The sequence below is a fragment of the Streptomyces sp. NPDC053367 genome (assembly GCF_044545925.1).
In the GTDB taxonomy this organism is placed as follows: domain Bacteria; phylum Actinomycetota; class Actinomycetes; order Streptomycetales; family Streptomycetaceae; genus Streptomyces.
The window spans coordinates 493,404-549,491 of record NZ_JBITYN010000005.1 but is presented as its reverse complement, the minus strand read 5'-3'; the positions used below and the strand labels follow the sequence as shown (position 1 = coordinate 549,491).

Genomic DNA, 56,088 nt, shown 5'->3' with positions numbered 1-56,088 from the left:
GTTCGCGCTGCCGGTGGTGGCGTACGACGCGGTCTCGCCCAGCGACGCCCTGGTGAACATGACCCTGCTTCAGCAGCCGCTCGGCGCGGACCGGGTGCTCGGGGTGTGCTGGACGCTGTGGGTGGAGGTCCGCTTCTACGCGCTGTTCGCCCTGTGCGTCGTACTGCCCGGGGCCTCCCGCCGGCGGGTCGTGCTGTTCTGCGCGGTGTGGACGCTCGCGGCCGCCGTCGCGGACGCCGCCGACCAGCCCCTGCTCGACCTGGTGCTGATGCCCGAGCACGCGCCCTTCTTCATCGGCGGCATCGGCATCTACCTGCTGTACCGCGACCGCAGGGACGTCACCGCCTGGGGCATCGTCGCGGTGAGCTGGCTGACCGGGCAGCACTACGCGGTGGCCGAGCTGTGGCACCGGCCGGGGCCCGGCCACTTCTCCTACCGCTCGGCGTACGTGATCATCGCGATCGTCACCCTCGGCTTCCTCGCGGTGCTCGCCGTGGCGCTGGGCGCGCTGCGCCGGGCCGACTGGCGCGGGCTGACGACCGCGGGCGCGCTGACGTACCCCTTCTACCTGGTGCACGAGCACCTGGGCTGGGTCGCCGTCGAGGTCCTGCACCGGCACCTGGGCCTGCCGGCCTACGCGACCCTGGCCTCGACGCTGGTCTGCATGCTGTTCCTGGCGTGGCTGTTCAACCGGTTCGTGGAGCGCCGGGGTGCACCGCTGCTGAGGGACGCGCTGACGAGGTCCCGCTGACCGGCCCGCCGCGCGGGCCCTACCCGGGTTCCGTCAGCAGGGTCGCCTCCACGCCCGCGATCACCGCGTGCAGGCCGGCCGCGAAGCCCGCGTCGTGGTGCTGGAACATCTCGTGCCCGGCCTGGGCGGCCAGCGGCCGGCCGGCGAGGCGTTCGGCGCGGGCCCGCAGGTCGTAGCCGCCGGGGCCGGTGGCCGGGTCGGGGCCCATGGACTGCTCCTCGATGACGTAGCCGATGGTGTAGCTGTACGCCGTGAACCAGGCGCGCGCGGCGGCGGCCGGGGTGAAGCCCGCCCGGGTCAGCAGGCCCAGACCGGCCTCCATCGGCTCGGCGTACGACATGTCGGTGAAGCGGGTGCCGGCGTAGACCTTGGCGCCGTCGCGGTAGCGCAGCAGGTGCTCGCGCAGGCCGCTCATCATGCGGAAGAACCCCTGTCGCCACTCCTGCGGCGCGACGTCCACGTGGTCGGCGAACTCCGCGGCCATGCGGCGCAGCATCTCGGTGGCCATCTCGTCCAGCAGCGCCTGCTTGTCCTTGAAGTGCCAGTACAGGGCGGGCGCCTTGACGTCCAGTTCCCTGGCGATGGCGCGCAGCGTCAGCCCTTCCAGACCGACCTCGTTCAGCAGCTTCAGGGCGGTGTCCGCGACGCGGCCGCGGTCGAGCGGGGCCCGGCGTTCGGTAGTCACGGTCCCCAACCTATCGGGTCCCCCTTGCGCACTTAACAACGTTAAGGGCATGCTGCTGCCCTACTTAACATCGTTAAGGGAGCTGATCGTGCGTGACGTTCTGATCGTGGGCGCCGGACCGACCGGACTCGCCCTCGGCATCGACCTCGCCCGACGCGGCGTGGACGCCCTCGTCGTGGACAAGGCCGACGAGCTGTTCCCCGGCTCGCGCGGCAAGGGCTACCCGGACTCCCCGCTCACCGAGGACACCCGCACGGAGCCCGCCGGCACGGTCCGCGCCGGCGACCGCGCTCCCGACGGGGAGACGGCCGCGGGGAAACGCCTCTTCGACGTCCTGCGCGGCCCGCACTGGACCCTGCTCGCCGTGGGCACGGACGCCGCCCTGCCCCCGCTCGGCGTGCCCGAGGCACGGATCGCGGGGCACTCGGACCAGGGCGCCTACGGCAGGGGCGTCTTCCTGATCCGCCCCGACGGGTACGTCGGCTGGGCGGGCGAGACGGCGGCGGGCCTCACGGAGTACGCCCGGCGCGTGGGCGTCACCGGCTGAGGCGGCCGCGAAGGGGCGGCCCCCCGGCCGGCGGGGCCCGGCCTCAGCGTCCCGCGACCTTCCTCCGCAGCCGGGTGAGCACCGAACCGCCGCCCCTCTCCGCCCGGTCCTTCTCGTACGCCTTCCTCAGCTGCTCGAAGTGGTCCGCGCGGGTGCGGCCGAGGTACTCGTCGCCGAGCAGCGGCTCGGCGATCCGCCAGGCCTGGCGGTGGCGGCCGTCGTAGTGGGCGACGTAGGCCTTGGCCAGTTCGAGTACGGACCTGAAGGGGATGCCGCCGGTGTGGTCGTGGTCGACGCGCTCCTGCACCGCCGAGATGAGCCGCAGCTTCTCGTCGTAGGAGTAGGTGTCCTCGGCGATGGCCTCCAGCACGTGCCCGGGGATCGGACGGACGACCTCGAAGGCGAGGGTGGAGCGGATCGGGGGGCCCGCGATCTCGATGTAGGGGAGCAGCGCGCCGGTGCTGTGGTGCAGCCAGGGCAGCCGGGGTCCGGCGAAGTCCTGGTGCAGGACGACCGAGCCGGGCCGCAGCCGGGTCAGGAAGCGCTCGCTGACGCAGCGGAAGACCCGGGCCGTCTTGGCGATGTCGATGTGCAGGAACTCCACCGGCGTGACGTCGTCCGGGTCGGACGTCTGCCACAGGTCGCCGGCGTGGATCTCCAGGAAGGGCAGGAAGGGCTCCAGGCGGCCCTTGAACTCCTCCAGGAAGGAGCCGTCCCCTTCGGGCGCCTTGCCGGAGGTGAAGAACTTCTCGGTGGCGAAGGTGCCCTTGCCGACCCGGAAGAAGTCGTAGGCGTGCAGCCGGCCCGTCCTCTCGTCGAACACCGGGCTCTCGTGCAGCCCCAGCGCCAGGGCGTACGTCGACCCGCCGCCGCCCGCACCCAGTTCGACGATCCGGTCCCGGCCCGTGAGGTGGTGCCGCCCCAGCAGGTACAGGAACTTCAGCTCCCAGGTGCTGCACTGCGTGTACGGCAGGTCGTCGGGGAGCCGGACGTCGTCGAGGAGCGGGTAGAGCCGGGCCAGGTGCGACATGGGCGGGCCTCACGGAGTCGGTGGGGGCGGCGTTGTGCGATCCTAGGGCCCCGAACACCGCGCCACCATGGAATCATCGATTCCCTCGGATGGACTGCCTCTGTTTCTCTGGCTGTTGCCGGTGATTCACCCGTGATTCGCTTATCGGCGGAGCGCCGTGGCTCCCCTCACCCGCCGACCCGCGTGGCTCCGCTCATCGGCGGACCGCCTTGCGCAGCGCCTTCGCCCGCCGCACCACCCGCCGCGCCGCCGCGTTGCGCGGCAGGAACGACAGCCGCTGCGGGATACCGCCCGGCAGGCCCAGCGCGGTCAGCCGGCGGCGCTTGAAGTAGCGCTGGGTGCGCGGGCCGAGGTGCCGCGAGAGGAACCCTTCAGCCGCCGGGCGCAGGGCGCTCAGGATCCGCGGCTGCATGGTGAAGCCGACCGTCTCCACCAGACCGGTCAGCTGCTCCCGGGGCAGCGTGTCACCGCCCTCCGTCTCCAGGCAGGGCAGCAGCGCGTCCGCCAGCGTCACCGGCACCCGGTTGCTGTTCTGGTACGGCGTCAGCCGGTCCAGCAGCGGTTCGGTGCCCACCCGCGCCACCGGCAGGCCGTAGAACGCCGACGCGGTGAACAGCGCGGTCGAGAAGCAGCCGACCACCAGCGCGGGCCGTGCCCTCTCGAACAGCACCTCGGCCAGCACGGGCGTGTCGACGACGGTCAGCCCCACACCGAGCCGCTCGGCCTCGGTCTCCAGGGCCCGGCCGTAGCTCGCGGGCGCGGTGGGGTGCGGCTTGAACACGACGGCCCGGTGTCCGCGCGCCGCCGCGCCCCGCAGCATCCGCACATGCAGCTCCTCCTCCTCTCGGGCGGAGAGGATGTCCAGCGCCGACAGGTACTGCCCGAGCAGCAGCGCGGCCCCCTCGGGCACCTCCGAAAGCTCGGCGGGGGACCCGGCGAGGCGGCCCATCACCTTCAGGAACGCCTCCGTCGGCACGACCTGTGCCGGCACGCCGAACTCCGTCAGCAGCAGCGGCGTCAGACCCGGCACCAGGTCCAGGTGCAGCAGCCGCCGCACCCGCGTGCCGACCAGCGGATCGATCTTGTTGCGGGTGGGCCCGTAGCTCATCAGACCGTCGGCGTACACGTCGACGGGCGCCCCGGTGAAGATCTGCGCCAGCGCCAGCGCCGGGTTGACCTGGATCGACTCCAGGACCAGTTCCACCCGGTCCTCGCCCAGCCCCCACAACAGCCGCAGATACCGCTCGAACAGCGGCACGTCGTCCGCGCCCGGCGCCCAGGCGCCCGGGTGGAACGGGTGGATCGCCGCGTTGAAGGAGAGGACGTCGTCGAAATGGCCGCGCACCTGCTCGAAGCCCGGCATCTCGTCGACCGGGGGCGTGGTCTCGGGTGTCGCGGCGTTGTTGAACACCAGCAGCACCCGCCGGTCCGCCCCGGCGAAGCAGCCGGAGTCGAGCGCGGCGGCCAGCGTCGCGGCGCCGTACAGCGTGGAGGCGCAGAAGATCTGCGTCGTACGGGACATCAGGCGGCCGCCTTCGTGCCGGAGGCCCGGCGCCGCAGCCGTCGCAGCCGGGCGGAGCGGTTCAGGTCCATGGTGTCGAGCACATCACCGAGCGCGTCCTGCGGCATGCGCGCGATGGCCGCCGCGCTGCGCAGCCGCAGCTCCTTCGCCACGGCCGGCTCCCACTTGGACTCGTCGGACAGATGGTGGGCGATGATCGCGCAGTAGGTGCGCACCGCCTTCGGCAGCAGCCGGGCGGCGTCCGGGTCCTGGGCCGTCTCCTCGATCACCTGGTCGAAGGCGCGGATGAAGTCCAGTTGGCGCACATCGCCGATCTGGGTGAGCGAGGTCGCCACCCCGCGCCGGTAGAACACGCCCAGCAGGCTCAGCACCGCGAACGACTCCGCCTCACGGTGCAGCTTCCAGATCCACGGCCGGTCCTCGGCCGTGCGCAGCCCGTCCGTGAAGTGCAGCAGACCCCGCTCCAGCAGCCGGCGGTGGTAGCAGCCGGCCCAGGCGTACGCGTAGTCCACCGAGGTGGAGCGGTCGGCGGGCAGGATCGCCGCGCGCGGGTCCAGCACCTCGCCGCGCAGGCCCACCGGCACCCGGTGCACGGTCCGGGCTCGGGCCGTGGCCTGCACATGATCCGTGCGCACGAAGTCGCAGCCGAGCTCCTCGTGCGCGGCCACCAGATCGGCCAGGTAGCCTCGGGCGAGCCAGTCGTCGCCGTCCAGGAACGTCACGTACTCGCCGCTCGACGCGTCGAGACCGGTGTTGCGGGCGGTGGCGAGACCTCCGTTCACCTCATGGCGGATGTACCGCACCCGGGCGACCTCGGACAGTTCCTCGGCCGCACGCTCGAGAACGGCCGGGGTCCCGTCCTGGGAATGGTCGTCCACCAACACGAATTCGAAGTCGCCGCGCGCGTTGTTGCGCAGACTTCTGAGCGTGTCCGGCGCGTATTGCTGGACGTTGTAGAACGGCACGATCACGGAAAGCTTTGGCACCCGAGAAAGGCTAGAAGGCGGCCCGGCCGGGCAACTTTCCGCCGGGCGTACGAGTGGTGAACTCGATGTGTCGGAACGGTGCACCCCCTGTACTTTTCCCCTTCCGGCAGGCCAGTTCGGCTTTCGGTGGGCCGCTGTTAACTTTTCGTTGATTCGCGGTTGGGCCACAACTAGGAATTCATTCCTAGCGTCTTGGACGTGCCACCACGTACAACGAAGCCCCCACGGATCGCCGTGCTCGCGGACTCGGACACCCGATGGAAATGGGGTGCGCTCACCGCGCACCGCATCACCCCGGGCGACGCCCCCGTCCTCGACGGCTTCCTGCTGCGCGGCCGGGCCACCCCGACCGCACGCCAGCTCGCCGAGGTGGGCGTGCGCGCCGACTCCCTCAGGGAGGTCACGGCCGTCGAGTTCCTGCACACCATGGCGCGGGAGCCGTACGACGTCCTCGTGCTCTCCCTCGTCGGCGGCGGCGTCCAGGCGATGCTGCACGGCCTGGGGCGCGTGTGGGAGGACAGGCCCGAGCGGCCCGTCGTCGTCACCGGCTATGTCGGCGTCGTCTACGAGAAGCTCACCGACGGCCTGCTCCTGCGGCACGGCGCGGACCTCGTCCTCGCCAACTCCCGCCAGGACGCCGAGCGGTTCCGCGCGGTCTACGAGGGGGTCGGCGCCGACGCCGGCTCCGTGACCGAGGTGGCGCTCCCCTTCCTCGGCGGCGCCCCCTACGAAGGCGCACACACCCCGTTCACCGTGGTGTTCGCCGCCCAGCCGTCCGTCCCGGACAGCCGCGCGGACCGGGCGTACCTGCTGGAGCGGCTCGTCCGCCACGCGCGGCAGCACCCCGGCCGCGAGGTGCTGCTCAAACTGCGCTCCAAGCCCGGCGAACACACCACCCACATCGAGGAACTGCCCTACCAGAAGCTGGCCCAGCGGCTCGACCTCCCGCCCAACCTCCGCCTCGTCTACGGCAACATGGGCGAGGTCCTCGACCGGACCGACCTGCTCGTCACCATCAGCTCCACGGCCGCGCTGGAGTCCCTCCACCGCGGCATCCCCACCGTCGCGCTGACCGACCTCGGCGTCCGCGAGGTGCTCGGCAACCACCACTTCGTCGGCTCCGGATGCCTCGCCTCCTGGGACCAGCTCGACGCGGGGTACCTGCCGGCGGCCGAGCCGGGGTGGGTCGCCCGGCAGGGCGTCGCCGTCGAGGGGGCCTTCGACGCCGCGCGGGAGCGGGTCGCCGCGCTGCTCGCCCAGCCGGGCGGGCTCCCGCCGCTCACGCCGTACTACACACCCGTCACCGCGCCCGGCTATCTGCCCGGGATTCTCGCCCGCCATCACCTGGGACCCGACGGTGCGCCGCTGCCCGGCGCTCCCGCCCACGACCGGGAGCCGGGGGCCGTTCGGCAGATCGTGCGGCGGGCCGCCCGCGGGGCGTACCGGCACGGGGTGCAGCGGGTGGCTCCTGTCATCCGGCGGATGGGGGAGCTGTGAGCCCCGCCGATCGCCGTTCGTCCGCCGCGCCGTCCGGGCCGTCCGCGCCCCGCGGCGGAGCCGCTGACCGGCGCAGCCCCGCGCCCCCGAAGGGCTTCACCGCACAAGGAGTTCACATGACCGACCCGCAGACGCGTGCTTCCCTGCGGCGCGTGCTCGCCGTGATCCCCGCCCGAGGCGGCTCCAAGGGCGTGCCCGCCAAGAACCTCGCGCCCGTCGGGGGCGTCCCGCTGGTGGCCCGGGCCGTACGGGAGTGTCTCGCGGCGCGGTTCGTCACCGACGTGGTCGTGTCCACCGACGACCACGCCATCGCCGCCGCCGCCCGTGAGGCCGGGGCCGAGGTCGTGCTGCGGCCCGCCGCCATCGCCGGGGACACCGCCACCTCCGAGGCCGCCGTGCTGCACGCCATGGACACGCACGAGACACTGCACGGCTCCCCGGTCGACGTGGTGCTGCTCGTGCAGTGCACCAGCCCGTTCGTGGGGCGCGAGGACATCGACGGGGTCGCCCGCGCGGTCGTGGAGGCCGGCGCCGACACCGCCGTCACCGTGGCGCCCTTCCACGGATTCGTCTGGCGCGACGCCACCGACGAAGCCGAGGGCGGGGTCGGCGTCAACCACGACAAGGCCTACCGACCGCGCCGCCAGGACCGGCCCCAGGACTACCTGGAGACCGGCGCCGCCTACGCCATGGACGCGGCCGGCTTCCGCCGCCACGGCCACCGCTTCTTCGGCCGCACCGAGCTGGTGCGGACCGACCCGGCGCGGGTGCTGGAGATCGACGACCCGCACGACCTCGCCCGGGCCCGCGCGCTGGCGCCGCTCCTCGACGCCGAACGGCCCGGCGCGCTGCCCGCCCACGACGACATCGACGCCGTCGTCCTCGACTTCGACGGCACCCAGACCGACGACCGGGTGCTGATCGACGCCGATGGGAAGGAGTTCGTCTCCGTGCACCGCGGAGACGGCCTCGGCATCGCCGCCCTGCGCAGGAGCGGCCTGAAGATGCTGATCCTCTCCACGGAACAGAACCCTGTGGTCGCCGCCCGCGCCCGGAAGCTCAAGCTGCCCGTGCTGCACGGCATCGACCGCAAGGACCTCGCGCTCAAGCAGTGGTGCGAGGAACAGGGCATCGCGCCGGAGCGCGTGCTCTACGTCGGCAACGACGTCAACGACCTCCCGTGCTTCGCCCTCGTCGGCTGGCCCGTGGCGGTCGCGAGCGCCCACGACGTCGTACGCGGCGCCGCACGCGCGGTCACCACCCTCCCCGGCGGCGACGGCGCGATCCGAGAGATCGCCGGCTGGATTCTCGGACCCTCTCTCGACTCCCCCTCCCAGTAAGGACATCCTTCGCCATGAGCACCAACTCCCGTCTGCGTCACTTCGGTTCGCGCGAGGTCGGCCCCGGCCGCCCGGTCTACATCTGCGGCGAGATCGGCATCAACCACAACGGTGAGCTGGAGAACGCCTTCAAGCTCATCGACGTGGCCGCCGAGGCCGGCTGCGACGCGGTCAAGTTCCAGAAGCGCACCCCGGAGATCTGCACCCCGCGCGACCAGTGGGACATCGAGCGCGACACCCCCTGGGGCCGGATGACGTACATCGACTACCGCCACCGCGTGGAGTTCGGCGAGGACGAGTACCGCCGCATCGACGAGTACTGCAAGGAGAAGGGCATCGCCTGGTTCGCGTCCCCGTGGGACACCGAGGCCGTCGCCTTCCTGGAGAAGTTCGACCTGCCCGCCCACAAGGTCGCCTCCGCCTCCCTCACCGACGACGAGCTGCTGCGCGAGCTGCGCGCCACCGGCCGTACGGTCATCCTGTCGACGGGCATGTCCACCCCGCGCCAGATCCGCCACGCGGTCGAGGTCCTCGGCAGCGACAACATCCTCATGTGCCACGCCACCTCGACCTACCCCGCCAAGGCCGAGGAGCTGAACCTCCGCGTGATCAACACGCTGGAGAAGGAGTACCCGAACGTCCCGATCGGCTACTCCGGCCACGAGACCGGCCTGCAGACCACCCTCGCCGCCGTCGCCCTCGGCGCCGTCTTCGTCGAGCGCCACATCACCCTCGACCGCGCCATGTGGGGCTCCGACCAGGCCGCGTCCGTCGAGCCGCAGGGCCTCACCCGCCTCGTCCGCGACATCCGCACCATCGAGGCCTCCCTCGGCGACGGCGTCAAGAAGGTCTACGACTCCGAGCTCGGCCCGATGAAGAAGCTGCGCCGCGTCACCGGTGTCGTCGCCGAGGCGGAGATCGCGGCCGCGGCGGGCGAGCCGGTCTCGGTCTGACCCCGCTCAGCAAACCCCTCCTCATGACGGGACGGTCGTGACGCCGATGAGCCCCCGCGCCGGGAACACCGGCCCCCGCACTCTCGCCTTCGTCGAGAGCCCGGTACAGCTGCTGAACGTACTGGAGTGGGCGCACGCGCATGCGCCCGGCGCGGGGCTCACGCTGGTGGTCCTCTCGCCCGTCGACCCGATGACCCGCGGCCAGCTCCGCCGGATGGCCGAGCTGGCCCGCGAGGAGGGGCACGAGGTCCGCTGGGAGGAGGCCCGCGGCGGCACCGGCGCGCCCTTCCACACCATCGGCGGCCTCATGGGCCCCCTGCGCCGGGCCGAGCGGATCGTCATGGGCGACCCGTTCTCCCGCTACGTACAGCTGCTGCTGACCATCACCCGGGCGGGGGAGCTGGTCGTCGTCGACGACGGCACGGCCACGATGGAGTTCGTCGGGCAGCTCGCCCGCGGGGAACGCCTGGTGCGCTGGCACCGCAAGGGCAGCCGGCCCGGGCCCCGCGACCTGCTCTTCGCGCCGGTGTCCTCGGTGGCCCGCCGCCGGCTGACGCCGGCCCGGGGCCGGCGGGTGGCGGTGTTCTCCTCGATGCCGATCGAGGAGGTGCCGGACGGGGTGACGGTGTCCGCGAACGACTTCTCCTGGACCCGCTCCCGCTTCGGACCGCCCCGGATCACCCGCGGCGCCGACATGGTCGGCACATCGCTGGTCGAGACCGGCGTCGTCGACGGCGACCGCTACCTGGAGGCGGTGTCGGGGCTGGCCAGGGCCCACGGCGCCACCCGCTACTTCGCCCACCGCCGCGAGAGCGCCGACAAACTGCACCGGCTCGCCGTGGAGACCGGCCTGGAGGTGGTCCGGCCGGATCTGCCGCTGGAGCTGATAGCCCGCCGTGGCCCGATCGGCCGTACGGTCCTCAGCTTTCCGTCCACCGTCGTCCACACCCTTCCGCTGGCCCTCGCGGGGACCGACGTCCGTGTCTCCGTGTGTGACATCGATCCCGGCTGGCTCACCCGGACGGCCTCGCCCCGCGCCCAGGGTTTCCTGTCGGGGGTGACGGGGTCGGCGCGCGATGTGCACCGGCTGGCGGCGGTCGCGGTGGTCTGAGGCCGCGGGCGGGGGTGCGGCTCGGCTGGGTGCGGGGCGGGGCGGTCCCGGCGGCCGTGGGAGCGGCCGGGGCGGCCGTGGAGTGCGACCGGAGTGGGCGACCTCACAGAGTCGCGTTCCGAGTGGTGAACACTTCGGCGTCAGACGAGCGAGGCGTGGTATCCGTGGAGAGGGTGGACTGCTCGCATGGGGTTTTGTGACCCAGGGTGGTCGGAAAGTTGCGCGAGTTTACCCACCTGAAACTGCAGCTATGCCTTGGGCGGCCAGATTTTCTTCCCCTGACGGGCTGAACTTTTGTTGATCGCATGTCCGTCGGCCGTCCCGGCGTCCTACCCTCCAAAGGGTGAAGCAACTGATGTCCCTAGAGTCCGAGGCCGTTACTCCCGGCGAAGCCGTGCTTCCCGGCACGCTCCCCGAGGCGCTGCGTGCCGAGCTCGTGGCCTTCCGCCGCGATCTGCACATGCACCCCGAGCTGGGGAACCAGGAGTTCCGTACGACCGCCGCGATCAAGGAGCGCCTGGAGAAGGCGGGCCTGAAGCCGCGGGTGCTCGCCGCGGGGACCGGGCTGCTGTGCGACGTCGGAGTGGAGGGCGGTGTCTGGGACGGCGGGCCGCGCATGCTCGCCCTGCGGGCCGACATCGACGCGCTGCCGATCCCGGACGCCAAGACGGAGTGCGCGTACCGGTCGACCGTGCCGGACCGGGCGCACGCCTGCGGCCATGACGTGCACACCACCGTGGTGCTCGGGGCCGGGCTGGTGCTGGCGTCGCTGCACGAGCGGGGGCTGCTGCGGCGGCCCGTGCGGCTGATCTTCCAGCCTGCCGAGGAGGTGCTGCCGGGCGGTGCCGCGGACGCCATCGAGGACGGGGCGCTGGACGGGGTCGAGCGGATCCTCGCCGTGCACTGCGATCCTCGGGTGGACGCCGGGCGGATCGGGCTGCGGCAGGGGCCGATCACCTCGGCCTGCGACCGGCTGGAGATCGCGCTGGACGGGCCCGGGGGCCACACGGCGCGTCCGCACCTGACGACCGACCTGGTGACCGCGGCGGCGCGGGTCGTCACCGACGTGCCCGCGCTGGTCGCCCGGCGCGTCGACACGCGGGCCGGGCTCGCGGTGACCTGGGGGCGTATCGAGTCGGGGCACGCCCCGAACGTCATCCCGCAGCACGCCGAGCTGTCCGGGACCGTGCGGTGCCTGGACATCGAGGCGTGGCGGCAGGCGCCGGACATCGTGGTCGCGGCGATCGACGAGGTCGCGAACCTGCACCGGGCGAAGTCCGAGATCACGTATGTGCGGGGGGTGCCGCCGGTGGTGAACGACGCCGACAGCACCGAGCTGCTGCAGGCCGCCATGGTCGCGCGGCGGGGGCTGGACTCCGTGGAGGGCACCGAGCAGAGCCTCGGCGGCGAGGACTTCTCCTGGTACCTGGAGCGCGTGCCCGGCGCCATGGCCCGGCTGGGCGTCCGCACCCCCGGCGAGCGAACGGTCCGCGACCTCCACCAGGGCGACTTCGACGTGGACGAGTCCGCGATCAAGGTCGGCGTGGAACTGTTCACCGCCGCCGCGCTGATCGCCCCCCTGTAGACGCCTGCGGCGGCCTGCGCGGGTCGGGTGGTCTTGTACGCGCCGTACTGCAGCTCCCCAGGGGCGCGGGGAACTGCGCGCCCAGCCACGGACGGCCCGCACCCGCACACGGCGGTACGAACCCGGCCGGGTGGGCGGCCTTTCAGGGGCGCGGGGAACTGCGCGACAGGTCACCGACGGCCCCCGCAGCCGCCGACGACCCAGCGGCGCGACCCCGCCCTCACCCCACCGCCCCCCTCCGGTTGCGCCCCACCCCCCACCACGGCAGCCTGGGCCGTGAATGCGGGTGCCGTGTCCCTTTTGAACCCGTCGTTCACCGGGGCGTAACAGCCATCGGCACGAATGGATAACGGCCGCGCGGAACCCCGTTCCCAGGAGTGTCTACGCGCGTTAATCTGCGCCGAACCGAGCACCCACTGCGGGGCTTTGGAGAATGGGGAACTTCAGCATGCGTCGGACATCCAAACTGACCCGTGTCGCGGTGGGGGTCGCCTCGATCGCGCTCGCGGCCACGGCCTGCGGCGGTACCAGCAGCGACGGCGGCGACAGCGGCGAGAAGGAGAACCTCGGCCTCGCCATCGCCTACGACATCGGCGGCAAGGGCGACCAGTCCTTCAACGACGCCGCCTACGCGGGCCTGGAGAAGGCCAAGAAGGAGTTCGGCTACAAGACGGCCGACGTGGAGCCCACCGAGGGCGAGACGGACGCCGACAAGGAGCAGCGTCTGTCCTCGCTCGCCAGGCAGGGCTACAACCCGGTCATCGGCATCGGCTTCGCCTACGGCCCCGCCATGGAGGCCGTGGCCAAGAAGTACCCGAAGACCACCTTCGGCATCGTCGACTCCGTGGTCGAGGGCGACAACGTCGCCTCCCTCGTCTTCGCCGAGCAGGAGGCCTCCTACCTCGCCGGCGTCGCGGCGGCCAAGGCCACCAAGACCAACACGGTCGGCTTCGTGGGCGGCGTGGACATCCCGCTGATCCACAAGTTCGAGGCCGGCTACAAGCAGGGCGTGCAGGACACCAACCCCAAGGTCAAGGTCATCTCGCAGTACCTGACGCAGACCGCGGAGGAGGGCGGCTTCTCCAGCCCGGACAAGGGCAAGGCCGCCGCCGAGGGCCAGATCGAGAAGAAGGCCGACGTGGTCTACCAGGCCGCCGGTCTGTCGGGCCAGGGTGTCATCGAGGCCGCCGCCAAGGCGAAGGTCTGGGCGATCGGTGTCGACTCCGACCAGTACAAGCAGCAGGCGCTGGCCGCGTACAAGAGCTACATCCTCACCTCGGCCCTGAAGGACGTCGGCGGTGCGGTGTACGCGCTGGCCAAGTCCGTCGAGGACGGCAAGCCGCTGAAGGGCGTGCAGACCTTCGACCTGAAGGTGAACGGTGTGGGGCTCTCCGAGAGCAACCCCGAGTACGCCAAGATCGCCGGCCTCGCCGACGCGGTGAACAAGGCCAAGGAAGGCATCATCAGCGGTTCCATCAAGGTCAAGACCGAGTAGCACTCGGCCGGGGCGGCAGCCCCCATGAGCCGAAGCGGGCGGGTACGACGGCGTACCCGCCCGCTTCGGCGTGCGCGCACCCCCTCCGGCGTCACACACCGCCACCCTCCCTTTGCGTTCGGCAAGGCCCCGGGTGACCGCGGAGTTACCTTGGCCACGGGCGCATAACAAGGTGGACAGAAGGGGTTTTCAGGTAGGTCTACGCGCGTTAATCTGCGGCGAAGCCAGCGCCGAAGCTGAACCGTCCTCCGGCGCTTGTACGACAGGAGCACCACACATGCGCCGGATTTCCCGGATCACGGTCGCAGGCGCAGCGACCGCCTCTCTGGCCCTCGCGCTCTCCGCCTGCGGCGGTACCTCGACCTCCGCCGACTCGTCGGAGTCGAAGGGCAACCTGGGCCTGGCCATCGCGTACGACGTCGGCGGCAAGGGCGACCAGTCCTTCAACGACGCCGCCTACGCGGGTCTGGAGCAGGCGAAGAAGGAGTTCGGCTACGACACGGCCGACATCGAGCCCACCGAGGGTGAGACGGACGCCGACAAGCAGCAGCGCCTGGAGTCCCTGGCCAAGCAGGGCTACAACCCCGTGATCGGGATCGGCTACTCGTACGCGACCGCCGTCAAGGGCGCCGCCGAGAAGTTCCCGGACACCACCTTCGGCATCGTGGACGACTCCACGATCGAGGCGAAGAACGTGGCCGACCTGGTCTTCTCCGAGGAGGAGGCGTCCTACCTGGCCGGTGTCGCCGCCGCCAAGGCCACCAAGACCGACACCGTCGGCTTCGTGGGCGGCGTGGACATCCCGCTGATCCACAAGTTCCAGGCCGGCTTCGAGCAGGGCGTCAAGGACACCGACCCGAAGGTCAAGGTGCTCTCGCAGTACCTCACCCAGACGGCCGAGGAGGGCGGTTTCTCCAGCCCCGACAAGGGCAAGTCGGCCGCTGAGGGTCAGATCGAGAAGAAGGCCGACGTCGTCTACGCCGCGGCCGGTCTGTCCGGTCAGGGTGTCATCGAGGCCGCCGCCGCCAACAAGGTGTGGGCCATCGGTGTCGACTCCGACCAGTACAAGCAGGAAGCCCTGGCGAAGTACAAGGACTCGATCCTGACCTCCGCCATGAAGGACGTCGCCAAGGCGGTCTACAACCTGGCGAAGTCGGTCGAGGACGGCAAGCCCGAGACCGGTATCGTTCGTGGCGATCTGAAGAGCGGCGAGGTCTCCCTGTCGAACTCGAACCCGAAGTTCGCGGGCGACGCCGCGATCCAGAAGGCCGTCGAGACTGCCAAGGAGAAGATCATCAGCGGCGACATCAAGGTCAAGTCCAGCTGAGGAACCACACCCTGAGCAGTGTGTAACCGAGGGGTTACGTCCGCTGAACGGGGTACGGGGAGACCGCTCCCCGTACCCCGTTGGCAGCGGTGCGTCACCCCCTTGTATGCCGTAGGGGCGCTACGCGCGTAGACGACCCCCGTCCCCAGGAGAGTGCGCCATCAACGCGTCCAGCAGCCCTCCGGCCGGAGCGGCGGTCAACGAATCGGTGACCGCCGTCGAGCTCGCCGGGATCACGAAGCGATTCCCCGGTGTCGTGGCCAACCACGACATCCACCTCACCGTCCGCAAGGGCACCGTGCACGCCCTCGTCGGCGAGAACGGCGCCGGCAAGTCGACCCTGATGAAGATCCTCTACGGCATGCAGAAGCCGGACGAGGGCACCATCGCGATCGACGGCGAGCAGGTCGGCTTCTCGTCCCCGGCCGACGCCATCGCCCGTGGCATCGGCATGGTCCACCAGCACTTCATGCTCGCCGACAACCTGACGGTCCTCGAGAACGTCGTCCTCGGCAGCGAGAAGCTCTACGGCATCGGCGCCAAGGCCCGCCGCCGGATCAAGGAGATCTCCGAGCGCTACGGCCTCGACGTCCAGCCCGACCTCCTGGTCGAGGAGCTCGGAGTCGCCGCCCGCCAGCGCGTGGAGATCCTCAAGGTCCTCTACCGCGGCGCCACCACCCTGATCCTCGACGAGCCCACGGCCGTGCTGGTCCCGCAGGAGGTCGACGCGCTCTTCGACAACCTGCGCGAGCTGAAGTCCGAGGGCCTGTCGGTCATCTTCATCTCCCACAAGCTCGGCGAGGTGCTGTCCGTCGCCGACGACATCACCGTCATCCGCCGCGGTACGACCGTGGGCACCGCCGTCCCCTCCGAGACGACGCCGCGCCAGCTCGCCGAGATGATGGTCGGCAGCGAGCTCCCCACCCCGGAGACGGCGGAGTCGACCGTCACCGACCGTCCGGTCATCACCGTCGACAAGCTGCGCATGGTCGCGCCGGGCGGCAAGGCGCTGCTGGACGACATCAGCTTCACCATCCACGCCGGCGAGGTGCTGGGCATCGCCGGTGTCGAGGGCAACGGCCAGACCGAGCTCGTCGACGCTCTGATCGGTCTGAGGAACGCCGACTCCGGCACGATCAGCCTCGCCGAGGAGGAGATCACCGGCTGGGCCACCCGCAAGCGCCGCGAGCAGGGCATCGGCTACATCCCCGAGGACCGCCACCGCCACGGCCTGCTCCTGGAGGCCCCGCTCTGGGAGAACCGTATCCTCGGCCACGTCACCGAGAAGCCCAACGCCAAGGGTGTCTGGCTCGACCCGAAGGCGGCCCAGGAGGACACCCGGCGGATCGTGACGGAGTACGACGTCCGCACCCCGGGCATCGACGTCACCGCGGCCTCCCTGTCCGGCGGCAACCAGCAGAAGCTGATCGTCGGCCGCGAGATGAGCCACAAGCCGCGCTTCCTGATCGCCGCGCACCCCACCCGCGGTGTGGACGTCGGCGCGCAGGCCGCGATCTGGGACCACATCCGTGAGGCCCGCCGCGAGGGCCTGGCCGTGCTGCTGATCTCCGCCGACCTGGACGAGCTGATCGGCCTGTCCGACACGCTCCGGGTGATCTACAACGGCAAGCTGGTCGCGGACGCCGACCCGGCCACCATCACCCCCGAGGAGCTCGGCTCGGCCATGACCGGTGCCGTCACCGGGCACCTCGAGCACGAAGAGACGCCGGAAGCCCCCGAAGACGAGGCCCGCTGATGAAGAAGTTCGACAAGGAGCGTGTGCTCCTCGCGGTGGCCGGGCCGGTCATCGCGCTCGCCGTGGCCTTCGCGCTCAGCGCGATCGTGCTGCTCGCCTCCGGCAAGAACCCGATCGAGCCGTTCACGCTGATGTTCGAGCAGCTCGGTTACTCCGACAAGCAGGTCCTGATCATCAACCAGGCCTCGATGTACTACATCGCGGCACTGGCGGTGGCCGTCGGCTTCCGGATGAACCTGTTCAACATCGGTGTCGACGGCCAGTACCAGCTCGGCGCCATGCTGGCGGCCGTGGTCGGCGCCCACGCCAACCTGCCCGCCGTCCTGCAGATCCCGCTGCTGCTGCTGACCGCCATGTGCACGGGCGCGTTCTGGGCCGGCATCGCCGGTGTCCTGAAGGTCACGCGCGGTGTCAGCGAGGTCGTCGCGACGATCATGCTCAACGCGATCGCCACCTCCGTCATCGCCTACCTGTGGCTGCCCGACGTCTTCGGCGTCAAGATCGGCAACAACAACACCACCGGCGAGATGCACGAGTCCGGCTGGGTCCCCGGCATCGACCTGGGCGAGGCCGGCGAGATCTACGGCCTGGTCGTCCTCGCCGCGCTGCTCGGCATCGGCTACTGGGTCGTCCTCAACCGCACCCGCTTCGGCTTCGACCTGCGCGCCTCCGGCGCCTCGGAGTCGGCGGCCGCGGCCAGCGGCGTCGACCCCAAGCGGATGACACTGACCGCCATGCTGATCTCCGGCGCCGTCGCCGGTCTCGCGGGTCTGCCGATCCTCATGGGCGACGCCCACACCTACAACCTGAACTTCCCCACCGGCATCGGCTTCCTCGGCATCGGCATCGCCCTGCTCGGCCGCAACAGCCCGGTCGGCATCGCCTTCGCCGCCCTGCTGTGGGCCTGGCTCGACAAGGCCTCCCCGGAGCTGGACTTCCACGGCTACGACAAGGAGATCGCGGTCATCATGCAGGGCATCATCGTCCTCGCGGTGGTCGTCTCCTACGAGGCCGTGCGCGAGTGGGGTCTGCGCCGCCAGCAGCGCCGGGTCGGCGCCGAGCTGGCCGCCGGGCACGTCCTCGGCGCCACCGACAACAACGTGAACAAGGAGGTGGCGGGCCGATGACCACCGCGACCGACGTCAACCAGCCCACGCTGCAGCCCGCGGCGCCGGCCGGCCGCCGCATGTCGCTGCCGGTGCTGCTGCTCGTCATCGCCGGCGGCCTGGCGCTGACCTCGATCGTCCGCCTGATCACCGGCGCGGACGGCATCACCAACGTCAGCCAGATGTCCACCGCCCTCCAGCTCGCCGTGCCCATCGGCCTCGCCGGTCTCGGCGGTCTGTGGGCCGAGCGCGCGGGCGTCGTCAACATCGGCCTCGAGGGCATGATGATCCTCGGCACCTGGTTCGGCGCCTGGGCCGGCTTCCAGTGGGGCCCGTGGACGGGTGTCCTGGTCGGCGTCATCGGCGGCGCGGTCGGCGGTCTGCTGCACGCGTTCGTCACCGTGACGTTCAACGTCAACCACATCGTCTCCGGTGTGGCGATCAACATCCTCGCCCTCGGCGTCACCCGCTACCTCGCCCCGCTGGCCTTCGAGGGCCACCAGGGCGGCTCGGCCAAGCAGTCCCCGCCGGTCGAGTCCCTCGGCCACTTCACGGTGCCCGGCCTGTCCGACGCGCTCAGGGACCTCAACGCCAAGGGCTGGTTCTTCATCTCGGACATCGCCGGCCTGCTCGGCGGCCTGGTCACCAACGTGTCCTGGCTGACCCTGATCGCCGTCGCCCTGGTCCCCGCCACCTGGTGGATCCTGTGGCGCACCGCGTTCGGCCTTCGCCTGCGCTCCTGCGGCGAGAACCCGGTCGCGGCCGAGTCCCTCGGCGTGAACGTCTACAAGTACAAGTACCTCGCCGTGATCATCTCCGGCGGCCTCGCCGGTCTCGGCGGCGCCTTCCTGTCGATCGTGGCGAACCCCTTCTACCTGGAGGGCCAGGTCTCCGGCCGCGGCTTCATCGGCCTCGCCGCGATGATCTTCGGCAACTGGATGCCGGGCGGCCTCGCCCTCGGCGCCGGCCTGTTCGGCTACACCGACAGCCTCAACCTGCGCGGCGGCTCGGAGAACGTCCACGCCCTGCTGCTGCTCGGCGCGCTGCTGCTGATCATCGGCGCGATCTGGCTGGCCGTCCGCAAGAAGTGGATCCCGGCCGCGATCACCCTGGTCATCGGCGGCCTGGTCTGGGCCTGGTACGCGGGCACCAACGAGGTCCCGAACCAGGTCGTCTCCGCCACGCCGTACGTCATCACGCTGGTGGTCCTGGCCCTGTCGGCCCAGCGCCTGCGGATGCCCAAGGCGGACGGTCTGCCGTACCGGAAGGGACAGGGCAAGTGACCTTCGACTGGGACGCCCTGCGGGCGGTGGCGCGGGAGGCCATGTCCCACGCCTACGCCCCTTACTCGGGCTACCCGGTCGGGGTCGCGGCCCGCGTGGACGACGGCCGCACCGTCTCCGGCTGCAACGTCGAGAACGCCTCCTACGGGCTCGGCCTGTGCGCCGAGTGCGGGCTGGTGTCGGAGCTGCAGCGCACCGGGGGCGGCCGGCTGACCCACTTCACCTGCGTGGACGGCAACGGCGACATCCTCGTCCCGTGCGGCCGCTGCCGGCAGCTGCTGTACGAGTTCGGCGGGCCCGGCCTCCTGCTGGAGACACCGGCGGGCATCGTGCCGCTGTCGGAGATGCTGCCCCAGGCGTTCGGCCCGGACCATCTCACCAAGTGACTCCCCGCGGCCCCTCTGAGAGCCCCTGCTCAGAGGGGCCGCCCATTTCTTCGGAACGTTCCCGGAGCGTTCCCCAGCACGTCGGAAGGAAAGCCATGACTGCCCCGATGTCGGATGCCATCTCCGTCATCCGCACCAAGCGGGACCGCGGTGAGCTCAGCGACGAGCAGATCGACTGGGTCATCGACGCGTACACCCGCGGCGAGGTCGCCGACGAGCAGATGTCCTCGCTCGCCATGGCGATCCTGCTCAACGGCATGAACCGGCGCGAGATCGCCCGCTGGACCGCCGCGATGATCGCGTCCGGCGAGCGCATGGACTTCTCGTCGCTGTCCCGCCCGACCGCCGACAAGCACTCCACCGGCGGCGTCGGCGACAAGATCACCCTGCCGCTCGCCCCGCTGGTCGCCGCCTGCGGCGCGGCCGTCCCGCAGCTGTCCGGCCGCGGCCTCGGCCACACCGGCGGCACCCTGGACAAGCTGGAGTCGATCCCCGGCTGGCGGGCGCTGCTCTCGAACGAGGAGATGCTGCACGTCCTCGACACCACCGGCGCGGTCATCTGCGCGGCGGGCGACGGCCTGGCCCCGGCCGACAAGAAGCTCTACGCCCTGCGCGATGTGACCGGCACGGTCGAGGCGATCCCCCTGATCGCCTCCTCGATCATGTCGAAGAAGATCGCCGAGGGCACGGGCTCCCTGGTCCTCGACGTGAAGGTGGGCACGGGCGCCTTCATGAAGACGATCGAGGACGCGCGGGAACTGGCCTCGACGATGGTCGGCCTCGGTACCGACCACGGCGTGAGGACGGTCGCCCTGCTGACCGACATGTCGACCCCGCTCGGCCTGACGGCCGGCAACGCCCTGGAGGTCCGCGAGTCGGTCGAGGTCCTGGCGGGCGGCGGCCCCGCGGACGTGGTCGAGCTGACCGTCGCCCTGGCCCGCGAGATGCTGGCGGCGGCGGGCATCCACGACGCCGACCCGGCCAAGGCCCTCGCCGACGGCTCCGCGATGGACGTCTGGCGCCGCATGATCGCCGCGCAGGGCGGTGACCCGGACGCCGAGCTGCCCGTCGCCCACGAGCAGCATGTGATCAAGGCGCCGTCCTCGGGTGTCCTCACCCGCCTCGACGCCTACGACATCGGCGTCGCCGCCTGGCGCCTCGGCGCGGGCCGCGCCCGCAAGGAGGACCCGGTCCAGGCGGGCGCGGGCGTCGAGATGCACGCCAAGCCCGGCGACGAGGTCCGCGAGGGCCAGCCCCTCCTCACCCTCCACACGGACACCCCGGAGCGCTTCGACTACGCCCTCCGGGCGATCGAGGGCTCCTACGACATCGCGGTCCCGGGCACGGCCTTCACCGCGTCGCCCGTCGTGCTGGAACGAATCGCCTGACCTGCGGTTTCCTCATTCGGGTGAGCGGGACCGGTGGACCTCCGCCGGTCCCGTTCGGCATGCTGGGATCGGTGACGACCGATTGGAGACCGCCATGAGCGCACTCGCCGCCGAGCCCGGCTCCCCTGGCAACACGGACTGGGACGAGCTCGTCCGTGTCCGGGAGGAGACGGACGCTCCCGAGGGCAGCAAGGTGGAGATCATCGAAGGGATCGTCACCGTTTCGCCTCCGCCGTCCGAAGAGCACAACGACACCGCCGAGCTGCTCCACGAGCTCATGTATGGCGCACGTCCTCCCGGCTCCGACTGGGGCGTCTACCAGACACTCGGTCTCGCATGCCCGGAGACAGGCGGTCTCTTCATGCCGGACCTGTGCGTCGTGCCGAGGGCGGCCCTGCGTCGCGGGACGCGCGTACACGCAGGCGAAGCCGAGCTCGTCGTCGAGGTTACGTCCAAGAGCAACGCGAACCACGACCGCATCAAGAAGGCGCACGGCTACGCTGTCGCGGGCGTACCGCTCTACCTCCTGCTGGACGCCTGGCAGTCAGGACGTCCCACGGCGACCCTCTACGGGGAGCCGCAGAACGGCACCTACCGGGTGCTCGCCTCCGTGGAGTACGGCGAGAAACTGACCCTGCCCGAGCCGTTCAAGCTGGTCCTCGACACCGGCATCTTCCCGCTGAGCTGACCGGTCACCCCAGCACCGCCGCCACCCCCACCAGCACCGGAACCGAGACCACCGTCGACAGCAGGACGGCCTCGCGGGCCAGGACCTCGCCCACCCGGTAGGTGCTCGCGTAGGTGAACAGGTTCTGCGCGGCGGGCAGTGCCGCGGTCACCACCACGTCCAGCAGCGGGGCGCCCCGCAGTCCGAAGAGGCCCGCCGCCAGCAGCCAGGCGATCAGGGGCATGGCGATCGTCTTGAGGCCCACGGCGAGCAGCACCGGCTCCCTCTCGCCGCCCCGCAAGGGCACGGCGCTGCCCCGCAGGGCGATCCCGAAGGCCAGCAGCGCGGCCGGGACGGACATGTTGCCGAGCAGCGTCAGCGGGTCGAGCACCGGGCCCGGCACGGAGACGCCCGCCGCCGAGACGGCCACTCCGGAGAGCGAGCCCACGGCGATGGGGTTGCGCAGGGGCGTGAGGAGCCGCTGCCACAGCGGACGCTTCGCACCGCCCCCCGTCGCCAGGTCCAGCACCGTCACCGCGACCGGCGTCACCCCGACCAGCTGGAACAGCAGAACCGGTGCCACCAGCGAGGCGTCCCCGAGCACGTACACGGCGATCGGGATGCCGAGGTTGCCCGAGTTGACGTATCCGGCGCACAGCGCGCCGATCGTCGTACGGCCCACCCCCCAGCGGCGTACGACCGCCACCGCCACGAACAGTCCGGCCACGGCCAGCGTGCTCAGGGCCGTCACCAGCAACCGGGTGGAGAAGATCACCGAGAGGTCGGCCTGGGCGAGGACGGTGAAGAGCAGGGCCGGCGTCGCCACATGGAAGGCGAGCCTGGTGAGGACGTCACGGCCCTGGTCGCCGAGGTGGCCGCGGCGGCCGAGGGCGTAGCCGACGGCGATCACCACCACGATCACCGCGAACCCGCTCAGCACCCCCCGCACGGACTCAACCCTTGGGCCAAGCCCCCACCTGGGTCAATGTGACGCCGATGACGTCGGCGATGAGTTCCGGGCGCCCGCACGGTCTACCGCACGTGGACGCCAAGACACCCGCCGTGCTCGTGATCGCCGGCCCCGTCACCCGGGACGAGGTGACGGGGTGGTGCGACGCCGTCCGGACGCTGCTCACGGCGGACGACGCCCGGGTGGTGGAGTGCGACGTGGCCGGGATCGGGCCGCCGGGGCTCGCGGCCGTCGACCTGCTGGCGCGGATGCAGCTCACCGCGCGCCGGTCCGGCGGCCGGATACGGCTGCGCGACCCCGACCCGGCGCTACACGCCCTGCTCGACCTGGTCGGCCTCCGCTTCGATGTGGTCGGGCAGCCCGAACAGCGGGAACCACCGCTGGACGTCGAGGAAGCAGTGGAAACCGGTGATGCGGCCCTCTGAGATCTCCAGCACCTGGATCGCCCACGGGGAGAAGCCGCCCTTCTCCGGGTCCGGCTTGTAGTGCGCGAACCCGGGCAGGCCGTTGACCTCGACCGGACGCAGCCGCGAGCCCGCGCACCCGGCGCCCAGCGTCGTCATGAAGCCGGTGATGTCGGACGGGCCCAGCAGCCACAGGTCGAACGGCGGCATCGTCATGACGGCGTCCTCGTGCAGCAGTGCCGTCAGCGCCGTCATGTCGTAGCCCTCGAAGGCCGCGACATAGCGCTCCAGGAGCTTTCGCTGCTCCTCGTCCAGCGGGTCCGACACGGCCGCGTCGGCGCCCGCCTCGGACCGCTCGGCGAGGGTGGCCCGGGCCCGCTGCAGCGCGCTGTTGACCGAGGCGACCGAGGTGTTCAGCAGCTCGGCGACCTCGCTCGCCTTCCACGCCAGCACCTCGCGCAGGATCAGCACCGCCCGCTGCTTGGGCGGCAGCTGCTGCAGCGCGGCCATGAAAGCCAGCCGCACCGACTCCTTGGCGACGGCCGCCTCCGCCGGGTCGGCCGTGGTGGGCAGCACCCGCGCGTCCGGCATGGGCTCCAGCCAGGTGTGGTCTGGGCGGGGGGACAGCGCCGCCTGTGCGAGCGGGGTCGCCTCCGTCAGGTCCATCGGGCGGGCGCGCTTGTTGCCCGCGGTCAGCATGTCCAGGCAGACGTTCGTCGCGATCCTGTACAGCCAGGAACGCAGACTGGAACGTCCCTCGAACTTGTCGTGGCTCCGCCAGGCACGCACCAGCGTGTCCTGGACCGCGTCCTCGGCCTCGAAGGAGGAGCCGAGCATGCGGTAGCAGTAGCCCGTCAGCTCGACGCGATGCCGTTCCAGCTCGACGTCGAGGTCCGTCGTCGTCGCGGTGTTGCCCATCGTCCACCCACCCCTGTGGCCGGTCCTGTGTTGTGTCCTACGCCACTTGGGAAGCTACAGGAGCCCACTGACAATGGCTCGCCGTCTTGGTGAAGGCGCAGGTCAAGGGGTGTTCGGTGCGTTGCCGGGCGCGGGTGGTGGTGAGTTGCTCGCGCAGTTCCCCGCGCCCCTCCAGCCGGCACAGCGCACGTCCCTGAAGGGGCGCGGGGTACTGCGCGGTCAGCCACCCACCGCCCGCGCGGCGACGGACTGGACGACCCCTACGCCGTCCGCGCCGCCACCAGTGCCGCCCGCGTACCCGCGAGGGTGATCCCCACGACGCCCAGGACAGCGACCAGGCCGACCGCCACCGTGCCGCCCCAGCCCTCCGCATGAAAAGCGACAGCCCCCACCGTGCTGCCGGCACTCGAGCCGACGTAATAGGCCGACTGATACAGCGCGGACGCCTGGGCGCGACCCTTGGCCGCGGTCCTGCTCACCGCCGAGGATGCCACCGCGTGCCCCGCGAAGAACCCGGCGGTGATCAGCACCAGGCCGAGCAGCACCAGGCTCAGGGATTCCGAGAGGGAGAGCAGCAGGCCCGCAGCGGTGGTCCCGCCGGCGGCGTACAGCGCGCCGCGCCGGCCCAGGCGCCCCACCAGACGCCCGGCCGTCGAGGCCGACACCGTGCCGACCAGGTAGACGAGGAAGATCGAGCCGACGACGCCCTGGGGCAGGGAGAACGGCTCGTCCGTCAGCCGGTAGCCGATCACCGTGTACACGCCGCCGAAGATCGTCATGAACAGCGCGCCGATCGCGTACAGGCGGCGCAGCAGCGGGTTCGCCAAGTGGTCGCGGACCGTGCCGACCAGCACCCGGGGCCGCAGCGAGCCCGGCGTGAAGTGGCGCGGGGCGGGCAGCAGCAGCCGGAAGGCGAGCGCGCAGGCCACCGCGAGCGCGCCGATCACGCCCAGCGCGACCCGCCAGCCCCACTCCTGGGCCACCCAGCCGGTGATGACCCGGCCGCTCATCCCGCCGACGCTGTTGCCCGCGACGAACAGCCCGATCGCGGTGATCAGCGCCCGCGGCCGCACCTCCTCGGCGAGATACGCGGTCGCCGACGCCGGAAGCCCCGCCAGGGCCGCGCCCTGCACCGCGCGCAGCGCCACCAGGGCGGGCAGCGAGGGCGCGAGGGGGACGAGCACCGCCACGGTCACCGCGACCGCCAGGGACGCCGTCATGACCGTCCGCCGGCCGAACCGCTCGGACAGGGCGCTTATCGGGAGGACGAACACCGCCAGGCCGCCGGTCGCGGCCGCCACCGTCCAGCTCGCCTCGCTCGCGCTGACCCCGAACTCGCCGGAGATCGACGGCAGCAGCGCCTGGGTGGAGTACAGCAGGGCGAAGGTCGCGACACCGGCGAGGAAGAGCGCGAGGCTCATGCGCCGGTAGCCGGGCCCGCCCGGGGTCATACGGGAGTCGGCGGCAGTCTGTGCGGGAGCGGAGGACGAAACGGCGCCCACGACGGTGGACGCCCCGGTATCGGCGGGATTCATGCCTAGAAGGTAAGGAGGCCTTCACTCATCCGTCCAATGCATGGAATCGGCATAATCGTTCCCGTGATGCATCAGCAGAGGTCGGAGGGGCGGCTGTCACCGAGCGGTGACACAGAAGACATCGTCGCGCTGCTCGCGCCGCGGCTCGCGCACTTCGCGGGGGTCGCTCGCACCGAGCACGTCACCCGGGCCGCGCAGGAGATGAACGTCCCGCAGTCGACGCTGTCGCGGGCGATGGTCCGCCTGGAACAGGACCTGGGCGTCGAGCTGTTCGCCCGGCGCGGCCGGACGGTGTCGCTCACGCCCGCCGGGCGCACCTTCCTCGGCTCCGTCGAGCGGGCCCTCGCCGAGATCGAGCGGGCCGCCGAGGAGGTGCGCGCCGACGCCGACCCGGCGACCGGCAAAGTGGCGTTCGGGTTCCTGCACACCATGGGCGCCGAGACCGTGCCCGGCCTGATCCACGCCTTCCGCGCCGACCACCCCCGGGTCCGCTTCAGCCTGGTGCAGAACTACGGCGAGGCCATGCTGGAGCGGCTGCGCGCGGGCGAGCTCGACCTGTGTCTGACCTCGCCGGTGCCGGACGCCCCGGACCTGGTGGGGCGCCGCCTCGACGAGCAGAAGCTGCGCCTGGTGGTGCCGGCCGACCACCGGCTGGCCGGGCGGCGCCGCATCCGGCTCGCGGAGGCCGCCGAGGAGGCCTTCGTGACCCTGGAGCCCGGCTACGGCCTGCGCCGCATCACCGACGACCTCTGCGAGGAGGCCGGCTTCCGGCCCCGGGTGGCCTTCGAGGGCGAGGAGGCCGAGACCCTGCGCGGCCTGGTCGCCGCCGGCCTGGGCGTCGCGCTGCTGCCGCCCCCGGCCGTCCCCCGCCCCGGCGTCGTCGAGCTGACGGTCACCGCCCCGCGCGCGGTCCGCGAGATCGGCGTCGCCTGGCTGGAGGGCCGCCCGGACACCCCGCCGGTCGCCGCCTTCAAGAAGTTCCTGCTGTCGCGCCGGGGCCGCCTGCTCCACGAGTGAGCGCCCCGCGGGCAGGTCCTCAGGCAGCCGTGAGCCGCCCCCGCAGCAGCCTCCCGTGCCGCGGCGCCAGCAGCCACGCCAGCGCGAACAGCCCCGTGAGCACGACCACGATCGACCCGCCCGCCGCCAGGTCGTAGGCGTAGGACACGTACAGCCCGGCCACGCTGCCCGCGCCGCCCAGTGCCGAGGCGAGCAGGGTCATCGTCCACAGCCGGTCGGTGAGCAGCCGGGCCGTCGCGGCGGGTGTGATGAGCAGCGCGAGCACCAGGACGTTGCCGACGGCCTCCAGGGACATCACGATCGTGGACGTCACCACCGCGTACAGCACCAGGTCGAGCCGGAACACCGGCAGGCCCGCCGCCCGGGCCGTCTCCCGGTCCAGGCTCACCGTGACCAGCTCCCTGCGCAGGACCAGCACCACCGCGACGAGCACCGCCCCGGTCCCGGCGACGGTCCACACGTCCGCCGCCGACACGGCGAGCACCTGCCCGAACAGGAACGAGGACAGGTCCGTCGTCCAGCTGTCCCGCGTCGAGACCAGCACGATCCCGAGGCCGAAGGCGAACGCGAAGAACACCCCGATGACGGTGTCCTCCTTCAGCCGCCGGTTCTGCGACACGAACGCGATCAGCACCGAGGTGACGATCCCCGCCGCCGCCCCGCCCAGCAGCAGGTTGCCCTGGAAGGTGTAGGCGAGGGCCACGCCGGGGAACGCCGAGTGCGCCACCGCGTCCCCGATGAACGCCATCCCGCGCAGCACGACGTACACCCCGACCACCCCGCACACCAGCCCCACCACCGCGGCGACCGCGAAGGCCCGCTGCATGAAGGGCAGTTCCCAGGGCTCCAGCAGAAACCCGATCACGACGACACCCCTCCCATCGCCCGGTCCAGGCCGAAGGCCCGCAGCATCCGCTCCGGGTCGGCCAGCACCTCCGGTCCGCCCTCCGCGACCACCGTCCGGTTCAGCAGCACCACCCGGTGACAGGTGCGCGCCGCCGCGGCCAGGTCGTGGGTCGTCATCAGCAGCGCCTTGCCCTCCTCGCCGGTCAGCCGGCCGAAGAGCTCGTTGAGCAGATCCTGCGTCGGTACGTCCACCCCCGTGAACGGCTCGTCCAGCAGGAGCAGTTCGGGCTCGGCGGCCAGCGCGCGCGCCACCAGGACGCGCTGCCGCTGGCCGCCGGAGAGCTCACCGACGGGCCGTCGCCGCAGGTCGGCGAGTCCGGTGAGCTCCAGCGCGTGTCCGGCGGCGGCCCGGTCGGCCGGGCGGGGCCGGCGCAGCCGCCCGATCGCCCGGGTCCGCCCGGTCAGCACCGCGCCCGCGACATCGATGGGGAAGTCCCAGGCGAACTCGTGGCGTTGCGGCACATAGCCGACCGCGCCCCGGGTCTCGACCCGGCCGGTGCACGGCACCAGGCCGAGCACCGCCCGCAGCAAGGTCGTCTTCCCGGCGCCGTTCGGCCCGATCAGCCCGACCAGCTCCCCGGCCGCCACCCGCAGCGACACGTCGTGCAGGGCCTGCCGCCCGCCCAGCACCACCCCGGCCCCCTCGACCGACACCCGCACCGTCATGACGTACGACCCCTGCGCCGCCGTACGCCCCACACGGCCGCACCGCCGACGAGCGCGAGTCCGGCTGCGACCGCGCCCACCCGCACCGGATCCCCGGCACCGGTCTGCGCCATGGAGCCACCACCGGCCGCGGACCCACCGGAACCACCGGAACCACCGGAACCACCGGACCCACCGGGGTCACGGGAACCGGGGGACGCCCCCGTTCCGCCGCTGGAACCCGAGGCCGCCGGCGCGTCCCCGGCCGACGGGGACACGGACGGCTCGGCGCCACCGTCTCCCGCGTCGGCCTTCCCGTCCCCGACCACGAACGTCACCGGCACCGTGTCCGACACCGCCCGCCCGTTCGCCAGCGTGCCGCTCATCCGGAACGTCAGCCGGTAGGTGCCCTCGCGGGTGAAGGCCCAGCCGCCGTGCGCATGGGAGTCGGCAGGTACGTCGAAGGAGTCCGGCACGCCGTCCGCGCTGTTGAACAGCACGGTCGCGCCGGACATGGCGTCGTAGGTGTACAGCGCGACCGCGCCCGGCCCGTCCGCCCCGGCCAGCGTGAACGCGACGCCGCCCCGCAGCGCACCCGCGGCCACGTGGTCCGTGGACCAGCCGGGCCACAGCAGTCCCTCCCGCTGCACCTGGTCGAGCAGCCACACCGGGTCGCCGGGCCTGCCGAGGAAGGCGAAGTCGGCGCCCGCGGGGAGGGTGTTACGGGCCTTGGGCCCCACGCGCAGCTCCAGCGAGGACGGCTCGCGCCAGACGGTCCGCCCGGGCACCGTGCCGTCCTTGACGTGCAGCTGGAGGGCGCCGCCGAGCACCCGGGCCGCGAAGTCGACGTGCCCCTCGTCGAGGACGGCGTGCTCGGTGCGGACCTCGTCGTCCCGGGCGGCCGCGACCCGCGCGGGAGGCGCCGCCGCACGGGCGAACGTACGCGGCACCACGGGCGTGGGGGAGGGCGACGGCTGCTCGGCAGCCCCCTCGGCCTCCTCCTGCGCGGCGACCCGGACCGTGTACACGGTGCCCGCCGACAGCTCCCGTCCGTCCGCGGCCGTCCCCGCGGCGGTGAAGACCAGCCGGTACACGCCCGGCTCGCTGAACTCCCAGCGCACGTCCGCCCGTTGTCCTACCGGAACGTCCACAGCGTCCGGCACGTCGTCGCCGCTGTCGAACAACGGCCCCTCCGCACCGCGCACCCGGACCTCGCCCGGCCCGTCGACCCCGTCCAGCGCCCAGCGCACGGTGTCCCCGACGAGCGCACCGGCCGGCACGCCGGTGGTGTCCCATCCCGGGGCGGCGGACCCCTCCGCCGAGGCCTCGATCACCGGCCCCGCCGACGTGTCAGGCCGCGCGTCGAGCGTCAGAGCCCCGTCCGCATAGGCGATCCGGCCGAGGCCGTCGTCGTCCGCGGCGGCCGCCGGGCCGCTCCCGCAGATCCCGCCCGCCACCACCAGCGCGGCCAGCGCCGCTCGTCGTGCCGCCCTCATCGGGCATCCCCTCCCAGGCACTTCGCGAGTTCGTGCGCGTTGTGCCGCATCATCGATACGTAGTCGTGGACCCGGTCGTCGAAGGAGTCGCCGTAGATCGTGCAGACCCCGACGCCCTCGTCCTCGGCGACCCGTCGCAGCACGTCCGCGCGGGCCGCCAGGTTGGGCTCCAGGAACACCGACGGGATCCGCTTCTCGCGGATGGTGTCGCCCAGCCGCCGCACCTCGGTGGCGCTGGGCTCCTGGCCGGGCACGGGCACCACGAACCCGGCGACCTCCATGCCGTAGGCCGCGGCGAGGTAGCCGAAGGCGTCGTGCGTGGTGACCAGCTTCCGGTTGCGGGCCGGGATCGCCGCGAGCTCGCGGGCGACCTCCTCGTCCAGCGCGGCGAGCGTCCTGAGATACGCCCGCGCGTTCCTCTCGTACGTCGCCCGGCCCGCCGGGTCCGCCTTGGTCAACTCGGCCTGGATGCGCCGCACGTACGCCTGTGCGTTGGCCACGTCCTCCCAGGCGTGCGGGTCCAGGTCGCCGTGCACATGCTTGCCGACGACCGCCTGGGGCAGCACCCACAGCCCGTCGCCGGGCTCGCCGAGGAAGCGGTACGGCTCCTCCTCCGGCACCGACTCCCGCGCCCGGTCGGGCACATGGAGCACGACGTCCTCGGGCGCGAGCCGCCGCCGCTCGCCGCTGCCGGAGGCCTCGCCGCGGACGTACACCTCGCCGCTCCCGGCGTCCAGCGCCAGGTCGGCGTGCCCGCCGTCCAGCACCTCGGCACCCGCCGGCGCCTTCGTGACGTCACCGACGGTGAACGTGAAGGTGCCGCTGCCGATCTCCGCACCGCCCCCGGTGAGCGTCTCGGTGCGCCCGGACACGGTCAGCCGGTAGGTGCCGGGCTCGCTGAACGCCCAGTTGACGTGCGTGTGCGCCTCGGGCGGCAGGGTGAAGGAGTCCTTCGCGTCGAGCCCGTCCGCCGAGTCGACGTACACCTGCGGCCGCCCCAGCGTGTCCGTGAGGTACACCCGCAGTTCACCGGGCCCCTCCAGCCGCCTGGCGGTCGTACGGACCTGGGAACCCTCCCCGGCCACCTCGCCCTCCACGGCCCAGCCGAGCCACAGCACGTCCAGGCCGAGGTCCTCCTCCAGCTCGATGACCGTGCCGCCGTATTCCTCCAGCCGCTCGGCGAGCTCGATCTTCGGCGTCGACTCCGGCGCGTTCGTGTGCACCATCTTCATGATCCCGGGCTCCTCCAGCAGCAGCCCGTTGCCGAAGACGACGTCCGCCCGCGCGACCTTCGCCGCGTCCCCGGGGCTCGGCTCGTAGGAGTGCGGGTCGCCGTGGTGCGGCACGATCGAGGTGACGGCCACCCGGTCACCGCCGACCCGGCGCACCAGGTCGGCGAGGACGGCCGTGGTGGTGGACACCCTCAACCCGGCCTCGCCCGAACCGCGTTCCCCCGCCCCGCAGCCGCTCAGCAGCACCGCCCCGGCCAGGGCCCCGGCGACCGCGCCGCGCCGGCTCGTCCCCCTCATACGGCACCACCCCGCCGCTGCCGCCGCCGTACGACGGCCACCGCACCGCCGCCGAGCAGCAGCGCCACGAGTGCCGTCCCGGCGATCAGCGCGGCCCCCGACCCGGTGGAGGCCAGACTGCCCTGCACGACGGGACCCCCGCCGGATGCCCCGCCGCTGTCGTACGACGGTGCGGGCGGCCCCGTCGGCGACGGGGACGGCGTCCCCGGTGCGGACGGACTCGCTGCCGGCGCGCTCGACGTCGCCGAGGGCGTGACCGTGGGAGAGGCGGAGGGAGCCGGTGTGGCCGAGGGTGTCGTCGTGGGGGTGGCCGTCGGTTCGTCGCCCTCGCCGGGGCGTACGGTGCCCGGGTCCACGTCGTCCCCGACGACCCAGGCGAGCGTCTCGGTGTCGCTGACCCTCGTGCCGTCGGCGAGCGTGGCGCTCCAGGTCCAGGTGGTGCGGTAGACGCCCTCGGCGGTGAAGGCCCAGTAGGTGTGCCGGTGGGTGTCCGCGGCGATGGTCACCGCGTCGGGCAGTCCGTCCCCGCTGTCGACCTGCACCTCCGTGCCGCCCAACGCGCCGTCGGTGAACAGCGCCACGCTGCCGGGGCCGCGCACGGCGTCGAGCCGGTAGGTGAACCTGCCGTCGAGCTCGTCCTTGTCCCACTCCGTGGTGGACCAGCCGGGCCACACGATGTCCGGGTGCTGGCTCAACGGCAGCCACCACACCGGGTCACCGGGCGTGCCGAGGAAGTCGTACCCCTGCGGGATCCTCCGCCGCGCGACCGGGGTGACCTGGAGGACGACCTCGTCCGGCTCGTGGACCTCGTAGTCCTCGGCGGTGCCCTCCTTGACCTGGAACTCCAGGTCGCCGCCGGATCTGCGGGCCGCCAGGTCGACATGGCCCCTGGCGATGACTCGGGCGGCCGGCGCGGTGACCGGCGGACTGCTGCTGCCGGAGGCAGGGGGCGTGACCGTGGGTGTGGTGCCGTCGCCGGGCAGGACACCGGCCGGGTCGACGTCGTCCCCGACGACCACGGCGAGCGTCACGGTGTCGGTGCCGGTGCCGGCGCCGGCGTCCGTGCCGGTGGAGGCGCCGGTCACCGTGAAGGTGAGCCGGTAGACGCCCTCGGCGGCGAACAGCCAGGTGGGCGTGTGCCGTCGGGTGTCCGCTTCGAGGGTGAAGGCGCGCGGCGCCGGGTCCGCGCTGCCGAGGTAGACCCGCGGCGGTTCGTCGGCGTTCTCCATCTCGAGGGTGAAGTCCGCCATGCCGAACACGCCCGGCCCCTCGAAGCCCGACAGCCGCACCTCGGTGGCGCCGCCCGCCCCGGCGCCGGTCCAGCCGGGTTCGAGCGCGAACAGGCCGCCGGAGCGCTGTCCGCCCAGCTGCCACAGGTCCTGGCTGACCAGCCCGAAGGCCTCGGCCAGCGGGGACGGCGTGTGCTGCAGCGTGGCCGGCGGGACGTGCAGGACCACCTGCGACGGCTCGCGCTCGACGACGGTGCCGCCGGTGCGGTCCGCCAGACGCAGCCGAAGCTTTCCGCCGACGACCCGCGGGGCGAGGTCGATCTCGCCCTCGTCGAGCACGACGGCACCGCCGGCGGCACGGGCGTCCCCGCTGCCGCCGGCGACGACCAGCCCTGCCGCGCCGAGGAGCACCGCGGTCGCCGTGCCGAGAGCGGCTGCCGTGAGGGCGCGCCCACCGCGCGTCAGGGCCGCGGTCACGAGCTGACGGTCACGGTGTAGGTGGCGGTGGCGTTCTTGACGACGCCGCCGACCGTGCCCTGGACGCGGAAGGTCAGCCGGTAGGTGCCCGGCTCCTCGAAGGCCCAGTTGGCGTGGTTGTGGGTGGCCACACCGAAGGACTTCGACTTGTACGACGTCGTCGCCGGGTTGCTGTCGTACCAGCGGCTTCCGGCGCCCGTGTAGACGCTGAAGTCGTCGGTCGAGGCGCCGTTGCGGGTGGCGCCGGTGAGGGTGTAGGTGACGGCGTCGCCTCCGAAGACGCCGGTGGTGAGGTGCTCGGTGGAGATGCCGGGGAACAGTACGCCGCGGCTGTCGGCGACGGCCTCGTTCTCGGGCAGCAGCCAGACCTGACCGCCCGTGCCGAGGAAGGCGTAGCCGGGATTGGCGGCCTTCGCGGCGGCCGGCACGGACAGCGACACGTCGGCCGGCGCGTACTCGACGCCGGCCTCCTCGTCGTGGACGTGCAGCTGGAAGCCGCTGCCGTCCCACTCCGCGTCGAGGACGTCGACGTGTCCGGAGGACAGGGTGGTGACGGCGAAGGCGGCGGAGTTGAGACCTGCTGCGGCGAGCGCGGCGGCGGCGACACCGGTGACGGTCAGCAGACGGTTGCGGGTACGCAAAAGGGACCCCCCTAGGTCATGGACATGCCCCCGATGGGCACACCGAGACGATAATCATTTTCATCTATGCGGCGCAAGGGAGTGCCGCGGCAGGAGGGGAGGGTCGAGGATCGGTGAAGGCGCGCGAGGAGGACGGTGACCCGGGACGGTGAGCCGGGACGGTGCGTGGGGGGGCGGGCGGGTCAGCGCCGCCGCAGCGACCGGCCGAACCCCGAGGCGAGCGGCATCCGCAGACCCAGCGGCGGGGGAGCGGCCAACGCGTCCTCCACCGGACGCGAGAACGCGTGCCCGAACAGCGACCCCATCACGAAGTCCTCGGCCAGGCACATCACTTCCTGGCGGTGCTGCTGCAACGCGTGCCGGTCGGAGTGCACTTCGAACCGGCACACGTCCCGGTTGGACTTCTTCGCCCGCGCCGCCAGCCGGAAGGACAGCTCCGGGTCGGTCCGCTCGTCGTTCGTGCCGTGCACGATCAGCACCCGCCGCCCCACGAGCTGCTTCACCGGTTCGGGCGGCGCGGCCATGTCCTCCTCCGGCAGCCAAGGGGCGATCGCCAGCACGGAGTTGACGGCCTCATGGCCGCCCGCGTGCAGCGCCGCACGGCCGCCCATGTCCAGGCCGGCCAGGCAGACCGGCACGTCGCCGTAGCGTCGTACGGCCTCGTCGGCGGCCCAGGCGGCGTCGCGGGCGAGATGTGCCTCACTGCCGTTCCAGCCCCGGTAGCGGTAGTGCACCACATGGGTGACCAGCCCGTCCGCCCGGCCGGCCCGGGCCAGCCGCCGCCCCAACGCCCTTACGGAGCCGGTCGCGAGCCAGGGCGAAGGGCGCCGCGTGGACCGCTCCTCGCCCGCGGGGAGCAGCAGCACCACCCCGCTCACCGCCGTGGGCTCGGGCCCGAACCCCCGCCCCAGCCGGGCCTCACGCACCGACGTCGCTTCCTGTGCCATGGCAGAACAGTCTCAGAATCGCGGGTGTACGCCACCCGTCCGTGCGGTCACCGTTACATATCGGCCGGAGTTGTCAGCCCTGACCTCTACGCGCGTAGGCGTTACAGTGCGAAAATGACGAGCCAGACCGACCGGATGAGGACCACCCCGAGCCCGGACCAGATCCGCCGGGCACCCAAGGTTCTGCTGCACGACCATCTCGACGGCGGGCTGCGGCCCGGCACCATCGTCGAACTGGCCCAGGAACAGGGCTACACCGCGCTCCCCGAGACCGACCCGGCCAAGCTCGGCCTCTGGTTCCGCGAGGCCGCCGACTCCGGCTCGCTGGAGCGCTACCTCGAGACCTTCTCCCACACCGTCGGCGTCATGCAGACCCGCGACGCCCTCGTGCGCGTCGCCCGCGAGTGCGCCGAGGACCTCGCCGAGGACGGCGTCGTCTACGCCGAGGTGCGCTACGCGCCCGAACAGCACCTGGAGGGCGGCCTCACCCTCGAAGAGGTCGTCGACGCCGTCAACGAGGGCTTCCGCCAGGGCGAACGGCTGGCCCGCGAGAACGGCCACCGCATCCGCGTCGGCGCCCTCCTCACCGCCATGCGGCACGCCGCCCGCGCCCTGGAGATCGCCGAACTCGCCAACCGTCACCGCGACCTGGGCGTCGTCGGCTTCGACATCGCGGGCGCCGAGGCCGGCTACCCGCCCACCCGGCACCTCGACGCCTTCGAGTACCTCAAGCGGGAGAACAACCACTTCACCATCCACGCCGGCGAGGCATTCGGGCTCCCCTCCATCTGGCAGGCGCTGCAGTGGTGCGGCGCCGACCGGCTCGGGCACGGGGTGCGCATCATCGACGACATCGAGGTCAAGGACGACGGCAGCATCCACCTCGGCCGCCTCGCCGCCTACGTCCGCGACAAGCGCATCCCCCTGGAGCTGTGCCCCAGCTCCAACCTCCAGACCGGCGCCGCCGCCTCCTACGCCGAGCACCCCATCGGCCTGCTGCGCCGGCTGCACTTCCGCGCCACGGTCAACACCGACAACAGGCTGATGTCCGGCACCAGCATGAGCCGGGAATTCGAGCATCTCGTCGAAGCATTCGGATACACGCTCGACGACATGCAGTGGTTCTCCGTCAATGCGATGAAATCAGCGTTCATTCCTTTCGATGAACGACTCGCGATGATCAATGACGTGATCAAGCCCGGCTATGCCGAGCTCAAGTCCGAATGGCTGTTCCAGCAGACGGCCACGACCAGCGACTCCGCGGACTGACGGGCTGCTCACGGGGCACGGAATGCGGACCGGTGTTCACAACCCGTCCGCATTTCGATGTTTGCGGCCGCAGCCCGAGCGTGTTTACGTTCAGGGACCGCTCCCCATCCCCGTGTCATCCCATTTCCAGTACAGCCAAGGACGCATTCACGATGAAGCAGTCTGCTGCCAAGACCCTCGGTGTCGCCGCTCTCGGTGCCGCCTTCGCCGCCACCGGCGCGGGCGCCGCGAACGCCGCCCCGGCCCTGCCCGACGCCACCCAGGCGCTGGGCAGCGTCTCCCAGACCCTGCCCGCCGAGAACGTCTCCAAGGCGCTGCCGGGTGCCGGTGAGGCCCTCACCCAGGCGCAGCCCGCTCTCGCCACCGGCCTGGCCGCCGCGCAGCCCATCGCACAGCAGGTCCTCGCCGACGGCCCGACCAAGCCGGTCGCCGGCCTCCTCGGCGGTCTGCCCGTCCAGGGCCTGCCCACCCACGGCCTCCCCGTGAACGGCATCCCGCTGGGCTGACCCCCCACCCCCACGCCGTCGGGGCGCGACCCGGACTTCCGGGCGCACCCCGACGGCGTACCTGTGTCACCAGGCGGTGCGGGCTGCCTTGTCCTCCGAGGGCAGCAGTATCCAGAGGGCGATGTACAGCAGGAACTGCGGGCCCGGCAGCAGGCAGGACAGCAGGAAGATCACCCGCATCGTGGTCGCGGAGGTGCCGAAACGCCGAGCCAGCGCGGCACACACTCCGCCGATCATCCGGCCGTTCGTGGGGCGGGCGAGGCGGGACATGGCGGCTCCTTCGTGAGCTCTTCGCGAGGCGGCCGGGTCGGCTGCCTCATCTGCCCTCCACGTTACGGAGACGAAGGGGGCAAAGCGTCGCTCCAGGGAGCGATCCCGACCCTGGGAATCGTCGGGGTCCGACCCTGAGCCGTCTCCTCCTGCGGGAGGTCCGCCCCACCGCCGACCCGCCGCCGCAGCCGCGCCCGCCCCAGCGGAACCACGACCACATGGGCGAGCGCCACCCCGACGGTGCTCAGCAGCAGCGAGTCCACGTCCACGACCTGACCGGGCACACCCGTCTGCAACAGCTCCACGGCCAGCGAGATCAGCGCCCCGGCCGCGGCCGTACGCAACAGCGACCCGAGCGGCGACACGGTGAGTCTGCCGCCCACCATCGGCAGCAGCACGCCCAGCGGCGCCAGCAGCGCCATCCCCTCACCGATCCGCCGCGCGGCCTGCGGCCAGCCCAGCGCCAGGTCGGCCCGGATACCTGCGAGCGGCCGGAGATTGGCCGGCATCACCCACGGGACGTCCAGCGGACGCAGCGTGAACCAGGCGACGAACGCGAGGTGGGCGACGAGGAGGATTCCCCCGGTCACACGGATGCGGGACGCGGCGTTGCCGCCCATGGAGCCTTGACGCTGCACGCCCCCCTAGACGCGGCGACTCCCGCAAACGGTTCCGCCCACCGCGGTGTGAGGCCTACGACACACGGCTGACACATCCCGCCGAGCACGCCTGCGGGCCGTCCGTGGCTGGTCGCGCAGTTCCCCGCGACCCTGAAAGGCCGCTCACCCGGCAGGGTTCGTACCGTCGTGCGCGGGTGCGGGCCGTCCGTGGCTGGTCGCGCAGTTCCCCGCGCCCCTGAAAGGCCGCCCACCCGGCCGGGTTCGTACCGTCGTGTGCGGGTGCGGGCCGTCCGTGGCTGGTCGCGCAGTTCCCCGCGCCCCTGGGGGGCTGCCGTCAGGCGCGTACGAGCGGAAGCGAACTCCCCGGCCCGGCCCCGGCCCACCCACCGGAGCCGGTGCGCTACCGCAACCGACCACCCGACCCGCGCAGGCCGCCGCAGGCAGCCCGCGGGGGCGGGACGGTCAGCCGGCCGCGGCCTCCGACGACGGTGGGCGCAGCTCGCCCGGACGCGCGCGTACGTCCTCGGTGCACTCGTACCGGCGCACGGCGCCGGAAGGCCCGCCCAGGATCACCGACCCGTCGCCCTCCCCGGCCTCGGAGTCGGAGAAGGTGCACACGATCTGCGCGAGGGCGTACGAGGACAGCGACCCGGGCGGCGAGCTCAGCCGCAGCGTGTCCTCGGGGTCACGCCCCTGCGGCCCCCCGGCCTTCAGCCCGGACGGCACATCCGTGCTGTACCCGGCCTCCAGCTCGGCCCCGGAAGGCCGCTCGGCCAGCTCGGTCAGCAGCCCCTGCGCCAGCAGCACCCGCCGGGCCGAGTCCGCCGCCCCCTCCGGCACCCGCACCGACCGGTCCACCCCGACCAGCGAGGACGCACACCGCAGGAACACCTGCACGGCGAGCCCCCGAGACGACTGCGTGGTGACGTCCGTACCGGCCATCGAGCAGTGGGCCCGCGAGGGCGCCGCACCGAAGTCGGTCGGCACCTCGGTGGCCCGGATCCCGCACCCGGCGAGCACCGGAGCCAGCACGGCGGCGAGCACCGAACACCGAAGAACCAGGCGTACCTTCACGAGGCGTCACCCTCCTTGCCCTGCTCGGGCCCGTCCTCCAGCCCCGCCCCGTCCCGAGGCAGCCGGAGCGTGAACACGGCCCCGCCCTCGGGCGAGTTGGCAGCGGTGATCTCCCCGCCGTGGATGTGCGCGTTCTCCAGGGCGATGGACAACCCCAGCCCACTGCCCTCCGACCGCGGTCGCGACGCACTGGCCTTGTAGAACCGGTCGAAGACATGCGGCAGGACGTCCTCCGGGATACCCGGCCCGTGGTCGCGCACCGAGATGACCACCGAGTCGTCCGCCGTACGCACGGCCACCCGCACCGGCGAGCCGCCGTGCTTGAGCGCGTTCCCGATCAGGTTCGCCAGGATCACGTCCAGCCGCCGCGGGTCGAGCCGCGCGTGGATGCCCCGCTCGGCGTCCAGCTCCACCGCGTCCAGCCAGGCACGCGCGTCGATGCAGGCGGTGATCTGGTCGGCGACGTCGACATCGTCCAGCACCAGACGGGCCGTGCCCGCGTCGAACCGGGTGACCTCCATCAGGTTCTCCACGAGGTCGTTCAGCCGCCGCGTCTCGCTCACCACGAGCCGGACGGCGGGCTCGATCATCGGGTCCATCGACCCGGACTCCGCCTCCAGCTCCTCCTCCAGCACCTCGGTCACCGCGGTGATCGCGGTCAGCGGGGTGCGCAGCTCGTGGCTCATGTCCGCCACGAACCGCCGCGAGGCGTCGTCGCGCGCCGCCATCTCCGCGACCCGCTTCTCCAGCGCCTCGGCGGCGTTGTTGAACGTCCGTGACAGATCGGCCAGTTCGTCGGTGCCGGAGACCCGCAGCCGGGTGTCCAGTCTGCCCTCCCCGAGCCGCCGCGCGGCGACCCCGAGCCGGTGGACCGGCTTGAGCACGGTCGTGGCGGCGGCCTGGGCGAGCAGCGCGGAACCGATCAGGGCGAGGCCCGTGGCGATGCCCAGCGACCAGGCCAGCGAATTCAGGTCCTTGGCCTCGGGCTCCAGCGACTTGAGCATGTAGCCGGACACGCCGCCCCCGATCACCCGGGTGCCGGCGACCAGGTACGGGGTGCCGTCGTCGACGATCCGCTGCCAGTACAGGTGGTACTCGGCGTCGTCGCCGGACGTCACCGGCTGCTTCTTGTTCACCGCCGCCCGCAGCGACTCGGGCACGTCACCGAGCGCGAACCCGTTCAGCCCGCCCGAACCGCCGTAGACCGTCTTGCCGCTGGGGTCCTCGGCGACGAGCAGCACGGTGAAGTGCTGGCTGCCGCCCGCCATCTGCCCGGCGGTGAGCTGCAGCTCGTCCTGGCTGGGATGCTCCGGCAGCGCGCCCGCGCGGTTCTGCATCTCCTGCTCGAAGTCGCGCAGCACCGCGTCCTGGGCGCGGGTGAGCACCGCCTCCCGGTTCAGCCAGTACGCGATGCCCGACGCGGACACCGCGGCCGTCAGCGCGACGAGGCCGAACACGACGACCAGCCGCAGCCGCAGACTGGTGAAGCGCAGCCGTGAGAACACTCCCTTGCGATCCGCGGCCCAGCCGCGGAGCCCCCCTTGCTCGTTCGTCACTGAGGCGGATCCAGCCGGTAGCCGACACCGCGCACGGTCCGAATCAGGGTCGGCGAGGACGGCACGTCCTCGACCTTGGCGCGCAGCCGCTGCACACAGGCGTCCACGAGCCGCGAGTCACCGAGGTAGTCGTGCTCCCACACCAGCCGCAGCAACTGCTGCCGCGACAGGGCCTGGCCGGGCCGCCGGCTCAGCTCGAGGAGCAGCCGCAGCTCGGTCGGGGTCAGCTGCAGGTCCTCGCCGTTCTTCGTGACGGTCATCGCCGCCCGGTCGATGACCAGGCTGCCGAAGGCCGCAGCGTCGTTCGACTCGCGCTCGCCGCGCCGCAGCACGGCCCGGATCCGGGCGTCGAGGACCCGCCCCTGGACCGGCTTGACGACATAGTCGTCCGCGCCGGACTCCAGGCCCACCACGACGTCGATGTCGTCGCTGCGGGCGGTCAGCAGGATGATCGGCAGCTGGTCGGTGCGCCGGATGCGCCGGCACACCTCGAAGCCGTCGATACCGGGCAGCATCACGTCCAGCACGATCAGGTCGGGCCGCTGCTCGCGCAGCAGCAGCAGACCGTCCTCACCGCTGGCAGCGGTGGCCACCCGGTGTCCCTGGCGCGTCAGTGAGAGCTCCAGGGCCGTCCGGATGGCGTCGTCGTCCTCGATCAGCAACAGGGAAGGCACGGGCTCATTCTGGCCCATGGATGCCGTACGGATCGACCTGTGGGTCCGATGGAACGCAGCCCTTACGCGCCGTGCCTGTCCGTGATCCCGTTCTTCCCGGTGGCCGGCCCCTGTGACAGCTCTGTGACAGTCGGCGGACACGGCGATGAAGTGGCCCGGGCAAGCTTTTCGGCACAGGCAAGGAAGCGAGCCGGACACCGGCAAGTCCACGACGGGGGGCGCGAGATGAACACGCTGTACAGCATGAGCACCAGCGCAGTGATCACGCGCCTGCACGACGTGCACACGCACCGGGGTTCCGAGAAGTCCGGCGCCGTGAGCGGGCGGGGGTGCGCTCGCGGCGCCGGACGTCAGCACACCGCGCATGTGCCGCAGCAGTCCGCTGCGCCGTACATGACGGTGGTTGACGGCCTCACGGGGGAGCCCGCGGCGGCAGCCGCCACGGGCACGGTCGGGGGAGCCGCGTACAGGGAGGAACCGGGGGAGCGCCGCTCGCTGTCGGAGGCCGAGTTCACGGCCTACGTCCAGGAGCGCCGCGCCTCCCTGTACGCCACCGCCTACCACCTGACCGGTGACCGCTTCGAGGCCGAGGACCTGCTGCAGAGCGCGCTGTTCTCGACCTACCGGGCGTGGGACCGGATCAGCGACAAGGCGGCGGTCGGCGGATACCTCCGCCGCACCATGACGAACCTGCACATCAGCGCCTGGCGCCGGCGCAAGCTGAACGAGTACCCGACCGAGGAGCTGCCGGAGACGCCCGGCGACACGGACGCGATGCGCGGCACCGAGCTGCGCGCGGTCCTGTGGCAGGCGCTGGCCCGGCTGCCCGAACTCCAGCGCACCATGCTGGTCCTGCGCTACTACGAGGGCCGCACGGACCCGGAGATCGCGGACATCCTCAACATCAGTGTCGGCACGGTGAAGTCCAGCATCTGGCGCTCGCTGCGCCGGCTGCGCGAGGACGAGGTCCTCAGCTTCGGCCGTGACGAGGAGGACGCCTTCGGCGAGCTGGTCGCCTGAGGCGGAAAAAAGTTCCCCTGGGGGTGTATCAGGGGGACGGTACGGGGGTCTTGCTCATAGGTCCGGGGGGACGGAACGGGGGAAGCACCACCGAGGGACCTGGGGGACACGGGGGAAGCAAGGCCTACGGGGGACGAAGAAACACGGGGGAAGGAAAACGGGGGAAACGGGGGAAACGGGGGGAAGCACGGGGGAGCACGAAGGACGCGGGACTGGAGGGCCGGGGGGTCCGTCCAGTCCCGCTTCTGCGTGTTCCGCGGCCCTGGCCCTACGACCCCTGCTGCCCCTGGCCGCCCCCGGCGCCCCTCCGTCCCCTACGCCACGGTCCGCGCGGCGGCGCACCGCCCCGCCGCCGCGGCCGCGAGCCGGTCGAGGGCCTCGTCACGGTCGCAGGCGTGGGCGCCCAGCGCGGTCTGCCGGGAGATGATGGACCGCTCGCTGCGCATCAGACGCCAGCCGCGGCGCAGCAGGAAGGGCACCGACTTGCGGCCCTCCTTCAGATCCCGCAGGAAACGCCGGCGGAAGGTCGTGACGGGACCGCGGCTCAGACACAGCGCGTCGGCGAGCAGCCCCTGCCGCCGGCAGCGTTCGACGATCTCGGCGGCGAAGATGCCCTCCGCGATGAACGCGGCGGTCCGCCCGATGTCGACGGTCTCGGCGCCGGTGCGCGCGCTGAGCGAGAGGTCGTAGACGGGGACGTCGGTACGGCCCGTGCGGCACAGTTCCCCGATGGCGGCGACGGCCGCGTCAGCGTCCCAGGAGTCCGGGTGGTCCCAGTCGATGTCGGAGCTCCCCGGCACCCTCGGCAGCGTCGGGTCGTCGCCCTCCTTGTAGAAGTCGTCGAGCCGCAGCACCGGGAGGCCGGAGCGGGCCGCGAGCAGGGACTTGCCGGAGCCGGAAGGGCCGCAGAGCAGCACGACTCGCGTGGGTATGGGCGGTTGGGAACTCACGGAACACCAGTGTGAGGCATCGGCCCGCCGTTCACGACCCAGCGGGTCGGCTTTGAAGCCCGCGTCACACCTCAACTACGCTTCGCGTCTGACCGATCACCGAGCGAAGCAGAAGGTGGCATCGATGGCCCGACACGACGACTCCCCGAACTCCCCGGGCCGGCGCGCGCTGGCCGTGCTGGCCACGGCCGGCGTGGCACTGGGCGCCTCCGCCACGACGGCCGCGGCCGCCGACGAGCCGGCCCTGGACGTCGTACGGACGCGTCCCACCTCGCTGGGGCGGATCGACCCGCAGGCGGGGCTGGCCGCGCTGACCGGGTCCGTGCAGTACGTGACGGGGTCGGTGTCCGGCCTCAAGCCCAACCCCCTCGCCGGCACGGGTGTCGACCCGCTCGACAACGGGGTCGGCACCCAGCTCGCCGACTTCCAGCCGCTGACGTCGCAGGCGTTGACGGGGCCGGTCGCTCAGGCGCAGTCGATCGGGAGCATCCCCGGTGGGTTGTTGGGGGGCTGAGGGTGTGCCCTGAAGGGGCGCGGGGAGCTGTGCGACCCGTCACGGACGACCCGCGGTCGCCGGCGGTCGGCAGCTCCCCGCCGCTCCGCATCGCTCAGTAGGCGGAGCCCGACGCGCCGAGGCTGCCCGTCGGGTGCCAGACCGTCTTCGTCTCCAGGAACGCCGTCATACGGTCGGTCCCCGCCGGCGCGGCCCAGTCGTCCACAGGCTGTGGACGCAGCACGCGCTTGAGGTTGTCGGCCGCGGCGATCTCCAGCTCCTTCGCCAGGACCTCGTCCGCGCCCGCCAGGTCGATCGCGTTGACGTCCTGGTGGGCGGCGAGGGGCGCCGCGATCTCGGCCGTACGGCCGGACAGCACGTTGACGACGCCGCCCGGCAGGTCGGAGGTGGCCAGGACCTCGCCGAGGGAGAGGGCGGGGAGCGGGGACTTCTCCGAGGCGATCACGACGGCGGTGTTGCCGGTGGCGATCACCGGGGCGATCACCGACACCAGGCCCAGGAACGACGACTCCTGCGGGGCGACGACCGCGACCACGCCCGTCGGCTCCGGGGAGGACAGGTTGAAGTAGGGACCGGCGACCGGGTTGGCGCCTCCCACGACCTGGGCGATCTTGTCGGTCCAGCCCGCGTACCACACCCAGCGGTCGATCGCCGCGTCCACCTGGGCGGCCGCCTTGGACTTGGACAGGCCCTCGGCGTCGGCGACCTCGCGCACGAACTGGTCCCGGCGGCCCTCCAGCATCTCGGCGACGCGGTAGAGGATCTGGCCGCGGTTGTACGCCGTGGCACCCGACCAGGCCCCGAAGGCCTTGCGCGCGGCGACGACCGCGTCACGGGCGTCCTTCCGCGACGAAAGGGGCGCGTTGGCCAGCCAGTTGCCCTTGGAGTCGGTCACTTCGTACACCCGGCCGCTCTCGGAACGGGGGAACTTGCCCCCGACAAACAGCTTGTAGGTCTTGAAGACGGAGAGTCGGGTCGGTTCAGACATCGAGGTACGCCTCCAGGCCATGGCGGCCGCCCTCGCGGCCGAAGCCCGACTCCTTGTAGCCGCCGAACGGCGAGGTCGGGTCGAACTTGTTGAACGTGTTGGACCAGATCACGCCCGCCCGCAGCTTTCCGGCGACGGCCAGGATGCGCGAGCCCTTCTCGGTCCAGATGCCGGCCGACAGGCCGTAGGGCGTGTTGTTGGCCTTGGCGACGGCCTCGTCGGGCGTGCGGAACGTCAGTACCGACAGGACCGGGCCGAAGATCTCGTCGCGGGCGACGGTGTGCGCCTGGGTGACGTTCGTGAACAGCGTCGGGGCGAACCAGTAGCCGGCCTCGGGGATCTCGCAGGCCGGGGACCAGCGCTCGGCGCCCTCCGCCTCGCCCCGCTCGACGAGGGTGGTGATCCGGGCGAGCTGCTCCTCGGAGTTGATCGCGCCGATGTCGGTGTTCTTGTCCAGCGGGTCGCCGAGGCGCAGGGTGGAGAGCCTGCGCTTGAGGGACTCCAGCAGCTCGTCCTGGATCGACTCCTGGACCAGCAGCCGGGAACCGGCGCAGCAGACCTGGCCCTGGTTGAAGAAAATGCCGTTGACGATGCCCTCGACGGCCTGGTCGACGGGGGCGTCGTCGAAGACGATGTTGGCGCCCTTGCCGCCCAGTTCCAGGGTGACCTTCTTGTGCGTGCCCGCGACGGACCGGGCGATCTGCTTGCCGACGGCCGTGGAGCCGGTGAAGGCGACCTTGTTCACATCCGGGTGCGCGACCAGCGCGGCGCCCGTGTCGCCGTACCCGGGAAGGATGTTGACGACGCCCCTGGGCAGGCCCGCCTGGCGGCAGATGTCCGCGAAGAACAGGGCCGACAGCGGGGTCGTCTCGGCCGGCTTCAGGACCACCGTGTTGCCGGTGGCCAGCGCCGGGGCGATCTTCCACGCCAGCATCAGCAGCGGGAAGTTCCACGGGATGACCTGGCCGGCCATGCCCAGCGGGCGCGGGTTCGCGCCGAAGCCGGCGTGGTCGAGCTTGTCGGCCCAGCCCGCGTAGTAGAAGAAGTGCGCGGCGACCAGGGGCAGGTCGGCGTCGCGGGTCTCCTTGATCGGCTTGCCGTTGTCCAGGGTCTCCAGGACGGCCAGCTCACGGCTGCGCTCCTGGATGATCCGGGCGATGCGGAACAGGTACTTGGCGCGCTCCGAGCCCGGCAGCGCCGACCACTTCCCGAAGGCCTTGCGGGCGGCCTGCACGGCACGGTCGACGTCGGCCTCGCCGGCCTGCGCGATCTCCGACAGCACTTCCTCGGTCGACGGGGAGACGGTCTTGAAGACCTTGCCGTCGGCCGCCTCGGTGAACTCGCCGTCGATGAACAGGCCGTAGGACGGGGCGATGTCGACGACCGAGCGGGACTCGGGAGCGGGGGCGTATTCGAAGGGGGAGGTCATGTCGATCAGTCCACCGTCACGTAGTCGGGGCCGGAGTAGCGGCCGGTGGCCAGCTTCTGGCGCTGCATGAGCAGGTCGTTCAGCAGCGAGGAGGCGCCGAAGCGGAACCAGTGGTTGTCCAGCCAGTCCGCGCCGACCGTCTCGTTGACCAGGACCAGGAACTTGATCGCGTCCTTGGTGGTGCGGATCCCGCCGGCGGGCTTCACACCGACCTGGACGCCGGTCTGGGTACGGAAGTCGCGTACCGCTTCCAGCATAAGGAGCGTGTTGGCGGGGGTGGCGTTGACGGCGACCTTGCCGGTGGACGTCTTGATGAAGTCCGCGCCCGCCAGCATGCCGAGCCAGCTCGCCCGGCGGATGTTGTCGTACGTCGACAGCTCGCCGGTCTCGAAGATGACCTTGAGGCGGGCCGCCCCGCAGGCCTCCTTCACCGCGACGATCTCGTCGTGAACCTTCAGGTACCGGCCCGCGAGGAACGCCCCGCGGTCGATGACCATGTCGATCTCGTCGGCACCCGCGGCGACGGCGTCGCGCACGTCGGCCAGCTTCACGTCCAGGGCGGCGCGGCCGGCCGGGAAGGCGGTGGCCACCGAGGCGACCTTCACGCCGGAACCGGCGACGGCCTCCTTGGCGGCGGACACCATGTCGGGGTAGACGCAGACCGCGGCCGTGGTGGGCGTGGAGCGGTCGGTCGGGTCGGGGAGGACCGCCTTGGCGCCGAGCGCCCGGACCTTGCCCGGGGTGTCCGCGCCTTCCAGCGTGGTGAGGTCGACCATCGAGATGGCGAGGTCGATCGCGTACGCCTTGGCGGTCGTCTTGATGGAACGGGTGCCGAGGGAGGCGGCGCGCGCCTCCAGGCCGACCGCGTCGACGCCGGGCAGCCCGTGGAGGAAGCGGCGCAGCGAGGTGTCTGACGACGTCACGTCCGAGAGGGCGTGTGCTGCGGTGGGTGCATTGGTGGGCATGGTCACCAGACGAGCATATCTACGCGCGTAGCGGCTGTACAGGGGGCGAGGTCGCGCCATCTCGCCGTGGGGGTATTCGCCCGGTTTGCGAGTGCGGCCCGTGCCTGGCCGGTCGCGCAGTTCCCCGCGCCCCTTCAGGGCGTGTCCCCCAGGGGCGCGGGGAACTGCGCGAGCAACCCACGGTCACCGGTGGCGGCGCATGCCCACAGGCCCCCACGGCGAAGAGGCGCCCGGTCAGCCGCCGGAGGCAGGCGCGGCATAATCGCGGGCATGACCACCAACGACCGGATCTACCGCTCGCCCATGGCCCTCGTCGGCGGCGTGCTGCTGCTCGCCCTCGCCGGATGGCTCGGCATCGACGCGCTGATCCGGGGCGAGGGCCGCACACCCTGGCTCGCCCTCGCCGCTCTGCTCACCTTCGTGCCGCTCGTCGTGGCCTACACCCTCAGGCCCGCCGTCTTCGCCGGCGAGGACCGTCTGCGCGTGCGCAACCCGCTGCGCGTCGTCACCCTGCCCTGGGGCGAGGTCGCCTCCCTGCGCTCCGGCTACACCAACGAGGTCGTCGCCAACTCCGGCGACAAGTACCAGCTGTGGGCCGTCCCCGTCTCCCTGCGCGGCCGCAAGCGGGCCGCCCGCCGCCAGCAGCGGCGGGACGCCCAGGCCGCCGCGGCCAAGGCGGGCAAGCGGGTGCGGGGCAGCGCCTTCGGGCCGGCCGCCGACCTGGACGAGGGGCCGCTGCGCGACGAGGGCGACAAGATCATGGAAGAGCTGCGCGCCCTGCAGGAGGCCCGCGGCAAGGCGGCGACCTCGCAGGGCGAGGTGACCGTGCGCTGGGCGTACGAGATCATCGCGCCGGCCGTCGTGGGCGCGGTGCTGCTCGCGGTGCTGTCGGCGCTCGGGTGAGCCTCACCACAGGTACAACCAGGCCGGGTTTTCACCCGTCTGACCTTCGATGACTACGAACGCCGACATCGAAGGTCCCCTGCCGCTGCCCGCCGGTCTCGTGCCCGAGGGCTGTCCGGCCTGGGGCACCGAGGGGGCGCGCCGCTGGCAGGCCGCGCTCGCCCCGCGCTGGGTGCCCGCACGGGCGTCCGACGCGGCGAACTTCGCCCTGCTCGTGGCCGCGCTCGCCGCGAGCGGCGCCCTGGGCCTGTACGCCGGCCTGCCCGGGTGGGCGGCCGCGCTCGCCGCGCTGCACCTGGTGTGGCTCACCCTGAGGCCCGAGGCGGTGGCGGTGGCCGCGCCGGTCACGGCCGGTTCTGTGCTCCTGCAGACGCAGGCGCCGCTCGCTGTGCGGCTCGGCCTGGCCGTCGCCCTCGCCGGGGCGTGGGGCCTCGTCCTCACGCGGCTGCTCGCGCGCCGACGGCAGCGGGCCGCGGCGGAGGCGGCAGCCGGGGGAGCGAGGGCTGTGGTGCCGGATGCGGCGGGGAAGGTCGTGCGCGGGCGGTTCCTGATCGGGGCGGGGGTGCTCGTCGCCGTGGCCGGGGCCGCGCTGTTCGCCGTCCGGGACGTCTGGGAACTGGCCGAGGACCGGCAGGTCACCCCGGCCCTGGCCTGCTGCGTGATGGGCCTGGGCGCCACCGTGGTGCTCTCCGGTGTGCTGGCCCGCCGCCGTGCGTCCGCCCTGCGCTCCCGGCCCGTGCCGGTGCTGCGGGTGCTGGTGCGGGAGGGCGCCGACGTGGACACGTACGTCTTCGCCGCCGACGACCGCGCCGCCCGGCACCCGCTGTTCACGATCGCCACGGCGGTGCCCGACGAGGACGACGAGGACGACGACTCCCCGGACTCCGCGGGCGACGAGGGCTCCCCGGACGACGAGGACGACGAGTGGCAGGCCGTCCTCGACCGGCTCGACGCCGAGGAGCCCGGACCGCTGCGGGAGGCCGTCCTGTACGGCGCGCCCTGGGACGGCGCCGAGGTGGTGGTCGTCAGCGCCGCCGAGACGCCGGACGAGCCGCCCGTCACCGAGTGCTCGACCGGGCCGGTCCGGCCGCTGTCGGCGTATGCCGCCCGGCGCCGGGCGGCCCGGCAGAAGCGGGCCGTGGCGGACGAGGCCGCCGACCGGCAGCGCCTCGACGACCTCGCCGCGTCCGTGACGGGCGGGCAGGTGCGGCTGTGGCGGGCCGGGCTGCGGGACCGGCTCTCCCTGCTGGTCTTCCTGGCGATCGCCTGCGTCTTCGTCTGGGACGAGCACGGGTGGCCGCGCTGGCTGACCGGGGCGTTCGTCGCGGCCGTGGCTTACGGCCTGGCGCCGCACATGGTCGCCTGGTACGTCGTCGCCGACCGCGAGGGCCTGTGGCTGGACGGCCTGCGGGGCCCCCGGCACATCCCGTGGGAGCAGCTGCGGCGGGTGAAGGCCGACAAGCAGCAGCTGGCCATCGACAGCACCGACCGGGACTTCGCGCAGTGGACCCTCAACGGCAACCGCTGGCGCCGTCTGGAGCGCCGCCTCGGCCGGGTCCACCGCCACGACCGCATCGCCGCGGAAATCACGGCCCTGTGGAAGGACCCGGCCAAGCGCCCGACCGAAGCCGCCGTCCCCCGCCGCCGAGGCGGCCCGCGGTGGCCGTACGGCCTGATCGCGGCGGTCGGCTGGACGGCGCTGCTGCTGTTCGTGCTGCCGTAGGGCTTCCCGCCGCCCGGGAATCACCCGATGGGCCGCCCTCCGGCCGAGTGAGGGCGCCCGGGGGCGGACACGGCCGTGGGGCGCCCCCGGACGGAGGGGCGCCCCACGGGCACGGGTGGCGGCCGAGGCCGGCGGGCCGGGTCAGATGCCGGCCGCCGCCGACAGGTCGCGCTTGATGGCGGTGAGCAGGTCGGTGGCCCTGGCGCGGGCCGCGGGCAGCTCGGCGTGCGCGGCGACCGGGACGACGACCTCCAGGTAGCACTTGAGCTTGGGCTCGGTGCCGCTGGGGCGGACGATGACGCGGGCGCCGTCGAGGGTGTAGCGCAGGCCGTCGGTGGGCGGGAGCGTCTCCGTACCCCGGGTGAGGTCCTCGGCGCGGGTGACGGCCAGGCCCGCCAGCTCGGTCGGCGGCTGCTCGCGCAGGCGCCGCATGGCGTCCGCGATGAGGGACAGGTCCTGCACCCGCACGGAGAGCTGGTCGGTGGCGTGCAGGCCGTGCTCGACGGCCAGGTCGTCCAGCAGGTCCGGCAGGGTGCGGCCCTGCTCCTTCAGCTCCGAGGCCAGCTCGGTGATCAGCAGGGCGGCGGTGATGCCGTCCTTGTCGCGCACGCCCTCGGGGTCGACGCAGTAGCCGAGCGCCTCCTCGTAGCCGTAGCGCAGGCCCTCGACGCGGGCGATCCACTTGAAGCCGGTGAGGGTCTCCTCGTGGGGCAGGCCCGCCTTCTCGGCGATCCGGCCGAGGAGGGAGGAGGAGACGATCGACTCGGCGAAGGTGCCCCGGGCGCCCCGGGCGACCAGGTGCGCGGCGAGCAGGGCGCCGACCTCGTCGCCGCGGAGCATCCGCCAGCCGGCGCCGTCCCTGACCGCGACGGCGCAGCGGTCGGCGTCCGGGTCGTTGGCGATGACCAGGTCGGGCTCCACCTCGCGGGCCTTGGCGAACGCCAGGTCCATCGCGCCCGGCTCCTCCGGGTTGGGGAAGGCGACCGTCGGGAACGCCGGGTCCGGCTCGGCCTGCTCGGCGACCAGGACCGGCTCGGGGAAGCCGGCGCGGGCGAACGCGGCCAGCAGCACGTCCTTGCCGACGCCGTGCATGGCCGTGTAGACGGTCCGGGCGGTGCGGGCCGACCCCTCGGCGAGGACGGCGTCCGTGCGGGCCAGGTAGGCGTCCAGGACGGCGTCGTCGAGCACCGTCCAGCCGCTGTCCGGGCGGGGCACGTCCGCGAGGGCCGCGATCGCGTCGATCTCGGCGGCGATCTCCGCGTCGGCGGGCGGCACGATCTGCGAGCCGTCGCCGAGGTAGACCTTGTAGCCGTTGTCGCGGGGCGGGTTGTGGCTGGCGGTGACCTCGACACCCGCGACCGCGCCGAGGTGCCTTATCGCGAACGCGAGCACGGGCGTGGGCAGCGGGCGGGGGAGCAGCACGGCCTTCAGGCCCGCGCCCGTCATCACGGCCGCCGTGTCCCGCGCGAAGTCGGCGGACTTGTAGCGGGCGTCGTAACCGATGACGACCGGGCCACCGGTCCGGCCCTTGCCCTTGAGGTAGCCGGCGAGGCCGGCGGCGGCGCGGATCACGACCGACCGGTTCATGCGCATCGGGCCGGCACCGAGCTCACCGCGCAGACCGGCGGTGCCGAACTGCAGGGTGCCGCTGAAGCGGGCCGTCAGCTCGGCGACGTCCTCTGCGTCGACGAGCGCGGCCAGCTCCTCGCGGGTCTCCGGGTCGGGGTCCTCGGCCAGCCAGGCCTGGGCCCGTGCGATGAGATCGTCGGTCACGTGCGGTCAACCTCTCGTGTGATGGGGAAAGGGGTGGCCCTCGGACCGCGGCCCGGGCCCACCCCTGGTGCGACTCAGATCCGGCCGAGCACCTGGGCCAGCAGCGAGCCCATCCGGGCGGCCGAGTCACGGCCGGCCTGGAGGACCTCCTCGTGGTTCAGCGGCTCACCGGTCATGCCCGCGGCGAGGTTGGTCACCAGGGAGATGCCGAGCACCTCGGCGCCCGCCTCACGGGCCGCGATGGCCTCCAGGACCGTCGACATGCCGACCAGGTCCGCGCCGATGACCCGGGCCATACGGATCTCCGCCGGGGTCTCGTAGTGCGGGCCGGGGAACTGCGCGTAGACGCCCTCCTCCAGGGTGGGGTCGATCTCCTTGCACAGGGCGCGCAGCCGCGTGGAGTACAGGTCCGTCAGGTCGACGAAGTTGGCGCCGACGATCGGGGACGTCGCCGTGAGGTTGAGGTGGTCGCTGATGAGCACGGGCTGGCCCGGGCGCATGCCCTCGCGCAGACCGCCGCAGCCGTTGGTGAGGACCACCGTCTTGGCGCCGGCCGCGACCGCGGTGCGCACACCGTGGGCGACGGCGGCGACGCCGCGGCCCTCGTAGTAGTGGGTGCGGCCCAGGAACACCAGGGCGCGCTTCTCACCGATCTTGTACGAGCGGACCTTGCCGCCGTGCCCCTGGACCGCGGGCGCCGGGAACCCGGGCAGCTCGGTGACCTGGAACTCGGCGTCGGGCTCGCCCAGGGCGTCCACGGCCGGAGCCCAGCCGGAGCCCATCACGAGGGCGACGTCGTGGGACTCGGCGCCGGTCAGTTCGCGCAGGCGAGCGGCGGCGGCGTCGGCGGCGGCGTACGGGTCGCCCTGGATGTCGTCCGGAAGAAGAGATGCGTTCACGTGGATGAGCGTAGCGGCTTCTCGCCTACGCGCGTAGATGACAGAGCTCACGGGATGGCGATCGTTGTCTTGTCGTTTCCCACGAACGGCGGGGGAGGCGGCGTTCAGGGCGCTGTTCTCAGCAGGGCCGCTTCCTCAGCTCCATCACATAGTCGTGCGGCGCCCCGGCCGACTCGGCCGCGTCGGCGACCTCGCCCAGGTAGCGGGCCGACGGCAGGCCGCCCTCGTAGGCGTTGAGGACGTACGCCCAGGCGGACTCCTCGCCGTCCAGGGTGTGGACGCGGACCCGCAGGCGGCGGTAGATGCCGAGGCCGACGCCCTCCCAGCGGTCGAGGGAGTCCTCGTCCATCGGGGCGATGTCGTACAGGGCGACGAAGACCTGGGCGAACGGGTCCTCGACGATCGTGGCGAGGGCGCCCTCCCAGCCGAGCTGCTCGCCCCCGAAGGTCAGCCGCCACCCGTTCAGCCAGCCGGTGGCGCGCAGCGGCGAGTGCGGGGCGCGGCGCGTCATGAGCCGCGGGTCGAGGTTGCCGGCGTACGCGGCATAGAGCGACATGGGGAGAGGGTACGGCAGCGGGGAACTCACACCACCGCGGTCCCGGGGCGTCCCCTTTGTAACGGACGCACCACGCCCGCGCCCCCGGGGCGGTGGCACCTTCGGGGGTGCGGGACAATGGGGTACGTGACTCGGATCGTGATCATCGGTGGCGGACCCGGCGGATACGAAGCGGCCCTGGTGGCCGCTCAGCTCGGCGCGGAGGTGACCGTCGTCGACTGCGACGGTCTGGGCGGGGCGTCGGTGCTGACCGACTGCGTGCCGTCGAAGACCCTTATCGCAACGGCCGAGGTGATGACCACCTTCGACTCCTCCTACGAGGAGCTGGGCATCATCGTCGCCGACGACACGCCTCCGCTGGAGCGGGCCGCCCGGGTCGTCGGCGTGGACCTGGGCAAGGTCAACCGGCGGGTGAAGCGGCTCGCGCTCGCCCAGTCGCACGACATCACCGCCGCCGTCACCCGGGCCGGCGCCCGCGTGCTGCGCGGCCGGGGCCGTCTGGAGGGCATGCAGGCCCTGGACGGCTCCCGCAAGGTCGTGGTCACCGCCGCCGACGGCACCGAGGAGACCCTCACCGCCGACGCCGTGCTCATCGCGACCGGCGGCCACCCGCGCGAGCTGCCCGACGCCCAGCCGGACGGCGAGCGCATCCTGAACTGGACGCAGGTCTACGACCTCGACGAGCTGCCCGAGGAGCTCATCGTGGTCGGCTCCGGCGTCACCGGCGCCGAGTTCGCCGGCGCCTACCAGGCCCTCGGGTCCCGGGTCACCCTCGTCTCCTCCCGCGACCGCGTGCTGCCGGGCGAGGACCCCGACGCCGCCGCCGTCCTGGAGGACGTCTTCCGCCGCCGCGGCATGAACGTCATGGCCCGCTCCCGCGCCCAGTCCGCCAAGCGCGTCGGCGACCGCGTCGAGGTCGCCCTCGCCGACGGCCGCGTCATCACCGGCTCGCACTGCCTGATGGCGGTCGGCGCCATCCCCAACAGCGCGGGGATGGGCCTCGAGGAGGCCGGCGTGAAACTGAAGGACTCCGGTCACATCTGGACCGACAAGGTCTCCCGGACGACCGCCCCCGGCGTGTACGCCGCCGGTGACGTGACGGGTGTCTTCGCGCTCGCCTCCGTCGCCGCGATGCAGGGCCGTATCGCCATGTACCACTTCCTCGGCGACGCGGTGACCCCGCTGAACCTCAAGACGGTCTCCTCCAACGTCTTCACCGACCCGGAGATCGCCACCGTCGGCTACACCCAGGCCGACGTGGACGCCGGGGTGATCGAGGCCCGGGTGGTGAAGCTGCCGCTGCTGCGCAACCCGCGCGCGAAGATGCAGGGCATCCGCGACGGCTTCGTCAAGATCTTCTGCCGGCCGGGCACCGGCATCGTGGTCGGCGGCGTGGTCGTCGCGCCGCGCGCGTCGGAGCTCATCCACCCCATCTCGCTCGCCGTCGACAACAACCTGACGGTCGAACAGATCGCGAACGCGTTCACCGTCTACCCCTCCCTGTCCGGCTCGATCGCCGAGGTGGCGCGGCAGCTGCACACCCGCAAGACCGGCGACGCGTAAGGGTTTTGGCGCCCGCGAGGGCGACGGGATACGCCCGTATACCACTTCCCGTCGCCCTGTGCGAACAACTTCTGTTATTCGGCGCAAACTGCTGAAACCAGACGGTCGTCGGGGTTACTGTCAGTTTCGTGTTCGCTGCAGAACGTCGCCAATTGATCCTCGAAATGGTGCGAGCCAACGGGGCAGTGTCGCTCCGTGAACTCGCCCGCGTCGTCCAGACCTCCGAAGTGACCGTACGACGTGACGTGCGGGCACTGGAGGCAGAAGGACTCCTCGACCGCCGGCACGGCGGTGCGGTGCTGCCGGGCGGACTCACCCGCGAGTCCGGCTTCCCGCAGAAATCACATCTCGCGACCGCCGAGAAGACCGCGATCGCCGATCTCGCCGCGAACCTCGTCGAGGAGGGCGAGGCCATCGTCGTCGGGGCCGGGACCACCACCCAGGAGCTCGCCCGCCGGCTCGCCCGGATCCCCGGCCTGACCGTCGTCACCAACTCCCTGCTCGTCGCCCAGGCGCTGGCCCACGCCAACCGTGTCGAGGTCGTGATGACCGGCGGCACGCTGCGGGGCTCCAACTACGCCCTCGTGGGCTCCGGCGCCGAGCAGTCCCTCCAGGGGCTGCGGGTGTCGCGCGCCTTCCTCTCCGGCAGCGGTCTCACCGCCGAGCGCGGGCTGTCCACGTCCAACATGCTCTCCGCGTCCGTCGACCGGGCGCTGGTGCAGGCCGCCGCCGAGGTGGTCGTGCTCGCGGATCACACCAAGCTGGGGACGGACACCATGTTCCAGACCGTGCCCACGGACGTGATCACCCGGCTCGTCACCGACGAGCCGCCCGCGCACGACGACCGTGCGGCGACCGAGCTGCAGGCGCTGGCCGATCAGGGCGTGCAGATCGCGGTGGCCGGCGGGCCGGGAAACGGGGTCCCCGCCGGGGGTGAGGCCGCCGGCGTACGCCCCCAGCGGCGGGACGTGCCGCTGCCGGCGCCGAGGCGCGGGGCGGCGGCGTCCCTGCGCGCAGGCGTGCTGAACGAGCAGGGGGCGTCCGTGGAGCAGCGCGCTGCTCGGGTGGCCGACATGCGGCGGCGGTGAGTTCCCGCTCGCCTCTCGCCGTGGCGCCTGCCGCTGCTGTGCGTCTCGCCGTCCGTCGTGGCTGAACGCGCAGTTCCCCGCGCCCCCTGAAAGACAGGCAGGCACGGGGAACCGGTGCTGAAAAGGATCAGTCCTTGATCTCGCAGATCGCCGCGCCCGAGGTGACGGACGCGCCGACCTCCGCGGTCAGGCCCTTGATGGTGCCGGACCTGTGGGCGTTGAGGGGCTGTTCCATCTTCATGGCCTCCAGGACGACGACCAGGTCGCCCTCCTGGACCTCCTGGCCCTCCTCGACGGCGATCTTGACGATCGTGCCCTGCATGGGCGAGGCGAGGGTGTCGCCGGAGGCGACCGGGCCGGACTTCTTGGCCGCGCGGCGCTTGGGCTTGGCGCCCGCCGCGAGGCCGGTGCGGGCCAGGGACATGCCGAGGGAGGACGGCAGGGAGACCTCGAGGCGCTTGCCGCCGACCTCGACGACGACCGTCTCGCGGCCCGCCTCCTCGTCCGTGTCGGTGTCGGCCGGCGCGGCGAAGGGCTTGATGTCGTTGACGAACTCGGTCTCGATCCAGCGGGTGTGGACCGTGAACGGGTCGCTGGAGCCGGTCAGCTCGGGCGCGAACGCCGGGTCCTTGACCACCGCGCGGTGGAACGGGATGGCTGTGGCCATGCCCTCGACCTGGAACTCCTCCAGCGCACGCGCGGCACGCTGCAGGGCCTGCTCACGGGTGGCGCCGGTGACGATCAGCTTGGCCAGCAGCGAGTCCCACGCCGGGCCGATGACCGAGCCGGACTCCACGCCCGCGTCCAGCCGGACGCCCGGACCGGACGGCGCGTCGAAGCGGGTGACCGTACCCGGCGCGGGCAGGAAGCCGCGGCCCGGGTCCTCGCCGTTGATGCGGAACTCGAAGGAGTGGCCGCGCAGCTCCGGGTCGCCGTAGCCGAGCGCCTCGCCGTCGGCGATGCGGAACATCTCGCGGACCAGGTCGATGCCGGCGACCTCCTCGGTGACCGGGTGCTCGACCTGGAGGCGGGTGTTGACCTCCAGGAAGGAGATCGTGCCGTCGAGGCCGACGAGGAACTCCACCGTGCCGGCGCCGACGTAGCCGGCCTCCTTCAGGATGGCCTTGGAGGCGCGGTACAGCTCGGCGACCTGCTCGTCCGAGAGGAAGGGCGCGGGGGCCTCCTCGACGAGCTTCTGGTGGCGGCGCTGCAGCGAGCAGTCACGGGTGGAGACCACGACCACGTTGCCGTGGGTGTCGGCGAGGCACTGGGTCTCGACGTGGCGCGGCTTGTCGAGGTAGCGCTCGACGAAGCACTCGCCGCGGCCGAAGGCGGCGACCGCCTCACGGACGGCCGAGTCGTAGAGCTCCGGCACCTCTTCGAGGGTGCGGGCGACCTTCAGACCGCGGCCACCGCCGCCGAAGGCGGCCTTGATGGCGATCGGCAGGCCGTGCTCCTTGGCGAAGGCCACGACCTCGTCGGCGCCGGAGACCGGGTCCGGGGTGCCCGCGACGAGCGGGGCGCCCGCGCGCTGGGCGATGTGCCGGGCGGCGACCTTGTCACCGAGGTCCCGGATGGCCTGCGGCGGCGGGCCGATCCAGATCAGCCCGGCGTCGATG

Annotated in this window: 52 protein-coding genes (2 of these 52 running past the window's edge); 25 read left to right on the top strand and 27 right to left on the bottom strand. The window is 72.4% G+C overall.

The annotated features are described in order from the left end of the window. Nucleotides 1-751: the 3' portion of an acyltransferase family protein gene (locus ACIGXJ_RS17910; protein WP_399645947.1), read on the top strand. It extends 398 nt beyond the left edge of the window; 751 of the gene's 1,149 nt are visible here — the last part of the coding sequence; its start codon lies beyond the left edge, outside the window; the stop codon is at nucleotides 749-751. A gap of 19 nt (nucleotides 752-770) precedes the next feature. Here ACIGXJ_RS17910 and ACIGXJ_RS17905 read toward each other — a convergent pair whose 3' ends face one another. Further along, on the bottom strand, nucleotides 771-1,436 hold the full coding sequence (locus ACIGXJ_RS17905) for a TetR/AcrR family transcriptional regulator C-terminal domain-containing protein (RefSeq protein WP_399645945.1): 666 nt from the start codon (nucleotides 1,434-1,436) through the stop codon (nucleotides 771-773). Between the two features lie 88 nt (nucleotides 1,437-1,524). On the opposite strand from ACIGXJ_RS17905, the gene ACIGXJ_RS17900 reads away from it, so the two are divergent. Further along, nucleotides 1,525-1,983 carry an FAD-dependent monooxygenase gene (locus tag ACIGXJ_RS17900; protein ID WP_399645943.1) on the top strand — a complete coding sequence of 153 codons (459 nt, stop codon included), beginning with the start codon at nucleotides 1,525-1,527 and terminating at the stop codon, nucleotides 1,981-1,983. Nucleotides 1,984-2,026: 43 nt separating this feature from the next. Here the strand turns inward: ACIGXJ_RS17900 and ACIGXJ_RS17895 are convergent, their stop codons facing one another. The 3 genes from ACIGXJ_RS17895 to ACIGXJ_RS17885 form a co-directional block, all read right to left on the bottom strand. After that, on the bottom strand, nucleotides 2,027-3,013 hold the full coding sequence (locus ACIGXJ_RS17895; protein ID WP_399645941.1) for a hypothetical protein: 987 nt from the start codon (nucleotides 3,011-3,013) through the stop codon (nucleotides 2,027-2,029). A gap of 193 nt (nucleotides 3,014-3,206) precedes the next feature. Next, entirely contained in the window at nucleotides 3,207-4,535 is a 1,329-nt protein-coding gene (locus tag ACIGXJ_RS17890; RefSeq protein WP_399645938.1) for an alpha-2,8-polysialyltransferase family protein, read from the bottom strand. Beyond that, on the bottom strand, nucleotides 4,535-5,521 hold the full coding sequence (locus tag ACIGXJ_RS17885) for a glycosyltransferase family 2 protein (RefSeq protein ID WP_399645935.1): 987 nt from the start codon (nucleotides 5,519-5,521) through the stop codon (nucleotides 4,535-4,537). Before ACIGXJ_RS17885 ends, ACIGXJ_RS17890 begins: the two co-directional genes overlap by 1 nt. A 198-nt stretch (nucleotides 5,522-5,719) precedes the next feature. Here ACIGXJ_RS17885 and ACIGXJ_RS17880 point away from each other — a divergent pair, with 198 nt between their 5' ends. From ACIGXJ_RS17880 to ACIGXJ_RS17820, 13 genes are all read left to right on the top strand, one after another. Next, the gene (locus tag ACIGXJ_RS17880; RefSeq protein WP_399645933.1) at nucleotides 5,720-7,018 is read left to right on the top strand and encodes a DUF6716 putative glycosyltransferase; all 1,299 of its coding nucleotides are present in this window, start codon (nucleotides 5,720-5,722) and stop codon (nucleotides 7,016-7,018) included. A gap of 116 nt (nucleotides 7,019-7,134) precedes the next feature. Beyond that, a complete protein-coding gene (locus ACIGXJ_RS17875) occupies nucleotides 7,135-8,358 on the top strand; it encodes a cytidylyltransferase domain-containing protein (protein ID WP_399645931.1) in 1,224 nt (407 codons plus the stop codon). 14 nt (nucleotides 8,359-8,372) lie between these two features. Continuing rightward, nucleotides 8,373-9,311: an N-acetylneuraminate synthase family protein gene (locus tag ACIGXJ_RS17870; protein ID WP_399645928.1), complete on the top strand. Its 939-nt coding sequence runs from the start codon at nucleotides 8,373-8,375 to the stop codon at nucleotides 9,309-9,311. 46 nt (nucleotides 9,312-9,357) lie between these two features. Further along, a complete protein-coding gene (locus ACIGXJ_RS17865; RefSeq protein ID WP_399645926.1) occupies nucleotides 9,358-10,422 on the top strand; it encodes a hypothetical protein in 1,065 nt (354 codons plus the stop codon). A gap of 355 nt (nucleotides 10,423-10,777) precedes the next feature. After that, the gene (locus ACIGXJ_RS17860; protein ID WP_399645923.1) at nucleotides 10,778-12,007 is read left to right on the top strand and encodes a M20 family metallopeptidase; all 1,230 of its coding nucleotides are present in this window, start codon (nucleotides 10,778-10,780) and stop codon (nucleotides 12,005-12,007) included. 448 nt (nucleotides 12,008-12,455) lie between these two features. Then, entirely contained in the window at nucleotides 12,456-13,502 is a 1,047-nt protein-coding gene (locus ACIGXJ_RS17855; protein ID WP_399645920.1) for a BMP family protein, read from the top strand. Between the two features lie 277 nt (nucleotides 13,503-13,779). Then, nucleotides 13,780-14,829, top strand: coding sequence for a BMP family protein (locus tag ACIGXJ_RS17850; RefSeq protein WP_399645918.1), 1,050 nt, complete (start codon nucleotides 13,780-13,782; stop codon nucleotides 14,827-14,829). A gap of 208 nt (nucleotides 14,830-15,037) precedes the next feature. Next, on the top strand, nucleotides 15,038-16,585 hold the full coding sequence (locus ACIGXJ_RS17845; RefSeq protein WP_399645916.1) for an ABC transporter ATP-binding protein: 1,548 nt from the start codon (nucleotides 15,038-15,040) through the stop codon (nucleotides 16,583-16,585). Continuing rightward, nucleotides 16,585-17,712, top strand: a complete 1,128-nt coding sequence (locus ACIGXJ_RS17840) for an ABC transporter permease (RefSeq protein ID WP_399645914.1) — start codon at nucleotides 16,585-16,587, stop codon at nucleotides 17,710-17,712. Before ACIGXJ_RS17845 ends, ACIGXJ_RS17840 begins: the two co-directional genes overlap by 1 nt. Next, nucleotides 17,709-18,974, top strand: a complete 1,266-nt coding sequence (locus tag ACIGXJ_RS17835; RefSeq protein ID WP_399645911.1) for an ABC transporter permease — start codon at nucleotides 17,709-17,711, stop codon at nucleotides 18,972-18,974. Before ACIGXJ_RS17840 ends, ACIGXJ_RS17835 begins: the two co-directional genes overlap by 4 nt. Continuing rightward, on the top strand, nucleotides 18,971-19,360 hold the full coding sequence (locus ACIGXJ_RS17830; protein ID WP_399645909.1) for a cytidine deaminase: 390 nt from the start codon (nucleotides 18,971-18,973) through the stop codon (nucleotides 19,358-19,360). The genes ACIGXJ_RS17835 and ACIGXJ_RS17830 overlap by 4 nt, the downstream gene beginning before the upstream one ends. Nucleotides 19,361-19,455: 95 nt before the next feature. Next, complete coding sequence (locus ACIGXJ_RS17825) at nucleotides 19,456-20,748, top strand: thymidine phosphorylase (protein WP_399645906.1); 1,293 nt, start codon at nucleotides 19,456-19,458, stop codon at nucleotides 20,746-20,748. A 94-nt stretch (nucleotides 20,749-20,842) separates the two neighbouring features. Next, nucleotides 20,843-21,436 carry a Uma2 family endonuclease gene (locus tag ACIGXJ_RS17820; RefSeq protein WP_399645904.1) on the top strand — a complete coding sequence of 198 codons (594 nt, stop codon included), beginning with the start codon at nucleotides 20,843-20,845 and terminating at the stop codon, nucleotides 21,434-21,436. Between the two features lie 4 nt (nucleotides 21,437-21,440). Here ACIGXJ_RS17820 and ACIGXJ_RS17815 read toward each other — a convergent pair whose 3' ends face one another. Beyond that, entirely contained in the window at nucleotides 21,441-22,364 is a 924-nt protein-coding gene (locus ACIGXJ_RS17815) for an AEC family transporter (protein WP_399645901.1), read from the bottom strand. A gap of 59 nt (nucleotides 22,365-22,423) precedes the next feature. Between ACIGXJ_RS17815 and ACIGXJ_RS17810 the strand changes: the two genes are divergently transcribed. Beyond that, entirely contained in the window at nucleotides 22,424-22,810 is a 387-nt protein-coding gene (locus tag ACIGXJ_RS17810; protein ID WP_399645899.1) for an STAS domain-containing protein, read from the top strand. On the opposite strand, the gene ACIGXJ_RS17805 is transcribed toward ACIGXJ_RS17810, so the two are convergent. Then, on the bottom strand, nucleotides 22,694-23,707 hold the full coding sequence (locus ACIGXJ_RS17805) for a sigma-70 family RNA polymerase sigma factor (protein WP_399645896.1): 1,014 nt from the start codon (nucleotides 23,705-23,707) through the stop codon (nucleotides 22,694-22,696). The genes ACIGXJ_RS17810 and ACIGXJ_RS17805 overlap by 117 nt on opposite strands. A gap of 260 nt (nucleotides 23,708-23,967) precedes the next feature. After that, nucleotides 23,968-25,242: an MFS transporter gene (locus tag ACIGXJ_RS17800; protein WP_399645893.1), complete on the bottom strand. Its 1,275-nt coding sequence runs from the start codon at nucleotides 25,240-25,242 to the stop codon at nucleotides 23,968-23,970. Nucleotides 25,243-25,305: 63 nt separating this feature from the next. Between ACIGXJ_RS17800 and ACIGXJ_RS17795 the strand changes: the two genes are divergently transcribed. Next, the gene (locus tag ACIGXJ_RS17795; protein WP_399645891.1) at nucleotides 25,306-26,259 is read left to right on the top strand and encodes a LysR family transcriptional regulator; all 954 of its coding nucleotides are present in this window, start codon (nucleotides 25,306-25,308) and stop codon (nucleotides 26,257-26,259) included. 19 nt (nucleotides 26,260-26,278) lie between these two features. Here the strand turns inward: ACIGXJ_RS17795 and ACIGXJ_RS17790 are convergent, their stop codons facing one another. The 7 genes from ACIGXJ_RS17790 to ACIGXJ_RS17760 form a co-directional block, all read right to left on the bottom strand. After that, complete coding sequence (locus tag ACIGXJ_RS17790; RefSeq protein WP_399645889.1) at nucleotides 26,279-27,124, bottom strand: anchored repeat-type ABC transporter permease subunit; 846 nt, start codon at nucleotides 27,122-27,124, stop codon at nucleotides 26,279-26,281. Continuing rightward, nucleotides 27,121-27,831: an anchored repeat-type ABC transporter ATP-binding subunit gene (locus tag ACIGXJ_RS17785; RefSeq protein ID WP_399645887.1), complete on the bottom strand. Its 711-nt coding sequence runs from the start codon at nucleotides 27,829-27,831 to the stop codon at nucleotides 27,121-27,123. Before ACIGXJ_RS17785 ends, ACIGXJ_RS17790 begins: the two co-directional genes overlap by 4 nt. Continuing rightward, nucleotides 27,828-29,306 (bottom strand): choice-of-anchor M domain-containing protein, encoded by a 1,479-nt coding sequence (locus ACIGXJ_RS17780; RefSeq protein ID WP_399645884.1) that lies wholly within the window; start codon nucleotides 29,304-29,306, stop codon nucleotides 27,828-27,830. The genes ACIGXJ_RS17785 and ACIGXJ_RS17780 overlap by 4 nt, the downstream gene beginning before the upstream one ends. Then, a complete protein-coding gene (locus ACIGXJ_RS17775) occupies nucleotides 29,303-30,835 on the bottom strand; it encodes an anchored repeat ABC transporter, substrate-binding protein (protein WP_399645881.1) in 1,533 nt (510 codons plus the stop codon). Before ACIGXJ_RS17775 ends, ACIGXJ_RS17780 begins: the two co-directional genes overlap by 4 nt. After that, nucleotides 30,832-32,541 carry a choice-of-anchor M domain-containing protein gene (locus ACIGXJ_RS17770; RefSeq protein WP_399645879.1) on the bottom strand — a complete coding sequence of 570 codons (1,710 nt, stop codon included), beginning with the start codon at nucleotides 32,539-32,541 and terminating at the stop codon, nucleotides 30,832-30,834. The genes ACIGXJ_RS17775 and ACIGXJ_RS17770 overlap by 4 nt, the downstream gene beginning before the upstream one ends. Continuing rightward, nucleotides 32,538-33,182, bottom strand: coding sequence for a choice-of-anchor M domain-containing protein (locus ACIGXJ_RS17765; RefSeq protein ID WP_399645877.1), 645 nt, complete (start codon nucleotides 33,180-33,182; stop codon nucleotides 32,538-32,540). The genes ACIGXJ_RS17770 and ACIGXJ_RS17765 overlap by 4 nt, the downstream gene beginning before the upstream one ends. Nucleotides 33,183-33,364: 182 nt before the next feature. Beyond that, complete coding sequence (locus ACIGXJ_RS17760; protein WP_399645875.1) at nucleotides 33,365-34,129, bottom strand: alpha/beta hydrolase family protein; 765 nt, start codon at nucleotides 34,127-34,129, stop codon at nucleotides 33,365-33,367. Between the two features lie 114 nt (nucleotides 34,130-34,243). On the opposite strand from ACIGXJ_RS17760, the gene ACIGXJ_RS17755 reads away from it, so the two are divergent. After that, entirely contained in the window at nucleotides 34,244-35,398 is a 1,155-nt protein-coding gene (locus ACIGXJ_RS17755) for an adenosine deaminase (protein ID WP_399645873.1), read from the top strand. Nucleotides 35,399-35,550: 152 nt separating this feature from the next. Next, nucleotides 35,551-35,904, top strand: coding sequence for an ATP-binding protein (locus tag ACIGXJ_RS17750; RefSeq protein WP_399645871.1), 354 nt, complete (start codon nucleotides 35,551-35,553; stop codon nucleotides 35,902-35,904). A gap of 66 nt (nucleotides 35,905-35,970) precedes the next feature. Here ACIGXJ_RS17750 and ACIGXJ_RS17745 read toward each other — a convergent pair whose 3' ends face one another. The 5 genes from ACIGXJ_RS17745 to afsQ1 all read right to left on the bottom strand — a co-directional run bounded on the left by ACIGXJ_RS17745 (nucleotide 35,971) and on the right by afsQ1 (nucleotide 40,098). Next, entirely contained in the window at nucleotides 35,971-36,174 is a 204-nt protein-coding gene (locus tag ACIGXJ_RS17745) for a PspC domain-containing protein (RefSeq protein WP_399645869.1), read from the bottom strand. Between the two features lie 62 nt (nucleotides 36,175-36,236). Beyond that, nucleotides 36,237-36,812, bottom strand: coding sequence for a VanZ family protein (locus ACIGXJ_RS17740; protein ID WP_399645866.1), 576 nt, complete (start codon nucleotides 36,810-36,812; stop codon nucleotides 36,237-36,239). A gap of 444 nt (nucleotides 36,813-37,256) precedes the next feature. Next, nucleotides 37,257-37,868: a hypothetical protein gene (locus ACIGXJ_RS17735; protein WP_399645864.1), complete on the bottom strand. Its 612-nt coding sequence runs from the start codon at nucleotides 37,866-37,868 to the stop codon at nucleotides 37,257-37,259. After that, nucleotides 37,865-39,424 (bottom strand): ATP-binding protein, encoded by a 1,560-nt coding sequence (locus ACIGXJ_RS17730; RefSeq protein ID WP_399645862.1) that lies wholly within the window; start codon nucleotides 39,422-39,424, stop codon nucleotides 37,865-37,867. Before ACIGXJ_RS17730 ends, ACIGXJ_RS17735 begins: the two co-directional genes overlap by 4 nt. Continuing rightward, nucleotides 39,421-40,098, bottom strand: a complete 678-nt coding sequence (gene afsQ1 / locus ACIGXJ_RS17725) for a two-component system response regulator AfsQ1 (protein ID WP_399645860.1) — start codon at nucleotides 40,096-40,098, stop codon at nucleotides 39,421-39,423. The genes ACIGXJ_RS17730 and afsQ1 overlap by 4 nt, the downstream gene beginning before the upstream one ends. A gap of 225 nt (nucleotides 40,099-40,323) precedes the next feature. On the opposite strand from afsQ1, the gene ACIGXJ_RS17720 reads away from it, so the two are divergent. Further along, nucleotides 40,324-41,118: a SigE family RNA polymerase sigma factor gene (locus ACIGXJ_RS17720; RefSeq protein WP_399645856.1), complete on the top strand. Its 795-nt coding sequence runs from the start codon at nucleotides 40,324-40,326 to the stop codon at nucleotides 41,116-41,118. 314 nt (nucleotides 41,119-41,432) lie between these two features. On the opposite strand, the gene ACIGXJ_RS17715 is transcribed toward ACIGXJ_RS17720, so the two are convergent. Next, complete coding sequence (locus ACIGXJ_RS17715) at nucleotides 41,433-42,068, bottom strand: uridine kinase (protein ID WP_399645854.1); 636 nt, start codon at nucleotides 42,066-42,068, stop codon at nucleotides 41,433-41,435. Nucleotides 42,069-42,192: 124 nt separating this feature from the next. Between ACIGXJ_RS17715 and ACIGXJ_RS17710 the strand changes: the two genes are divergently transcribed. Continuing rightward, nucleotides 42,193-42,582 (top strand): hypothetical protein, encoded by a 390-nt coding sequence (locus ACIGXJ_RS17710; protein WP_399645852.1) that lies wholly within the window; start codon nucleotides 42,193-42,195, stop codon nucleotides 42,580-42,582. A gap of 94 nt (nucleotides 42,583-42,676) precedes the next feature. Here ACIGXJ_RS17710 and ACIGXJ_RS17705 read toward each other — a convergent pair whose 3' ends face one another. The 3 genes from ACIGXJ_RS17705 to deoC are packed head-to-tail and all read right to left on the bottom strand — an operon-like array spanning nucleotide 42,677 to nucleotide 45,964. Then, the gene (locus ACIGXJ_RS17705) at nucleotides 42,677-43,570 is read right to left on the bottom strand and encodes an aldehyde dehydrogenase family protein (protein ID WP_399645849.1); all 894 of its coding nucleotides are present in this window, start codon (nucleotides 43,568-43,570) and stop codon (nucleotides 42,677-42,679) included. After that, complete coding sequence (locus ACIGXJ_RS17700) at nucleotides 43,563-44,999, bottom strand: aldehyde dehydrogenase family protein (protein ID WP_399645847.1); 1,437 nt, start codon at nucleotides 44,997-44,999, stop codon at nucleotides 43,563-43,565. The genes ACIGXJ_RS17705 and ACIGXJ_RS17700 overlap by 8 nt, the downstream gene beginning before the upstream one ends. A 5-nt stretch (nucleotides 45,000-45,004) precedes the next feature. After that, nucleotides 45,005-45,964 carry a deoxyribose-phosphate aldolase gene (deoC, locus tag ACIGXJ_RS17695; protein ID WP_399645845.1) on the bottom strand — a complete coding sequence of 320 codons (960 nt, stop codon included), beginning with the start codon at nucleotides 45,962-45,964 and terminating at the stop codon, nucleotides 45,005-45,007. 270 nt (nucleotides 45,965-46,234) lie between these two features. Between deoC and ACIGXJ_RS17690 the strand changes: the two genes are divergently transcribed. Continuing rightward, on the top strand, nucleotides 46,235-46,867 hold the full coding sequence (locus ACIGXJ_RS17690) for a PH domain-containing protein (protein ID WP_399645843.1): 633 nt from the start codon (nucleotides 46,235-46,237) through the stop codon (nucleotides 46,865-46,867). A gap of 49 nt (nucleotides 46,868-46,916) precedes the next feature. After that, nucleotides 46,917-48,590 carry a hypothetical protein gene (locus tag ACIGXJ_RS17685; protein ID WP_399645840.1) on the top strand — a complete coding sequence of 558 codons (1,674 nt, stop codon included), beginning with the start codon at nucleotides 46,917-46,919 and terminating at the stop codon, nucleotides 48,588-48,590. A 141-nt stretch (nucleotides 48,591-48,731) separates the two neighbouring features. Here ACIGXJ_RS17685 and ACIGXJ_RS17680 read toward each other — a convergent pair whose 3' ends face one another. From ACIGXJ_RS17680 to ACIGXJ_RS17670, 3 genes are all read right to left on the bottom strand, one after another. After that, on the bottom strand, nucleotides 48,732-50,363 hold the full coding sequence (locus ACIGXJ_RS17680; RefSeq protein ID WP_399645838.1) for a phospho-sugar mutase: 1,632 nt from the start codon (nucleotides 50,361-50,363) through the stop codon (nucleotides 48,732-48,734). A gap of 74 nt (nucleotides 50,364-50,437) precedes the next feature. Further along, nucleotides 50,438-51,262 (bottom strand): purine-nucleoside phosphorylase, encoded by an 825-nt coding sequence (locus ACIGXJ_RS17675; protein ID WP_399645836.1) that lies wholly within the window; start codon nucleotides 51,260-51,262, stop codon nucleotides 50,438-50,440. A 118-nt stretch (nucleotides 51,263-51,380) separates the two neighbouring features. Beyond that, nucleotides 51,381-51,818, bottom strand: a complete 438-nt coding sequence (locus tag ACIGXJ_RS17670; RefSeq protein WP_399645834.1) for a gamma-glutamylcyclotransferase — start codon at nucleotides 51,816-51,818, stop codon at nucleotides 51,381-51,383. 117 nt (nucleotides 51,819-51,935) lie between these two features. On the opposite strand from ACIGXJ_RS17670, the gene ACIGXJ_RS17665 reads away from it, so the two are divergent. Together ACIGXJ_RS17665 and ACIGXJ_RS17660 are read left to right on the top strand one after the other, a co-directional pair. After that, nucleotides 51,936-53,381, top strand: a complete 1,446-nt coding sequence (locus ACIGXJ_RS17665; RefSeq protein WP_399645832.1) for an NAD(P)H-quinone dehydrogenase — start codon at nucleotides 51,936-51,938, stop codon at nucleotides 53,379-53,381. 128 nt (nucleotides 53,382-53,509) lie between these two features. Beyond that, nucleotides 53,510-54,469: a DeoR/GlpR family DNA-binding transcription regulator gene (locus tag ACIGXJ_RS17660; protein WP_399645829.1), complete on the top strand. Its 960-nt coding sequence runs from the start codon at nucleotides 53,510-53,512 to the stop codon at nucleotides 54,467-54,469. Between the two features lie 127 nt (nucleotides 54,470-54,596). Here ACIGXJ_RS17660 and ACIGXJ_RS17655 read toward each other — a convergent pair whose 3' ends face one another. Then, nucleotides 54,597-56,088, bottom strand: partial view of an acetyl/propionyl/methylcrotonyl-CoA carboxylase subunit alpha gene (locus tag ACIGXJ_RS17655; RefSeq protein WP_399645826.1) — the 3' portion only. The gene runs 281 nt beyond the window's last position; 1,492 of the gene's 1,773 nt are visible here — the last part of the coding sequence; the start codon falls outside the window, past its right edge; the stop codon is at nucleotides 54,597-54,599.

Bases quoted from the DNA above. Each gene is read 5' to 3' on its own strand.
- ACIGXJ_RS17895 (WP_399645941.1), bottom strand. From the start codon at position 3,013: ATGTCGCACCTGGCCCGGCTCTACCCGCTCCTCGACGACGTCCGGCTC.
- ACIGXJ_RS17890 (WP_399645938.1), bottom strand. From the start codon at position 4,535: ATGTCCCGTACGACGCAGATCTTCTGCGCCTCCACGCTGTACGGCGCC.
- ACIGXJ_RS17875 (WP_399645931.1), top strand. From the start codon at position 7,135: ATGACCGACCCGCAGACGCGTGCTTCCCTGCGGCGCGTGCTCGCCGTG.
- ACIGXJ_RS17870 (WP_399645928.1), top strand. From the start codon at position 8,373: ATGAGCACCAACTCCCGTCTGCGTCACTTCGGTTCGCGCGAGGTCGGC.
- ACIGXJ_RS17865 (WP_399645926.1), top strand. From the start codon at position 9,358: ATGAGCCCCCGCGCCGGGAACACCGGCCCCCGCACTCTCGCCTTCGTC.
- ACIGXJ_RS17860 (WP_399645923.1), top strand. From the start codon at position 10,778: ATGTCCCTAGAGTCCGAGGCCGTTACTCCCGGCGAAGCCGTGCTTCCC.
- ACIGXJ_RS17855 (WP_399645920.1), top strand. From the start codon at position 12,456: ATGCGTCGGACATCCAAACTGACCCGTGTCGCGGTGGGGGTCGCCTCG.
- ACIGXJ_RS17850 (WP_399645918.1), top strand. From the start codon at position 13,780: ATGCGCCGGATTTCCCGGATCACGGTCGCAGGCGCAGCGACCGCCTCT.
- ACIGXJ_RS17840 (WP_399645914.1), top strand. From the start codon at position 16,585: ATGAAGAAGTTCGACAAGGAGCGTGTGCTCCTCGCGGTGGCCGGGCCG.
- ACIGXJ_RS17835 (WP_399645911.1), top strand. From the start codon at position 17,709: ATGACCACCGCGACCGACGTCAACCAGCCCACGCTGCAGCCCGCGGCG.
- ACIGXJ_RS17825 (WP_399645906.1), top strand. From the start codon at position 19,456: ATGACTGCCCCGATGTCGGATGCCATCTCCGTCATCCGCACCAAGCGG.
- ACIGXJ_RS17820 (WP_399645904.1), top strand. From the start codon at position 20,843: ATGAGCGCACTCGCCGCCGAGCCCGGCTCCCCTGGCAACACGGACTGG.
- ACIGXJ_RS17810 (WP_399645899.1), top strand. From the start codon at position 22,424: ATGAGTTCCGGGCGCCCGCACGGTCTACCGCACGTGGACGCCAAGACA.
- ACIGXJ_RS17805 (WP_399645896.1), bottom strand. From the start codon at position 23,707: ATGGGCAACACCGCGACGACGACGGACCTCGACGTCGAGCTGGAACGG.
- ACIGXJ_RS17800 (WP_399645893.1), bottom strand. From the start codon at position 25,242: ATGAATCCCGCCGATACCGGGGCGTCCACCGTCGTGGGCGCCGTTTCG.
- ACIGXJ_RS17785 (WP_399645887.1), bottom strand. From the start codon at position 27,831: ATGACGGTGCGGGTGTCGGTCGAGGGGGCCGGGGTGGTGCTGGGCGGG.
- ACIGXJ_RS17780 (WP_399645884.1), bottom strand. From the start codon at position 29,306: ATGAGGGCGGCACGACGAGCGGCGCTGGCCGCGCTGGTGGTGGCGGGC.
- ACIGXJ_RS17775 (WP_399645881.1), bottom strand. From the start codon at position 30,835: ATGAGGGGGACGAGCCGGCGCGGCGCGGTCGCCGGGGCCCTGGCCGGG.
- ACIGXJ_RS17760 (WP_399645875.1), bottom strand. From the start codon at position 34,129: ATGGCACAGGAAGCGACGTCGGTGCGTGAGGCCCGGCTGGGGCGGGGG.
- ACIGXJ_RS17755 (WP_399645873.1), top strand. From the start codon at position 34,244: ATGACGAGCCAGACCGACCGGATGAGGACCACCCCGAGCCCGGACCAG.
- ACIGXJ_RS17750 (WP_399645871.1), top strand. From the start codon at position 35,551: ATGAAGCAGTCTGCTGCCAAGACCCTCGGTGTCGCCGCTCTCGGTGCC.
- ACIGXJ_RS17745 (WP_399645869.1), bottom strand. From the start codon at position 36,174: ATGTCCCGCCTCGCCCGCCCCACGAACGGCCGGATGATCGGCGGAGTG.
- ACIGXJ_RS17720 (WP_399645856.1), top strand. From the start codon at position 40,324: ATGAACACGCTGTACAGCATGAGCACCAGCGCAGTGATCACGCGCCTG.
- ACIGXJ_RS17710 (WP_399645852.1), top strand. From the start codon at position 42,193: ATGGCCCGACACGACGACTCCCCGAACTCCCCGGGCCGGCGCGCGCTG.
- ACIGXJ_RS17705 (WP_399645849.1), bottom strand. From the start codon at position 43,570: ATGTCTGAACCGACCCGACTCTCCGTCTTCAAGACCTACAAGCTGTTT.
- ACIGXJ_RS17700 (WP_399645847.1), bottom strand. From the start codon at position 44,999: ATGACCTCCCCCTTCGAATACGCCCCCGCTCCCGAGTCCCGCTCGGTC.
- deoC (WP_399645845.1), bottom strand. From the start codon at position 45,964: ATGCCCACCAATGCACCCACCGCAGCACACGCCCTCTCGGACGTGACG.
- ACIGXJ_RS17690 (WP_399645843.1), top strand. From the start codon at position 46,235: ATGACCACCAACGACCGGATCTACCGCTCGCCCATGGCCCTCGTCGGC.
- ACIGXJ_RS17685 (WP_399645840.1), top strand. From the start codon at position 46,917: ATGACTACGAACGCCGACATCGAAGGTCCCCTGCCGCTGCCCGCCGGT.
- ACIGXJ_RS17670 (WP_399645834.1), bottom strand. From the start codon at position 51,818: ATGTCGCTCTATGCCGCGTACGCCGGCAACCTCGACCCGCGGCTCATG.
- ACIGXJ_RS17665 (WP_399645832.1), top strand. From the start codon at position 51,936: ATGGGGTACGTGACTCGGATCGTGATCATCGGTGGCGGACCCGGCGGA.